The following is a 57,671-nucleotide window of genomic DNA, read 5'->3' as shown; positions in this document are numbered from 1 at the left end:
CAGCGCCCACTTTGAACGTGGAACTGCCATCCACGGTCCACTTGAGGCCTGCCTTGGCGTTGTAGAACTCGCTTTCGATATGGTCGCGGCGCCACTGAATCGACTGGAGATCCCAGGCCGAGGCGTCGGCGGGGTCAAAGTCGTAGCCGTTAGTCGGGTTTTCGGTTTCCAGCCCGCCGAACGAGACGGTGTGGCCCACCGATTCCAGATAGACGCGGCTCCACTTTGAATTAAACGTGGAGGAGGACCAGCCGCCCAGCCCGGTCAGTTCAAGATTGTCTGTCAGCATGGTGCGGCCGTTGAGCGCCACCTGCCAGAACTCGGTGCGATCACGCGTGGGTTTCGATTCCGAGCGTACGTCCACCCCGCTGACGGTGGCGCCGGTGATGCTGTTGTGCTCGTCGATTGTGACGTTCTGGATTACCTGGGTACCCGTGACATCGTTCGCCGAAAGCCCGTTGGTCCCGGCGTTGCCGATCACATATTCGTCGCGATTGTTGGTCAATTGGCCATAGAGCACGTCCAGCGTCACGTCGGTGGCGCTGCCGGGCTGATACTGCAGCGTGCCGGTAAGACCGAGACGATCGCGCTTGTTGTACCAGGTGCCGTACGTCTGGGCGCGCGAATTCCAGACGCGGTCGTCGCCTGTAGCGTTGACTAGCAGGTCGCGGTCCTCGGTGGAGATGTCGGGGCCGACATTGGCCGCGCCGAAGATCATCCGCGACCAGTTCCAGTTGCGATATCCCCATTCGATCGTTTCGGCAGAGCTGTAGGCCACCGACACCAGCGCGCCGAAATCGCCCCACCGGTCGGATGCCAGCGCGACCACCCGAGGGGTCAGCGTCTCGGTGTACTGGTTGGTCTGCATCTTGGCGCTGGCAACAAGCGTGCGCCCGTCGTAGTCGAACGGCTTGGCCGTGCGCAGCGACACGGTACCGCCGATGCCGCCTTCGTCCTGTTCGGCGGCATAGGACTTCTCCACCACCACCTTGTTGAACAGTTCCGAGGCGAAGACGCTGTAGTCGAATGAGCGGCCGCGGCTAGCACCGCCGCGGCTGTCCATGCCCGAGGCGGTGTTGCTGAGCACTTCCATGCCGTTCATCTGCGTGCGCGTGAAGTCGGGGCCGAGCCCTCGCAGCGATATGCTGCGCCCTTCGCCGCTGTCCCGCGTGATCGCGATGCCCGGCACGCGCTGAAGCGATTCCGCCAGGTTCTGGTCCGGGAAGGCCCCGATGTCCTCGGCCAGGATCACATCCTGCGAACCGGTCGCCGCCTTCTTCTGCGCCTGCGCCACGCTCAGGCTCTGGCGGTAACCGGTGACGACGATGTCTTCTCCCGGGAGCGTTGAGGCAGGAATCAAGCCGTCGGCCGCCTCGCCATTGCGCTCCGCCAATATCGAACCGGCGGCGGAGCCGGCCTGCGCCGTCATCGTGCGGCGGGACACGGTAACGGTGCGGCCCGAGATGCGCGCCTCCACCGGCAATGCGCGGGTTATCTGCGCCAGGGCTGCGCGCGCGGTCATCGTGCCGTTGACGGGCGCGCTGCGCAGACCCCGCAGGTCTCCCGCCGATGCGGCGATCTGCAACTGGGTGATGCGCGAAAAGCCGACTAGAGCCTCGGTCAGGTCCTGCGCCGGCTGGTCAAAGCGAAAAGTGCGGGTGCTTTCGTCCGCGGTCTGTGCGGATACGGGCTGTGCCGCAGCAGGAATGGTCGCAGCGGAAGCGAGAAGAAGAAAGAAATGACGTTTCATGATGCAGTCCCCCGACTAGTGGTTCGGGGATTAAAACGACGCGCGAAGATCAATCCGGACAAATTTTGTTATGAAAGTTCAGCGTCTTTTTTACTTCATTTTCATGACGTTATAAAAATGCCGCCAGATTTTTCGATAACCTTCAGACCATAAGAGACCCTGACCGCTTCCAGCGCAGCTTCCGGTTCCGAGACCTTGAAACGGCCGACGATGAGACGTTTGGATATTCCCGGATCCGGAATATGAATCGCGCGATGACTATAACGTCGCAGCTTTTCGACCAAATCGGAGAGCGGCACATCATGTGCGACGAACCAGCCTGCTTCCCAGTTACGATCCTCTTCCTGCAATGCTACGCGATGAATGACCTTGCCCGATATTCGCGCGGCCTGTCCGGCGGCCAGTCCCTCAGTCCGATCCCCGGCGCACACCTGCACTGCCCCGCGCGAAACCTGCACGGCCATCGCATCTTTGCCAAGCCGGTCGACATGGAACGCGGTGCCCAGCACAACGACCTGAGCGCCTCCCGTATCCACCGCAAAGGGGCGCGAGGTATCGCGCACCACGTCGAACGCAGCCTCTCCGCGCGTCAATTCAATGCTGCGGTGCCAGGGCAGGTACTGCACGGTAATCGCGCTGTTTCCGCCTAGGCGCACCTGTGAACCGTCGGCAAGGGCGATGGTCGCGCCCGCCCCGGGTGTACTGGAATAAGTATGCGGCATCAGGCGCGTGACAGCGCCGATGCCCACCGCCAGCACGGCGACGGCAGCCGCAGCAAAGATCATGGTTTTCCGGAGCCTGCCCTCGCCCGTGCAGATCTCGGCCACCGCTGCGGGACTCACGGCGGAGACGTCCAGCCGAGCCAGTCCCGGCACGTCGTCTTCCCAGATTGCGGACATGGCGGCGTAGGCTTCCCGGTGCGCGGGATCGCTACCCATCCAGCGGTCGAATGCCACCCCCTCCTCCGGATCGAACACCGGTCGGTTCATGCGATCGACCCAGAAGGCGGCCTGGCTATCGATGTCCTCGCGCGTCACGACTTTCCCTTACCGCGAGCGACGCGATCCGCCATGGCCTTGCGCAAATCGCCAAGTCCCCGCACGATATGCTTCTCGACGGCGGCAATGGAAAGGCCCAACTCCGCCGCGATGCGCGCATGTGACTGGTTTTCCACCCTTCTGCGCATCAGGACCGCACGTCGCAGCGATGGGATACCCTCAAGCGCCGCATTGAGCCTCTCCAGTTGCTGGCGATCTTCGGCCACCTTGTCGGGAAGAGGCGCCTCGCAGGCGTAAGTCTCGTCCACTGGCGCGCCGAAACGGGTTTCCCCACGAACCCGGTCGATCAGGCTGTTGCCCGCGATCTTGAGCGCCAGCCCGTAAAGGCTCGCCGGGCGGCCTTGCCGGGTATAGGCGACTAATTTGTATAGGCTCTCTTGCGCCACATCTTCAGCGACATCGCGCGGCTGCCCTTTACGCAGGACATAAGCGACGATTGCATGCCTTACCGCATGCCAGTCGGCATTAGCGAGCAGCGATGACCCATCATCCAACTGATTGGCTGAATCCTCCTCGTGCAGGCGGTGACGTATGAAGGATTTTTCGGACACGTCGCGCACATAAGGGGAGATTATGACAAAAATCGGTCGTCTCGTCCGAGCTGACTGATGACTAACCGATTCTTCGTCCCCACAGTAAACAACGAAAATTCGGCACCGGCCCTGCGGCGGTGCTGCACCTCCACGAACCAGTCACGTGCGAGAACGACTGCAGGCGGCAGAGCGACCGGGATGGAGTCTAGGTTCCCGGCCAACCCACTCCGTGAATGGCGGGTTTCAGAACGCTTGGCCGTTCATGCGTTAGTCTCCAAACGTCTTAGTTTGGTCGCGACCTGCCGCCAAAGCAGAACGTCCGCAGCTGGGAACGGAAAATATGGCATTGAACGGCCGCAAAGGGTCGGAGTTGCCCCAGCGTCGAACGCCTTGGGCTGGGACAAAACGGTCGTTCGCGAGCCGGGCGGGGAATGGCAGGTCCCCATCTAACACCTGCCATTCCTGAAGCCCTGATGATCGTTCCCTGAATGGGCTGGACTGGCCGAATCCGGAATGTCGCGTTCGGAGAAGCGAAGGCAGGAAAACTGCCCTTCGCCTATGCGGATGCCGCAGGCGGCTCGCGACCCAAATCAGCTGCCAGAGGCAACTGGGATGCCTGAGTCCGGACGGTCGGTTATTCGAACCTTTACGTCCACGCGTGGCCGATTCCTCAGTGGCAAGGTGGCAAACGATGGATGCGCGCCGATTCACGTTAGGTTTGACGCGTTTGCACTAGCGATCGCTAAAGGTACTGTGAAATGATGACGGCCCGAACCGAGCCGCATCGATCGCGAAGACGCCAAATGTGTAGAGGGCGAAGTCGGCAAAATGAGGTCGGCCTGAGCGCCGGTCGGGACCGATGCCTCAATCGAAATTTCTCCGTCCGCTTGACGCCAGGCACATCGTACATCGCCAAGGACCGACGTCAGGCTGACATCGGTCCATTCGACACCTACCACCGGCTGCGGCGCTATCAGGATCGGGGCGTCTTTTCGAGTAAAGTCCATTCTAATTCCGCCCAGGCCGCCAAACAGCCAGGCTTCGGCATGGCCGAGCATAAAATGATTCTGCGATGCGTGGCGAGCAGCGTCCCACGCTTCGGTCAGCGCCGTCGCTCCCTGCGCAATCTGGGCACCATAGCTGGGAGCATCCGTTTTTTTGAGCATTGCGTATAAAATGTCGGCCCCGCCTGTCTGGGTCAACGCTTCAACGAGATAGTAGAAGCCCACATCCCCCGCGCTGACATGATAGTTGCGTTGCTTTATGTCCTCGATCAGGCGCGCCAGCACCTTATGCTGCTGCCGGGGTTCCGCGATGCCAAGTGCGAGCGCCATCGCCTGGGCCGTCTGGCTGCCGCGATCATAGATGCCACGCGCCGGATCAAGGAATTGCGCGTTGATCCTGTCTTTGACCGCGGCCGCCTTGCGACGATAGAGCGCGGCGTCGGCAGGACGATCGAGCAAGGCGCCGATACGGGCCATGGTCGCCAACACTGCGAACAGGGTCGCTGTCCCGGTAAAGGCCCTTGTAGTCAATTGCGCTTTGCCCGGCTTTGAGGGACCGATGTCAAACCAGTCGCCCAAGCCAAAATCGACCAGACCGTCGACCGCGCGTCCTTCAAGATAAGCGGCGTAGCGCTGCATCGCATCGAAATTTTCGGCAAGGACCATGGTGTCACCGTAGAAGCGATATGCGGCCCAGGGTGCGAGTACGATCGCACAACCCCATTCCGGAGAATCACGAAAATCGGTGTCACTGCCGTCGCGCCGGACAAATTCGACGAACTCCGGGGCGACCGAGGGCACCATGCCATTGTCGCGTTGCGCGTCGCGCATGTCGCGACCGATCTTCTCGTACAAGGCTGCACAGTCGCGGTTGAAGAAGGCGGTCGGCGCATTGAGATAGACCTGTTCAAGCCACCCCAGCTTTTCCCGATGCGGGCAGTCAGTTAGAACACTAGCGAAGTTGCTTAGAAAGGCTTGCTCGATAAGCTGGTGAATATGCACCAGTCCTTCATCCGAACAGGCGAACCGTCCGCTTCGCTCTGCAGCCAGATGTAGGACGTCGCCGCGAAGTGCGCGGATATTCTTCCGCTCGACCCCTTCCATCTCCAAGTAGCGAAAGCCGGTGTAGGTAAAACGGGGTGTCCACTCTAGCGCGCCTGCCGTACCTGAACCGGTATAGGCAAAGGCGATCCCTTTATAGCCCGGCTCGCTGGCGCCCGTCGCGCTGGCCTGATCGATATGCCCGTCCACGCCCAGCAGTTCGGCAGGCTTCATGACCAGCTTCTCGCCAGCGCCGAGCCGATCGAGCATGACGTGGGGTCGTCCAGCGAAGTTCAAGCCGAAGTCCGCGAGAAGAGCGCCGCCGGGCAGAGCCGTGATCTTAGGATTTTCGAGTCTGCCCATTACCGCCATAGGCGGCAGCGGCGAGGCAAACAGGCGGCCACCCGGCGGGGGCAGGAGCGAAACCGGATGGAAAGCAGCGGGCGGGATCGCCGTTTCGCGCCAGCCTAGAGGTTCCAACCGCGCGTCGTGATCCTCGCCGCCATAGATGGAGGAGAAAATCACCGGACCGGCCGCGCAGGACCATGAATCATCCGTGCAGAAAAGCCGCTCCCGCCCATCGGCGAAGATCATCCGCAACTGGAGGAGAAGCCTGGGTCGGCCATAGGATCCCATAAATTTGGTGTAGCGGTCCTTCACACCCTCCACATTGAAGAACCCGTCGCCCAGCATCGCGGAAATCACTGTCAGTCCGGGTCGCAGAAAATTGCTGACATCGAACGTGTCGTAATAGAGGCTGTCGGCATAATGCGACCAGGCTGGCCGCAATTGATCATCATTAAGGCCCTGGCCATTGATTGCGAGCGTGTACTGCCCCAGGCCGATGACCGACAGGAAAGCGGCCTGAACAGGGGCCGCTTCCTCAAATTGCCCGCGCAACAGCGGCATCCGGTCGGAGTCCTGTATCGGGCGGCGCCATTCGACGGCCTTGCCCAGGATATTCCCTTCCGGTTCCGCCCCGATCCACCGTGCATTCCAGTGCATTGGCTGCATGAGGCCGGTCACGAAATGGCCGGCCTGCACGGATGGTGTTTCAGCGCCATGCTCTACGCGAATGGCCAGTTCCCAGCCATAGCGGCTGTGCGAACGCAACGGCAAAGCAGAAGCCGGCCGCCATCGGCATTCGGATGAGCGAACCCAGCCACTGTCGCTGACTATCTGATCCGCCTGTCCGCTTCCCACATCGCCGATCATGCGGATGCGAAAGGCCTTCTGCCGGACCGGCCCTGCGTCCTGGCCGGTATCGAGACACCAGCGAAAACGCGGACGATCGCTGTCGATCCCGACCGGATTGACGCGCCATTCGACCTTGCAATCCCTGGCCATCACACTTGGTCGACCGTTGGCAGCGGGCAGCAGGAGAGCCGCAGAACCGCCAACAAGGATTTTGCCGGCCTGACGCCGCGTTATTCGAGAGGGCATTGCATGGCTCACGGCCGGATCGCTCCCAGTTCAAGTTGATATTCGGGTTCAAGCGTAAGAGAACGAAGTTCAGCGGCCACTCCTTCACCGGACTTGGGGCGGACGGCCTGATCAAGATAGATCGGCGCGTCAGCCGGTAAGGGAACAATGCTCAGTTGCCAGGGCTTTCCGAGCCGCGCGCGAAATCGCTTGAGGCCGACATGCCAAACGCGCCCGTCCCAGAAACTGTCATCTAGCATCGTGTTTCCGTCGAACAGCCTGCCAACATCACCCCGATAGTCGATGCTGAGCCATGCATCTTCAACCCCCTTCAGACTCTGCTCCGGAACCGAAATATCCCATGCAGCGGCCCCATCGAAAGCCTCGGCGACCGGTTGGACCGCAGAGTTTCTGGGACCGCTCATCTTGAGCGGGCCCGCCGCCGATGCCTGGCGGATTTGCTTCACCTCGACCTTCAGCGGCGCTACCGCGTTCACGCTCCCCCGGTAGATGGGAAGGTCATGGACGCTGGCGCGGCGCACTCCGGGAAGCGAGGGTAACGCCGGCCAGGCCGCAAAGGTGAAGTTCGCGTCGCCGCGCTGCCGAAGCAGCAGCTTGCCCTTTTCACTAAATACCGCCGCGTCGCTCAAAAGCACCCGTCGCACGCCCAACATGTCGCCCACCCAAAGCTTTCGCGTGTCGGTAGCAGGAAGGACCAGCAGCCGGATCGTCTTGTTTGCTTTAGTCCTGACGGTGACGAACCGAGTGCGCGACGGATGGATATCCGCGATCAGCCGGTCCCCGTCGCGCCGCGTTCGTGCCGATATGCTGACGATGTCCGCGGCTGTGAAAACGAATTCGACGGGCACGTCATTCGCGGCGCTGAAGACATGCAGCAGCCCACCGTCGGCGCCGTCGATCCGGGTGATCGGCTGCGCCGTCGCCCAACGCAACTTTGTGCCTTCTAGGTCCATATTGAAGGGCCAAAAGAAATACGCTTTGTTTTTGACCGTTATGGGACGCGAGGGAAGACGCAGGTCGCCATCGGCCAGATGGATGTCGAATTGCACATCGCGATGCTCGGCCATCGCATATTGGCGTACATAGTTGTTCACAAACAGGAACCCGCGGTCCCCTTCGCTGCGGACCGCCGCGCGCAGCGTGTTGAGATCGCCGGGCGTCGCAGGGACGGCGTCAGGTCGACGCGCCGTCATGCGCGCCAGATCTTCACCGAATGTGGCCAGGAAATAATGCAGTGGCCGCAGATACCCGTTAACCGGATTTACCTCGCCATATTGGCCGATCGGCGCCTGAAAATCATAGGCAATGCGGGGCACATCATTGGCGCTGCCGCTCGCGGTCGTCTCTTCAAGACCGCGCTCGAAGGCCGTCGGATTGGCTCCGCCATGATACATATAATAGCCAAGCAGGTTGAGGCCCGACCCGATCTGGGTAACGATCATTGCAGCGATGTCGTCGGGTGCGACCAAAGGGCGACGACGATACATGACTGGCAGGCCCGGCCCATATTCCGCGCCCAGAAACGGAGTCAAGTCACGGTCCTTGTCAGCATCGGGGACGCGCGTCTTGTCGCCTTCGGTCTGGGCGCCTAAACCGGCGGCGATCCGGCTCTTGAAGCGGAAGGCATAAGCTTCACGCGGGGGTAGTTCGCGGGTCGAAGCGCTCCATGGCTCATCGACATAGGCGCCGGTGACAGGTGCGACATCGCCACGCGGGTAGGCTGCATTGTCCCATCCGGTCACAGTATAAAGCGGCAGGTCTAGGTTTAGCTTGTGCGCCAGTCGCTTGAGGGCGGCGATATGGTCGGGACCTTTTCCGGGGCCTGTGAGGTTATATTCATTCTCGACCTGCATCCCGATGACCGGCCCGCCATCCTTCCACAACAGTCCGCGCAGCGACTCTGCTACTCCACTCCAGAACCGCTCCACCTGCGCCAGATAGGCAGGATCGTTCGTGCGGCGTCGCGTGCTTTCAACCACCCAGTCGGGCAACCCTCCCATGCGCGTTTCGGCATGAACCCAAGGGCCTGGCCGAATGTACAGGAACAGCCCGTGTTTCGCACAGAGTTGAGCGAAGCGGCGCAAGTCACGGTCGCCCGACCAATCGAGCTTGTCGGGTTCCAACTCATGCTGGTTCCATATGATGTACGTCGCGACAGTATTAATGCCAGACGCCTTCATCTTCAGCAACTCCTCCTCCCAAAAAGCAGAGGGAAAGCGCGAGAAGTGAAATTCCCCCATTATCGGTATCCAAGGTCGGCCGTCGCGGGTGATGAAGCTGTTGTTGATGGCAATAACGCCACCTGGACCTGCGCCCGTTCCCATCTTGAGATAATTCTCGACGGGGGCTGGCGTGTTCGCACGCGCATTGATGGGTACTATTTCCGCGTTGACCGGCTGCATTGCGGTCGCGAATAACAATGCTGTTGCACCCGCCGCGATGAGCTTCTGGATCTGATTGAAAACGGATAAAGACTTCACCCGACCGTGCGCCATACAGCACGAGAGCCGGTGCAGCTGGGTTAGTCCAGTCCCCTCCTTCTTGACGGATTGCGAGATAGCTGGATCGCCATCTGGGTTCACGACAGATATTTCAACTTCGAAATGCCGCATGTCCAGCCCCCCTATCAATAAGTTCCATTATATGGAATTAAGTATCGCATTGTAGCAATTTCGTCTGCGGATAGATAGCCGCTTCTTGCCACCGCCCGTCCCAAGGTCGGTCAGCGGGGCCAGATTAAGGTTGCGTGGGAATGTCCGCTTCCAAGCGCATCAAAAATACAATCGAGCTGCGGCGCGTACCTGCTCGACCGCAGTTTAGAGCTACGATGACCCGTTCCGGCGTGAGCCGACATTCCTGGGGCTTCGCCGAAACGGCTTGAGCTGGTCGCAAACTGCCGGAACCGGAACGTCCGCACCCGGGGGCGTCGAAATGAAGACTGAACGGCAAGGATGGGTCTGGTGCGGGTAACCTCGGATGATCGGGATCAGTTTCAGAAATCTTGATGAAGGTTAGTCACAGGGGCTTGTCAATCCGGCGCGTTGCAGCGAGAATCCCGTTGATGCGTAAGGATATCGATCACCTACCAGCCCTTCAGCAAGCCGAACTTGAGCGCGCGAAGAACATTTTGATGGCCGAGTTTGAGGTCGCGATTTCCCGCGCCACGCAGCCTTGGAAGAAGAACGGCAGAATCCAAAAGATCGTCCTTTTCGGAAGCTATGCTCGAACCGACTGGGTTGATCGTCCGCTTAATGGCTACCAGTCCGACTTCGATCTGCTGATCATCGTCAGCCATCCGAAACTTACGGATACGGCCGAATATTGGCATGTCGCGGACGACAAGATCGAGCGGGATCCGGAGATCAGGCGGCAAGTGAATTTCATCGTGCACACAATGGATGAGGTCAATCGGGGCCTCAACCGCGGCGAGTACTTTTGGGCAGACATCGCTCGAGACGGAATTGCCTTGTACGAGGGGCCGGGGAGCAGGTTCGTCGCAGCGACACCGCTGACGCCGGCCGATGCACGCGAAAGGGCTACTGAGCATTTTGAAAAGAAGTTTCCAGCGATCAATCGATGGCTGAAACTCGCCCAAGTATCTTTAGAGCAATCAATTGACGATGAGGAATGGCTTCGGAATGCGACGTTTAATCTTCATCAAGCTGTAGAAACGGCTTACTCCTGTTATCTGTTGGTGCGGACGCTTTATTTTCCCCGCTCGCATAATATCAAGTTTCTCAGATCCCTAGCGGAAGGAAGCGCCCCGCAACTTATCGATGCATGGCCGCGGGAGGCGAAAATCGACCGTCGTCGTTTCGAATTGCTCAAGCGCGCGTATGTCGAAGCTCGATATTCGACGAGCTACAAAGTCCAAGTGGAAGACCTCGACGCCATCATCGAACGTGTTCGCGCGCTTCGCGACTTAGTTGAATTTGTGTGCCAAGAACGACTCGCCCAGCTGCGGGAGAAGGCCTGCCACTAAATCGCTTGGCTCTATTGAAGGCGTGACCAGCAATATCCGGCAATATCCAATTAACACCAATTAGCGCCGTTTATTTTTCTCAGCCGATCACGGATTATTTTTCCACCCGGACAACCGGGGTGGAGAACTACCGTGACGCCCACCAAACTTCTCGTCGGTCAGATCCTTGTCGTCTTCGCGATCATGTTTGCTGGGCTCTGGGTCTCGACGCAGTGGGCAGCTGCCATGCTGGCCTACCAACCCGAACTTGGTGAGGCTTCATTCCGCCTTTTCGGTGTTCCGTTCTACGAACCCTGGGCGCTCTTTGGCTGGTGGTATCATTTTGATGCGTATGCCCCGGAGGTCTTCGACAAGGCCGGTCTGCTCGCCGGCGCCAGTGGCTTTCTGGGCTGCGGATCGGCTGTAGCGGGTTCACTCTGGCGCGCCCGTCAGAAGGGCCGGGTCACGACCTATGGATCGGCGCGGTGGGCGGGTCACCGCGAGATTGTCCGCGCCGGCCTGCTCGGCAATGCGGGGCTCATGCTGGGAAAGCTCGGCCGCCAATATGTGCGGCATGATGGCCCCGAGCATGTCCTGGCGTTCGCGCCCACCCGCTCCGGCAAGGGCGTGGGCCTGGTAGTGCCGACCTTGCTCACCTGGACCGGTTCCGCCGTTATTCACGACATCAAGGGTGAAAACTGGACGCTGACCGCCGGATGGCGCGCGCGGTTCTCGCATAGCCTGCTGTTCAATCCCACCGATGCGGCGTCGGCCCACTACAATCCGCTGCTCGAGGTGCGCCGCGGCGCCAACGAAGTCCGCGACGTCCAGAACATCGCCGACATCCTGGTCGATCCCGAAGGCGCGCTCGAACGCCGCAATCACTGGGAAAAGACCAGCCATTCGCTGCTGGTCGGCGCAATCCTTCACATCCTCTACGCCGAGGAAGAGAAGACGCTGGCCCGCGTCGCCACGTTTCTTTCGGATCCCCAGCGCTCATTCGCCGCCACGTTGCGGGCGATGCTGACGACCAACCACCTTGGAGACGATAAGGCGCCGCGCGTCCATCCGGTCGTCGCCTCCGCAGCGCGCGAATTGCTCAACAAGAGCGAGAACGAACGGTCCGGTGTGCTTTCGACGGCCATGTCGTTCCTTGGGCTCTACCGCGATCCGACGATAGCGGAGGTCACCTCGCGCTGCGACTGGCGAATCGCCGATCTCGTCGACGCCGAACAGCCGTGCTCGCTCTATCTCGTAATTCCCCCATCGGACATCAGCCGTACCAAGCCGCTCGTCCGCCTTGTGCTGAACCAGATTGGACGGAGACTGACTGAACAGCTCGACGGGTTTGGCGGCGCCGGCCGTAAGCATCAGCTCCTGATGATGCTCGACGAGTTTCCGGCGCTCGGCCGCCTGGACTTCTTTGAAACCAGCCTCGCGTTCATGGCGGGGTACAGCATCCGGGCATTCCTTATTGCCCAGAGCCTCAACCAGATCGAGAAAGCTTACGGCGAGCACAACTCGATCCTCGACAACTGCCATGTCCGCGTCGCCTTTGCGGCGAACGACGAGCGTACCGCCAAGCGTATTTCCGATGCTCTCGGTACGGCAACCGAACAGCGTGCCATGCGCAACTACGCCGGACACCGCCTCGCTCCCTGGCTCGCGCACGTCATGGTCAGCCGCCAAGAGACCGCCCGCCAGCTTCTGACGCCAGGCGAAGTTATGCAGCTCTCGCCGGATGAGGAACTGATTCTCGTGTCGGGCATGGCGCCCATCAGGGCTGGAAAGCTGCGCTACTACCGCGACCGGAACTTCGCGGAACGCCGGCTTCCCGCTCCCACGATCGCCGCCGGCCAGTATCCGGACCGCCCCGCGCCGCGCCCGGACGACTGGAAAGGCACGTCGAGCCGACGCCATGCGCAGCTCGCTGAGCAGATGGCCGTCTCCGACCCAGAGGACGAGAGCGGCCCGCAGCAGCAGCAACATCCAGGGCAGGGCGGTGGGCAGCCGATCGCGCGTGCAGAGCCCGAAGTCACCGAGCCCCAGCTTGCCAATGACGATGACGGCAACCTCGTCACAGATAAGCGCGCCATGGATCAGGCGCAGGCACTGACCCCCGTCGCCCGCGGCTTCGCCTTCGACGAGAGCCAGCACACCCGCACCCTTGGAATGTGAGGCAGCTCATGAAAATCCGCCAGAACCTCTACCTCGACATGGACGTAACCGTGGCGCTCGACCGCCTGGCGGCCGGCACGCGCGGCAACAAGAGCCGGCTCGTCAACGATGCGCTGAAGGCCTGGATCGCGCGGCAGGGTTCGAACGAGATCGACGACCTCCTGCGCCTCCGCTTCGACCGCCTCTCTCGCGAGATCGCTGCAAGCCGGCGTGATATCGATGTCGTGCTGGAAAGCCTCGCGCTGTTCATTCGCTACCAGCTTTCGGTGACGGCACCGCTGCCCGAAGCCGACGCCGCTGCCCGTGCAGTGGGCCGCGAGCGCTTCGAGGCGTTCGTGGCCCAGGTCGGGCGCCAGATCGGCACTGGTCAGCGGACGCTGGCCGAGCGCAGGTCGGGAGAACTGGCATGACCGACGCACCCGACGCTGTCTCGGCCGAGCGCCGCCGCGCGATGCTGCGCACGGCCATGGGCCCGGCCATTCGCGCCGCGCTTGAAGACCCGCGCATCATCGAGATCATGGTGAACCCCGACGGCGCGCTGCGGGTCGATGTGCTCGGGGAAGGGCGGGTCGACACCGATATCCGCTTCGAGCCCGCGCAGGTCGAACGCATCGTCCGCCTCGTGGCCTCGCATATCCGGGCCGAAGTCCACGCAGATGCGCCGATCGTCTCGGCCGAACTTCCAGCCCATGGGATCGGGTCAGGTGAGCGCTTCGAAGGCTTGCTGCCGCCCGTCGCCACCGCGCCATGCTTCTCGATCCGCAAGCCGGCGGCGCGGATCCACACGCTGGCCGATTATGTGCGCGACGGGATCATGACACCCGGGCAGGCTGGGTTCCTATCTCGCGCGGTCGTGGAGCGCGCGAATATTCTGGTCGCGGGCGGTACCAGCTCTGGCAAGACCACGCTCGCCAATGCGCTGCTTGCGGAAATGGCCATTCTCGACGAGCGCGTCATCCTTATCGAGGACACCAGAGAACTGCAATCGCCCGCGGCCGACACCGTCGCGCTCCGCACGCGGGCGGGCAAAGTGTCTATGAGCGATCTCGTCCGCTCGACACTGCGCCTTCGTCCCGATCGGATCATCGTCGGCGAAGTGCGGGGGCCGGAAGCGCTCGACATGCTGAAGGCGTGGAATACCGGGCATCCCGGCGGGATCGCGACGGTCCATGCCAACAATGCGCGCGCCGCGCTCTACCGCATCGACGGGCTGGTGCAGGAGGCGGTGACCACTGTTCCGCGCCGGCTGATCGCCGAGGCTATCGATCTCGTCGTCTTCATTGCCGGGCGCGGCGCCGCGCGCCGTATCGAGACGATCGCGCGTGTCGCCGGGCTCGACGAACGCGGCGAATACCGCGTCACCGACGCTTTCCGAAATCCCAACACCCTCAACGCCCCTCAACCTGAAGGAGAAGACCCATGCGTTCCATGAAGCTTATCGGCCGCGATCTGAACGGCCTCCTCGTCCTTGCTGTGGCTGTGGCTGTGTCCTCGCCCGTGCTTGCCAGTGGTTCGGGCATGCCTTGGGAGGATCCGCTGCAGAAAGTGCTGGAGTCGGTCCAAGGCCCCGTCGCCAAAATCGTCGCGGTGCTGATCATCATCACCACCGGTCTCGCGCTGGCATTCGGCGAGACCGCCGGCGGCTTTCGCAAGCTGATCCAGATCGTCTTCGGGCTCTCGATCGCGTTCGCCGCCTCGTCGTTCTTCCTCTCGTTCTTCAGCTTCGGCGGGGGAGCCGTGGTCTCGTGAGCCATATCGAGGGCTTCGAAACACCGATCCACGCGAGCCTCGTCCAGCCCATCCTGATGGGCGGGGCTCCGCGCGGGATCGCGATCGTGAACGGGACCCTGGCGGCCGCGCTGGGCCTCGGCCTCCAGCAATGGCCGGTCGGCATTGCGCTCTGGGCGATCGGCCACAGCCTGGCTGTCTTCGTCGCCCGGCGAGACCCCGAATTCGCAAACGTCCTGATCCGCCATCTCCGGCAAAAAGGATACCTGGCATGCTGAACCTTGCCGAATATCGCTCCCGCTTCGACCGCCTTGCCGATCACTTGCCGTGGGCTGCGCTGGTCGCCCCGGGGGTAGTGCTCAACAAGGACGGCAGTTTTCAGCGCAGTTTCGCTTTTCGCGGACCCGATCTTGAGAGTTCGACCGAGGCTGAACTGGTCGGCACCTGCGCCCGGGCCAACAACGTCCTGCGCCGTCTCGGCTCTGGCTGGGCGATATTCTTCGAGGCCAATCGGCGGGAAATCTCGCGCTATCCGCGTAGCGATTTTCCCGACGCTGCGTCCTGGCTGATTGACGAGGAACGACGCGCCGCGTTCGAAGCCGAAGGCGGCCATTTCGAGAGTGTGTTCACCGGAACCCTGCTCTGGCTGCCTCCGGCTGATGCGAGCGATACAGCCGGCCGGTCGCTGGTCGAGCGCCCGGAGGCTGACAGCGAGACCGGGAGAGGACGCGACTGGCGTGCGGCCCTGGCAGGATTTATCGCCGAAACCGACCGCATTCTGGATCTCTTCGCGGGTTTCATGCCTGAGGTTCGTGCGCTTTCCAGCACCGAGACGCTTTCCTACTTGCACGGCACGGTGTCGGACCGCGCGGTCGATGTCGCCATGCCCGAAACGCCGGTTTACCTCGATGCCCTCTTGGCCGACAGGGCGTTCATCGGTGGCCTCGAGCCGAAGCTTGGGCGGCTCCATCTTCGCACGCTGACTTTGCCGGGCTTCCCCAATGTCAGCCGGCCTGGGCTGCTCGATGCCCTCAACCATCAGGGATTCGGTTATCGCTGGATGACCCGTTTCATCGCGATGGACCGTGCGGACGCTACCAAGGTCCTCACCAAGCTGCGGCGCCAGTGGTTCAACAAGCGCAAGTCGATCACCGCGCTGCTGCGCGAAGTCATGTATAACCAGCCAACCCAGTTGGTCGACAGCGACGCCGACAACAAGGTGGTCGATGCCGATATCGCATTGCAGGCGCTGGGCGGCGATCACGTCTCGTTCGGCTATCTGACGGCTACCATCACTGTCGCCGACGAGGACCGCGCCCGGGTCGCGGAAAAGCTTCGTGCGGTCGAGCGGGTCGTGAACGGCCTCGGATTCACATGCATCCGGGAAGGCGTGAATGCGGTCGAAGCCTGGTTTTCGTCGTTGCCGGGGCAAGTCTACGCCAATGTCCGGCAACCGCTGGTCCACTCGCTCAACCTCGCCCATCTCATTCCGCTTCCAGCGGTCTGGGCGGGGGATGTTGGCAACACACATCTTGGCGGCCCGCCGCTGTTCCACGCACGGACGCAGGGATCGACGCCGTTTCGCTTCTCCACCCACGTCGGCGATGTCGGGCACCTGCTCGTCGTCGGCCCGACCGGAGCCGGCAAATCGGTGTTGCTCTCGCTGATCGCCTGTCAGTTCCGCCGCTATCCCGGCTCGCGGGTGATCATGTTCGACATGGGGCTTTCCGCGCGCGCCGCTGTGCTGGCGATGGGCGGAACGCATAATGCACTGGGCCACGGCACCGACGCCCTGAACGGCCTCAGCTTCCAGCCGCTCAAGGGCATCGATGATCCGACTGAGCGCAGTTGGGCCGCCGACTGGATACTCGATCTTCTCTCGCACCTGCTGATCCTGCCAACGCCAGAGATGCGCGATCAGGTCTGGTCGGCGCTCACCAGCCTCGCCGGCGCTCCCGAAAGCGAGCGGACGCTGACGGGCCTGTCACTGCTGCTCCAGTCGAACAACCTCCGCACCGCGCTGGCGCCCTATACGCTCGAGGGCACGTTTGGCGGCATGCTCGATGCTGCCGAGGAGCGCCTGGCAGACGCAGACGTCCAGTGCTTCGAGACGGAGGCATTGATGGGGCGGTCGGGACTGGTCGCGCCGGTGCTGACCTACCTATTCCACCGCATTGAACAGCGCTTCGACGGCCGTCCGACCCTAATGGTGCTCGACGAGGCCTGGAGCCTCCTCGACGATCCGATCTTCTCCGCGCGCATCCGCGAGTGGCTGAAAACGCTCCGCAAGAAGAACGTCTCGGTCCTGTTCGCCACGCAAAGCCTCGCCGATGTGGCGCAGAGCTCGATTGCGCCGGCGATCATCGAAAGCTGCCCGCAGCGGATATTCCTCCCCAACGACCGCGCGATCGAGCCGCAATCCCGCGAAGCCTACGAGGCCTTCGGGCTTAATGACCGGCAAATCGAGATCATCGCGCGGGCAACCCCTAAGCATCACTACTACCTCCAGTCGGCCCGCGGGAATCGTCTGTTCGAACTGGGTCTCGGCCCGATTGCCCTGGCGCTCTGCGGCTCGTCCGGACCCGCTGCCCAGCAGCGAATCGACCGCCTCATCGCCGAGCATGGCGGAGACGAGTTCCTGTCCCGCTTTCTCGCCGGCTCCGACGCCCCCTGGGCCTCCGACCTCACTGCCACGTTCCCAGCGGCAATCCGCTTCTGAAAGCCTGTTTGCAAAGGAGAAGACCGATGATTGTGAAACCGCGTTCCCGTCCCTCGCTTGCCGCCGGATGCATGGCCCTCGTCGCACTTGGCGGCGCATTTGCGGCGATGTCGTTCCCGTCGACACCGGCGCAGGCACTAATCGTCTATGACCCGACCAACTACAGCCAGAACCTGCTGACGGCGGCACGGACGCTCCAGCAGGTCAACAACCAGATCAAGTCGTTGCAGAACGAGGCCCAGAGCCTGCTCAACGAGGAAAAGAACCTCACGACGATCGGTTTTCCCGAACTTCAGGCGCTCACCCAGACTCTCAGCCAGATCGATGTACTGATGGGGCAGGCGCAGGGGATCCAGTTTCAGGTCTCGACCTTGAACCAGCAGTTCCGCCAGCTCTATCCTACCAGCAACGGTTCGCTGTCGCTCAGCAGCCAGGTATCGGCCGCGAGGGCGCGGCTCGACACCGAGATGACCGCCTACCAGCATACGATGACGGTACAGGCGCAGGTCGTCGAGAACATCCAGAGCGATGCCTCGGCGCTCTCGGCGATGGTCGAGAGGAGCCAGAACGCCGAAGGTGCCCTGCAGGCCAGCCAGGCGACCAATCAGCTGCTCGCACTGACCGCCAAGCAGCAGTTCCAGATCCAGCAGCTCCTCGCCGCCCATTACCGAGCCGATGCGCTCGAGCGGGCCAACCGCGCGCAGGCGACGAGCGATGCGCAGGCGGCCACGGCCAAGTTCCTCGGCGACGGGACGGCCTATACGCCTAACTAGCCGCGCACAGCCGGTCCCCTTCGGCTCCAGGTTCAGCATCGTTTGCGGCGACGGTCATGCCTCTCCCGTCGCCGCGCCGGGACGCGGTTTTCCGCGCCCCTGGCCGCGTCCCGCGACACCCTCGTCACCCGTGTTTCGCCCCGATTGGAAAGTGCAGCGCCATGAATGATCTAAATGTCATCGACCGCTTCATGACCAGCTTCATCGCCTACATCGACAGCGGCTTCGGACTGCTGGGCGGCGACGTCCACTTTCTGACGGCCACGCTGATCGGCATCGACATGACGCTCGCGGGCCTGTTCTGGACCATGGGCGGCGAGGACAACATTCTGGGGCGTTTCATTCGCAAGGTCCTCTATGTCGGCGCCTTCGCCTTCATCATCGGCAATTTTTCGGCGCTCGGCGACATCGTGTTCCGCTCCTTGGCGCAGGCCGGGCTTACGGCCGGCGGAGGCGTGCTCACAGCGGCCGATCTGCTCAAGCCAGGGCGGCTCGCGGGCACAGGCTTCGCGGCGGCCTGGCCGCTGCTCGAACAGGTGAAGGACCTTATGGGCTTCACGACCTTCTTCGACAATTTCCTTACCATCGTGATCCTGCTGCTCGCTTGGCTGCTGGTGATCCTCGCCTTCTTCATCCTTGCGGTGCAGATCTTCGTCACCATCCTCGAGTTCAAGCTTACGAGCCTCGCAGGTTTTATCCTGGTGCCGTTCGCGCTGTGGAACCGGACAGCCTTCCTGGCCGAGCGCGTGCTCGGCAACGTGGTCAGCTCCGGCATCAAGGTCATGGTCCTGGCGGTGATCGTCGGGATTGGCTCGAATTTCTTCGACGAGTTCACCTCGGCGCTCCAGGGCCAGGAGCCCGACATCGGGCAGACCCTCAGCCTGGTCCTTGCCAGCCTTGCGCTGTTCGGCCTTGGCATCTTCGGGCCGTCGATCGCATCAGGTCTTGTGGCCGGCGCACCGCAGCTCGGCGCGGGCGCCGCCCTCGGCACCGGAGTTGGCGCAGCTGGCATCATTGCCATGGGGGCGGGCGGCGCTGCCGGTGCCGCCAAACTGGTCGGCGGCGCTGCGCTTGGCGCGGTTCGCGCCGGCACCAGCATGGGCGCTGCCGCGTCGACATCGTGGAGCATGGGTCAGTCAGCTGCCGGCTCGCAGAGCGTCGGCGCTGGCCTCAGCGGCATGGCGAAGGCCGCCGGCGGCGCGGCGCGTCAAAAGGCGAGCCAGACTTTCGGTGTTCGCGAGGCGGCCGAACGCGGTCGCTCAGCGGCGCGGGCCGGATTTGAAGGCCCGCAAGGCGCCGATAGCGCCTCGGAAGCCGCCAGGGGACCTGCCGCCGATTCCGCTCCGGGCTGGGCGCGCGATCTTCGCCGCCAGCAGAACGCCCGTCATCACCGTCAGATCGCGCTGCACACCCTCAAGGATGGTGAACGCGGCGGTGCTGCCGCCAACCCCGACATCAAGGAAAAGGAGGACTGATCGATGATCTTCAAGCGCGCCGTCCAGCGTTACGGACGAACTCTCGAGCCCGAAACGCCTTTCCAGCGGGCGGGGCAGGTCTGGGACGAGCGGATAGGCTCCGCCCGCGTCCAGGCTCGCAACTGGCGGCTCATGGCCTTCGGCACTCTCGGCATGGCCGGAGCGATGGGGTCGGCTCTGGTCTGGCAGTCCTTGCAAAGCCGGGTCGTCCCCTATGTGGTCGAAGTCGACAGGCTGGGCGAGGCGAGGGCGGTGAACGAGGCGGATGTCTCTGCCACGCCCACCGATCCGCAGATCGCTTGGCATCTGGCCCGATTTATCGAATGCGTGCGCGGAGTGTCGCTTGATCCGGTGCTGATGCGCCGCGACTGGCTTTCCGCCTACGACTTCGCCAGTCAACGCGGCGCCCGGTTTCTCGACGGCTATGCCCGTGAAGCTGATCCATTCGCAAACCTCGGGCAGCGCAGCACCTCTGTGCAGATCACGAGCGTCGTGCGCGCCTCCGATCGGTCTTTCCAGGTCAAGTGGATCGAGACGGCCTATGAGCGCGGCAACAAGGCCGGCAGCAGCCATTGGACTGCCATCCTGACGATTCTCACTCGGCCGCCGCATAGCGCTGACATCCTGCGGCGCAATCCTCTGGGGATCTACGTCGATGCCATCGACTGGAGCCGCGAGCTCGAGCCGGCAGCTTCAGCCCAAGCTGAGGCTGAAGCGCCGCAGCCTGCGCCCCCATCCCCTGAAATCGCCTCACCGTCTGGATCGGAGATCATGCCATGAATGTGCATTTGCCCCGGCTCGCCCTCGCGGCGGGCGGTCTCTCGCTGCCTATCTGTAGCCACCCCGTGATCGCCGCCGCTCCGCCGCTCTCGCGTGCCGCCGTCGTCGAGCGCGCCAATCGCGCTGCGACCATAGAGCCGCAGGTGAGCCGCTTCGTCCAGGCAGTCCAGCTTCAGGCCTTTTCCGAAGGTGCGATTTATCATGTGATGACGGCGCCTGACCGGGTGACGGACATCGCCCTTCAGCCCGGCGAGAATCTTGTGGCCGTGGCAAGCGGCGATACCGCGCGCTGGGTGATCGGCGACACCACGAGCGGGCAGGGCGATACCAAGCGCACCCACGTCCTCGTCAAACCCTATTCACCCGGGCTTGCGACCAACCTCGTCATCACGACCGATCGGCGCAGCTATCATCTGGCACTATCCAGCAGCGACGGAGTCGCGATGTCGGCGCTTTCGTGGACCTACCCAGCCGACGAACTGGTCGCGATCAAGCGGGCGGTGGTTGCAGCCGAAGCCGCGAAGCCGATCGCTGCCGGGCTGTCTGCCGAAAGCCTCAATTTCAATTACGAGATATCCGGCGACAAGCCCACTTGGCGGCCGCTGCGGGCATTCGACGACGGACGCCAGACCTTCATCCAGCTGCCTGCCAGCATCGTGCTTGACGAGGCACCGCCGCTTTTCCTTATCGATGAAAAGGGCGCAGCACAGCTGGTGAACTACCGGCTGTCGGGTCGCTACTATGTCGTCGACCGGATCTTCACCGCCGCCGAGTTGCGGCTCGGGACAAAGAACCAGCAGATCGTCCGCATTCAGCGCGTGGCAGAAGGCACCGTGCAGGGGAGGGGCCGATGAGCGGCGATCCAGAAAACGACGCGGGCCACCCTCAGCCCGCTGCATCGTCAGAAGCGGCGGAAACCGGCGGCGCTCGGCAGCAGACACTGGTTGCGGACGTACCGCTACCGGCAAAGGTCGACCCGGAGACACTGGCGCTGAGGTCACGGCCGCCCCGCGCGATCCGTTTCAAGCGGGAAGTGATCGTTGGTATGGCAGGTACGCTCGCGCTCATCATCGCTGGAACCGCCTGGTACGCGCTTGGTCCGATCGATCTCCACCTCGCCGGCGGCAGCGACAACGGCGCCAACCTGGCGAAGGCTCCGACCGAAGCGATCAGCGCCCTTCCCGACAGCTATGACAAGGTTCCGAAACTCGGGCCGCCGCTGCCCGGCGACCTGGGACGAGCCATCGTTGAAAAACAGAGGGCGGGTATTACTCCGGCCTCCAACCTCCTGCCGGGTTCGGAAGCGGCAAAACCGCAAGCTAGGCCTGACCGGGCCGACGAGGAAAGGAAATCGGAGCGGCAGTCCGGACTATTCTTCGCGAGCGCGAAGGTTGCCGCCGTATCGGACGCGCCGGAAGCCGCCTCGGTCCAGGGTACCCAGCCTGCGAGCCAATCCGATGGCAAGCTGGCTATCGATTTCACGGCGGATCCCAATGCCCAGCAGCGCAAGGCTGACTTTGTTGCCGCCGAGGATAGCACCGGAGAGGTCGAACCGCATGCGCTTACGCCTGCCGCATCGGCCAATATGCTCTCGGCGGGAAGCGTGATCGCCGGAAGTCTGATCACCGGCCTGCGCTCGGATCTGCCCGGCCTTGTCATCGCTCAAGTAACACAGCAGGTCTTTGACAGCGCGACGGGGAGAACCTTGCTCATCCCGCAAGGCGCGCGTCTCATTGGCAGCTACGATAGCCTCGTGGCTTTTGGTCAGAAGCGGGCGCTGGTCGTGTGGCAGCGGATCGTCATGCCGGACGGCAGCTCGATCCGTCTCGACAATGTGCCTGCAACCGACATGTCTGGATATGCCGGCCTGGCGGATCAGGTCGATGCACATGCATGGCAGGTAATCAAAGGCGCGGCGATCTCGACACTGCTAGGCGTGGGAACCGAGCTGACCTTCACGGATGAAAGCGATCTTGCTCAGGCGATCCGGCAATCGACCCAGCAGAGCTTGTCGCGGGCAGGGGACCAGCTGGTTTCGCGAAGCCTGCAAGTCCAGCCAACAATCACGATAAGGCCGGGCGCATCGATCCGCCTTGTCGTGCATCGTGACCTCGTTCTCGCGCCATGGCGCCAGCAGGAGTAAAGCCGATGGCGGAAATCAAGCTCGCGCCGCTACCTGATCGCAAACCGATAAAGCACGCAATACACGTCATGCCAGAATTGGATGCGGCCCTACGTGACTATGCTCGAATTTATGCATCGACCTATGGGCGAGAAGAGTCGGTTGCGACGCTGATCCCAGCGATCCTCGCCGCTTTCCTCACGAGCGATCGCGCGTTTGCAAAGGCTCGGAGCTCGCTTGATGCAGGAGGTCGATCATGACGAACGCCACTGGCGATCGCTTTCTCAAAATTCAGGAAGTCGAGGCACGGATCGGTTTGGGCCGAACCAGCATCTACAAGTTGATCCAAGAGGGCACGTTTCCGCGACCTTACAAGCCGACGAACTACGCCTCCCGGTGGAGTGATTTCGAGATTTCAATGTGGATGGAAAGGCAGCGACGATCTTGAGGTGAAGAGGAATTGTGTACGATTGGCCGGACTGGCCCAATTTGGGCTAGGCTGCCATTGACATACCACGCTCCGAAAAATGCGTCAGGTTCTGGCCGCTTGCGACCAGGCCCGGTCGTTAATCGTTTGCCGCAGGAACGGCGGGATTCACCGCTAGCGGTCATTCGACTGCCGAGGATGGAGGGGGTCAGTCGACCTCCGGTTTCAGGCGAGTGATCTTCGCGCTGGAAGGCCGACATGGGTGGATTGCGGTCATTGCCGTAATCGAGAACGAAGGTCTGCAATCCGAGATTTCGGTTCAAAAGCCGCCTGTCCGGACCTGCCCCAAAGCGGACGAAGCGGCCGTCAACAGCTACCCGACCGCGCTTTTCAGTTCTTCCGGCCACCTTCCTCTAGCGCCTGCAATGCCTTTTCCACGCTGAGGGAGCCGGAAATCTGGCTCGGCGGATAGTCTTTGAAGGTGGCGAGGAACTTGCCCATGATCATCGTCGCGGGCATCATGACCCACAGCTTCTTCCCCCACCATTCGCCATATGACGTCGACTCTGTTTGATATCTCTCCCACGGATCGACGCGCAGGTTGGTGACGATCGGGACGTTTGTCGTGTCCTCCTTGCCGCTGAAGAGGTTGCCCACGATTGTCTTGAAGGTAATCTTCCACTCATCGAAGCGGAGTGCCATGAGGTCAGCGTTGTCGCTGAAGTAGAAAAACTCGCGGCGCGGACTTTCGGAAACCTCACCTTCGAAAAACGGCATGAAGTTGTACCCGTCGAGATGGGTCCTGAACGTCTTCCCGCCCGCCTCGTAGCCGTCCATCAGCTTCTCTTTCAGACCGGAATCGCCGCCGGCGGCCGCAACGAGTGTCGGCAGCCAGTCTTCGGCCGACATGACCTCGTTGATGATCGCGCCTGGCTCGATGACGCCTGGCCACTTCGCAAGCATCGGCACCCGGAACCCGCCTTCGTATACCGTTCCTTTTTCGCCTCGGAAGGGATGGTTGCCGCCGTCAGGCCAGCTGAACACCTCCGCACCATTGTCGCTCGTGAACAGCACAATGGTGTCGTCTGCGATCCCAAGCTCATCAAGCTTAGCGAGCAGTTCGCCCACGATCCAGTCGAGCTCGGCCATGGCGTCAGCAAATAGGCCGTACCCCGTCTTTCCGTCCCATTCCTGGGAGAGGTGCGTCCACGAGTGACAACGGGTGGAGTTGTGCCAGAGGAAGAACGGCTGGCCTGCTTTAAACGAGCGGTCGATGAAATCGCACGATCGCTTCACCAGGTCCGCGTCGATGTCCTCCATATTGACCTTCGCGGCCGGGTCCATACCGGGACGGGGCGGCAGCGGGCCAGCGTCGGTGATCTTCTGCTTGCCCACCCGGCCCCAGCGCGGATCTTCGGTCGGGTCATCCACGTCAGTCGCGACGCTGCTGATGATGTTGCGCGGGCCGAACCTGGCGAGGAACTCATCGGACTTGGGATAATCCGGGTAGTAAGGCTCCTCCATCGCGTTCAGGTGGTAGAGTATCCCGTGGAACTCGTCGAAGCCGTGCACCGTGGGCAGGTACTCGTTCCGGTCACCCAGATGGTTCTTGCCAATCTGCGCGGTCGCATAGCCGAGCGGTTTGAGAAATTCGGCGATGGTGGGGTCGGAATCCTGTAGGCCCTGTCTTGCCGCCGGAAGGCCGACTTTAAGCAGGCCCGTGCGGAAGGGCGTCTGTCCGGTGATGAATGCGGCCCGTCCCGCCGTACATGACTGTTGGCCGTAGTAGTCGGTGAACAGCGCACCCTCGCTCGCGAGACGGTCGATGTTGGGGGTGCTGCCGCCCATCATTCCGCGATGGTAGGCGCTGACGTTCCAGATTCCTACGTCATCGGCCATTATCATGACGATGTTTGGCTTGGTGGCAGCGGTCATAGCACCCTCCAGAGGATCGCGGCCCAATGCCCGCAAGGCCATTAGGTATACCGGCGCACGGACCGGTGCCGCCATCAGGGTTTCTATGCACGGAGCACTCGGCTTCTACGGAGCAGGTCGTTTCACGAACGCTCGGGCACCCTCGGCTGGTATGCAAGCGTCCGATATCCACCCATTCTAGCCATTGCCCGACGCCGAATTGCCGACCGACAGCGGAACGGCGGCTCACGCCCCATTGCGGACGTTCGACAACTTGTTTCCCGATAGCGCGCGTCGGCCGTGAAGAGATCGGCGGCTTTTGGCAGCGGTACCAAAATGGCCGCCGTTTAAGAGTGGTCGCGGTCCAACAGTGAACGACTACCTGAATCTTCGTTGCGACAGAAACCAGTCCGATAGGCCAGCCATGAGTTTCAGGGATAACCCCGATGGCGGCGATCACCAGAATTCTCCAGCTTTCACCCAAGGCGGGCTCTGCATGGCCTCTCGGCTGCGCTCCGCCCTTTGTCGTTTAGCTTTAGGAGCACCATCGTGACGCAATCCGAAAAGCCGGCGTTTCCGCTTCATCTCGATCGGACACATCTGCCCGAGCCGGTATGGAGTTTCCCGAATGCTAAGATCGGGATGTACGCGACTGAGTCCGAACCGGACTTTCCGCCGAACAAGGAAGCACCGAAGGGCGCACCGAATATCTTGCTGGTCCTGCTCGACGACGTCGGCTTTGGCTGGTCGAGCGCTTCGGGTGGCCTCGTTCGCATGCCCACGGCGGAAAAGCTGGCTAAACGCGGGCTGTTCTACAACCAGTTCCACACCACCGCGCTCTGCTCGCCCACGCGGGCCGCGCTCCTGACTGGGCGCAACCATCACACAGTGGCCACGGGGGTGATCGCGGAAATGGCGACTGGCTATCCCGGCTACTGCGGGATCATTCCCAAGAGCTGCGCCACTTTCGCAGAACTGCTCAAGCAGAGTGGCTACACCAGTGCCTGGTTCGGCAAAAACCATAATGTACCCGACAACCAGACCAGCGCCGCCGGGCCCTTCGAGAACTGGCCGACTTACCAAGGTTTCGATTATTTCTACGGCTTCATTTCCGGTGAGACCGATCAATTCTTCCCCTCGCTGCTTCGCGACACCACCCCCGTCGAGCCGCCGAAGCGCCCGGAGGAAGGCTACCAGCTCCAGCGCGACCTCGCGGAGGAATGCGTTGCCTGGATCCGCAAGCAGAAGTCGATCGCACCGGACCGGCCATTCATGGCTTATCTCTCGACTGGCGCCGCTCATGCACCGCACCAGCCCCCGCTCGACTGGCGGGGCCGCAATGCCGGGCGCTTCGACATGGGCTGGGACGAGTACCGCAAGATCGTCCACGAGAACCAGCTCAAGCTCGGCGTGATCCCTCCGGGCAGCAAGCTGACAGAGCGCCCAGAGCAGATTCCTTCATGGGACAGCCAGCCCGAGGAACACCGCAAGCTGTTCGCGCGGCAAGCGGAGAACTATGCAGACTTCCTCGAACATGCCGACTACGAGGTCGGCAACGTCGTGGATGCGATCGAGAAGCTGGGTGAGCTCGACAATACGCTGATCCTCTACATCATCGGCGATAACGGTTCGAGCGGCGAAGGATCGCTGGTCGGCACGCCCAACGAGCTGATGAGCCTCAACGGCCGCCAGCCAACCATGGAAGAATCGATCGGCTTCATGGACAAGTGGGGCATGCCCGGCACTTCGCCGCACTATGCCGTGGGCTGGGCCTGGGCCGGAGACACGCCGTTCCAGTGGACCAAGCAGGTCGCATCACACTTCGGCGGCACCCGCAACGCGATGATTGTGTCCTGGCCCGAAAAGATCAAGGAAAGCGGCGCCATCCGCAGCCAGTTCCACCACTGCATCGACGTGATGCCAACGCTCATGGAAGTGGTCGGCATCGCGGAGCCGACAGAGGTGAACGGCTACATCCAGCGCCCGATTGAAGGCACGAGCTTCGCCTATACCTTCGACCCCGTTCATGCCGATGCGCCAAGCACGCGTGACAAGCAGTACTTCGAGATGTTGGGCAACCGCGCAATGTATGCCGATGGCTGGATCGCCTCGTGCCGGCACGGCCGCCTCCCTTGGGAAACCTCGGGATCCTCAGGCTTTGATGAAGACACCTGGGAGCTCTACAATATCGAGGAGGATTTCAGCCAGGCTGTCGACCTCGCCGACAAGCACCCGGACAAGCTGCGCTATCTCCAGGACCTATTCATGGGCGAAGCCGCGAAATATCAGGTCTTGCCACTGGACGATCGCTTCGCCGAACGGCTCGATGTCACGCTGCGGCCCAGCTACTTCTTCGGCCGCGACAAGGTGACCTTCTATCCGGGCATGACGCGCCTGCCGGAAGGCAGCGGACCCAAGCTCGTCGGCGTGCCTTTCCGCTTGACGGTGCCGGTCGAAATCCCGGAGGGCGGGGCGGAAGGCGTAGTCTTTGCGCTAGGCGGTGACGCCGCTGGCTTCTCGCTGTTCCTGTGGGAAGGCAAGGCGCGGTTCCACTACAACTTCTTCGCGATCCGTCGCTACGATATCATCTCGACGGAAGCGCTAGGGACCGGCAAGCACGTCATCCAGATCGACTTCACGCCGGAATCGAAGACGCCGGGCTGTGCGGCCGATGTGGTGCTTTCGATCGATGGGGAAGCCGTCGCCAAAGGGCGCATCGACGAGCAGATCCCCATGCGCTGCGGCACCGAGACGATGGACGTGGGCATGGACTGCGTCTCGCCGGTCTGTTCCGACTACGAGAAGAAGGGACTGTTCCCCTTCACAGGCCAGATTGAATCGGTGACCTTCGAATTTGGCGAACATGATGCACCGTCAGGCATGGACCGCCTGAAGCTGGCGACCGCGATGGACTGACGAGTGCAAGGCTCACCGCTGGTTGCTAGTTGTGCTCGGCTCTCGTTTTGAGGGCCGAGTACAACGCTTGTATGAAAGCCGCTTCAGCAGCACACGTCGGCCAGGGATAAGATTCTGGTATACTCCGAAACAGGGAGGATATGGGCGGACTTGAACGGCTGCTTTCGGAGGCGACCTTCGTCATCCCGTACGACGACAATGGGCGCGTTACAGCCGCTTCCGCCGTCGACCCTTGTCGGTTATTCAGCCGCCGATTTTGTGCTCCCAGGTGCGGATCGTCAGCTTTTCCCATTCAGGAGCCTTGGACTCGCCGATAGGTGAATGTTTGGCTCGGAGCCGGGTTGCGGGATAAGCTGACGCTCGCTCGAAGTCGGCTGCCGACCGCGTCTGGTCATTCTCTCGTCTTCGTATAAACTGCCGCTCACGCCGCAATCGGTCGCTCGTCTATGCCGAATCGACCGTGCAACGTTGCGTTTCAGCCGGATCGATCGGCTCACAGTGGCGTATCGGAAAATACCTCCTGCGACTCTACTCTTCCTCCGGCCTTGAAGATGCGGCTGGTATAAGCGCTCGCACGTTCACGGGACCGCATGACGACTGATCCATCCAGGTGGCGTTGGCAGCTAACTCCGGGGTTTTCATGGATAGGAAGAGCAACTCAATTCCAACAGCTTCGACGCGGGATCGTCCCCGCGTCATGGCCTCTCATAGCCCGTGGATTCATCCTGAGCCGATGGAACGTCCACGCCCGCTGAGAGGTAGCGATGTCATTGAAGGAATACCGGCCTGGAACACGCTTTCCAGGCGTCATCGGCAGGACTGCCGACCAGTCCTCGCCAGCCTGGCCCGAGCCGGTCCGACCCCGTGAAGGCTCTCCGAACGTACTGTTCATCGTACTCGACGACACCGGTTATGGGCATCTCGGCTGCTATGGCAGTCCCATCGCCACACCGAACATCGATGCGCTGGCGGCCGATGGGCTGCTCTATCGCAATATGCACACGACGGCGCTCTGTTCGCCGTCCCGAGCCTGCATCCTGACCGGACGCAACCACCACAGCAACCACATGGGCTGCCTTTCGAACGGATCAACCGGCTATCCGGGCACCGACGGGTACATGCCGTTCGAGAACGGGATGCTGTCCGAGATTCTGAAGGACCGAGGCTACAGCACCTACTGCGTGGGCAAGTGGCATCTCTCGCCGGAAGAGACCAACACCGCCGCCGGCCCCTATGACCGCTGGCCGCTCGGGCGCGGTTTCGACCGCTATTACGGTTTCCTCGGCGGCGACACACATCAGTACTATCCGGAACTCATGTACGACAACCACCAGGTCGAGCCGGAAACGACGCCGGAGGAAGGCTATCACTTGACGCCGGATCTGGTGGAAAAGGCGACGAGCTTCATCGCCGATGCCAAGCAGGTCGCACCAAATAAGCCGTTCTTCTGCTATTTTGCACTGGGCGCGATGCATTCACCGCATCACGTGCCCAAGGAATGGGCGGACAGGTACAAGGGCAAGTTCGACACCGGCTGGGAAGCCTATCGCCAGACCGTCTTCGCTCGGCAGAAGAAATTGGGCATCATCCCGGCCGATGCCGAGCTTCCCCCGGCCGATCCCGACGTTCAGGACTGGGACCAGCTCTCCGCCGACGAACGGCGGCTCTATGCGCGAATGATGGAGGTGTTCGCGGGCTTCCTCGAACACACCGATTACTACATCGGCGAACTCGTCGAGTTCCTCAAGGACATCGGCGAATACGACAACACGCTGATCATGCTGATATCCGACAACGGGTCGAGCGCGGAAGGCGGCCCGACCGGCTCGGTCAACGAGTGCCGCTTCTTCAACAACGTGGCAGACACGGTCGAGGACGGGCTCAAGCATATCGACGAGATCGGCGGCCCCACCACGTTCAACCATTTTCCCTGGGGCTGGACCCATGCCGGCAACACCCCATTCCGCCGCTGGAAGCGCGAGACCTATCGCGGCGGCAGCACCGATCCCTTCATCGTCACCTGGCCAGGCGGCATTGCGGCCAAGGGCGAGATCCGCGAGCATTACGGCCATATCGTCGATATGGTGCCGACGGTACTCGACGCCATCGGCATCGAAGCGCCGGCCAGCCTGCGCGGCGTTACCCAGTCGCCGATGGAAGGCGTCAGCCTGCTTTCGACGTTCGGCGATGCGAAGGCGACCGAGGTGCACCTGACCCAGTACTTCGAGATGCTCGGGCACCGCTCGCTCTATCATGACGGCTGGCGGGCAGTGTGCCCCTGGCCGGGCTCGTCCTTCGCCGGATCGGGCCGCAAGTTCGGCGACGAGATCTCGGCGCAGATGCTCGACACGCTCGATGCCAGTGGTTGGGAACTTTACCACGTTGCCGAGGACTTTGCCGAGGCGCGTGACCTTGCCGCCGACGAGCATGACCGGCTGATCGCCATGATCGGCATGTGGTATGTTGAGGCGGGCAAATACAACGTCCTGCCCATCGACAGCCGCGGCACCCAGCGCATCGCGCTGGAGCGGCCCAAGGTGGCAGCCGATCTGGAACGCTATAGGCTTTATCCGGGGACTCAGTCGATTGTCGCGGCTGCCGCGCCCAGGACGCTCAACCGCCCGCACAGCTTCACTGCCGAGGTCGTGATCCCCGATGGCGGCGCGGACGGCGTGCTGCTGAGCTTCGGCGGCAACGACGGGGGTTTCACGTTCTATGTCCAGGATGGGAAGCTCTGCTATCTGCACAACTATCTGGCGCTAGACTATTTCTATGTGAAGGCGCCCGATCTCCTGCCTTCCGGCTCGCACTTCCTGTCGATGCAGTTCGAGCCGACCGGCAAGCCCGACTTCCGCAACGGCAAGGGAGTTCCAGGCAAGGTCACGCTGCTGGTCGACGGCGCTGCGGTTGCGAGCAGCGACTTGCCCTACACTGTGCCGATCAGGCTGGGGCAAGGCGGCGCTATGCTCGTCGGGCAGGATTCCGGGGCGCCGGTCAATCCCGAATACAAGCCCCCGTTCCGCTACGAGGGTAAGCTGAAACGCGTGATCGTCGACGTCAGCGGCGAGGCCGTGGTCGATCACGAGGCCGAAATGAAGGTCTACCTCCGCAAGCAATAGTGACGGATCGACAAATGCCAAATTGGTTGCGGACTGATATGAGACGTCTTCGGTGGCTCACTCCTGCACTGTTGATGGCGACTCCGGGTGGTACGGCATGGGCCACGGAAGGTGGCAGCGGGGCCTATCTGCTGGGAAGCCGAGACAGTGTCCCGGGAATCGTGCCGCCGCCCGGCACATACACCTCGGTCGACACCTTTCATCTCGACGGCAATGTCGATTTTCTCGCGATCGGCGGCGCGGTGCTCACCGATGTCCATGCCGACCTGTGGATCTCGAAAATCAACATGACTCACAGTTTCGAGGGCAATGTCCTTGGGGGGAGACCGGCGGTCACCGTGACGTTGCCGGTGGTTACCGGAAATATCGCTTTTCGTGGAGATTTGGTTCAGCAAGATCTGAACCTGCGCTTCAAAGACAGTGACACCGGGCTGAGCGACGTGATCGTCAATCCGATGCTCGGGTGGGACGAAGGCATAAACCACTACTCGATCGCGGTCAGCATTTTTCTACCGACCGGCTTTTACGATCCGACCTCGGTAGACTTCCAGAACCGGCAAATCCAGGCATTGAGCTTCGGAAAAAACCGTGTCGCGGTCGATCCCACCTTCAGTTTCACTCACCTGAACCCTAAGACCGGACTCGAATTCTCGGCCGCGCTTGGCGTCACCATTTCGGCAGAGAATAAAGAAACCGACTACCAGACTGCGCCCGAAATGCACCTCGAGGCCGCAGCGATGCAGCATCTGCCGGGCGGATTGGCGCTTGGCGCCGCAGGTTACTGGTATCAGCAGTTTGGAGACGACAGCGGTCCGGGTGCCGAAAGCTTCAGGCAAGCCGTAGGCGCCAAGAGCCTGGAGGCGCGCGTCTTCGGGGTCGGCCCGATCGTCACCTACCAGACCAGGGTCGGCAAGCATTCGCTTTCGGGAAAGCTCAAATACTACCACGAATTTGAAGCAAGGCGCAGGCTTGAAAGCGAAGTAATCTCATTCACGCTGGCGTTCGGTTTCTGAAAACAGCTATCAGAAGGACAATCGAAGATGAATAAGAGCGCTTCCCGGTCTGGCTCTTCAGATAGCTCCGTCCTTCCATTCCCTTCAGCCCCCTCGGCGAGTACCGCTGGTTACACGTTAGCGGAGTCAGCCCACAAACGGCGTGTGGAACCGGCGCGTCTCTCCGGCGACGCACCGAATATCCTCATCGTGCTGCTGGACGACGTGGGCTTTGGGCTTTCGGATACGGTTGGAGGGGAAGTTCATACCCCGGCCTTCAGCCGCGTCGCCAAGGCGGGTATCCGCTACAATTGCTTTCACACCACCTCGATTTGCTCACCGACCCGCGCTGCCCTCCTGACTGGGCGCAACCATCATCGGGTTCACTCCGGCACGATTGCCGAGCGAGCAGTGGACTGGGACGGTTATACAGGCGTCATCGGAAAGGACACGGCCACCATCGCGGAGGTCCTGCGGCATTACGGTTACACGACCTCGGCCTTCGGCAAGTGGCACAATACTCCCGCCAACCAGACGACTGCCATGGGGCCTTTCGATCGCTGGCCGACCGGGCACGGCTTCGATTATTTCTACGGCTTTGTTGCCGGCGAAACTTCGCAGTGGGAACCAAGGCTTTACGAGAACACCACGCCCGTTGAGCCGCCTCACGACGAGAGCTACCACTTGTCCGAGGATCTGGCCGACAAGGCGATCGGGTGGCTGCGCCAGCACGAGGCCTTCTCGCCGAATGCGCCTTTCCTGATGTACTGGGCCTCTGGCGCGGCGCATGGGCCGCACCACATCTTCAAGGATTGGGCGGACAAGTATAAGGGCAAGTTCGACGACGGCTGGGATGCCTACCGCGAGCGGGTGTTCGCCCGCCAGAAGGAGCACGGCTGGATTCCGGCCGATGCCGAACTGACGCCGCGCGCCGACACCATGCAAGGCTGGGAGGATATACCGGAAGAACAGCGTCCTTTCCAGCGCAGGCTGATGGAGATCTTCGCCGGCTTCCTCGAACATGTCGATGCGCAGGTCGACCGGCTGCTCGACGAGGTGGACCGGCTCGGCAAGGCCGACAATACCATCGTCCTCTACATCTTCGGCGACAACGGGTCGAGCGCGGAAGGACAGCGGGGCAGCATCAGCGAATTGCTGGCGCAGAACGGCATCCCCAATACCATCGAACAGCAGATGGACGCGCTGGAGAGGCTCGGCGGACTGGACGTGCTGGGCTCGCCGAAAACCGACAACATGTACCACGCGGGCTGGGCCTGGGCTGGCAATACGCCTTTCCACCATACAAAGCTGGTAGCGAGCCACTTCGGCGGCACGCGCAATCCCATGGCGATCTCCTGGCCCAAACGGATCAAGCCGGACGAGGCGATGCGCGGCCAGTTTCATCATGTGAACGACATCGTGCCGACGCTTTACGAGGTGATCGGCATCACTGCGCCCGAGGTCGTGGACGGCCACGATCAGAAGCCGCTCGACGGGGTGAGCCTGGCCTACACCTTCGGTGCCGCCGACGCCCCGACGCGCAAGAACGTCCAGTATTTCGAGAACAATGCCAGCCGCGGCATCTACTCGGATGGCTGGTATGCCTGCGCTTTCGGGCCTTTTGTGCCGTGGGATACGCCGAGCACGGCGGAGCGGCTCAGGAACTGGGATGCCGCGACCGAGCCATGGGAGCTCTACAATATCGACGAGGACTTCAGCCAGGCGCGCGACTTGTCATCGCGCCATCCGGAAAAGCTGGAAGAGATGAAAGCGCTCTTCAAGGACGTCTCGCGAGATAACCTCGTCTGGCCGATCGGCGCGGGGTTGTGGCTTCGCATACATCCGGAGGACCGCATCGCCTCGCCCTACAGGCGCTGGCGGTTCGATCAATCGACGGTGCGGATGCCGGAATTCAACGCCCCGGGTCTTGGCCGGCAAAGCAGCCGCGTGGAAATCGAGGCGGAGTTTCCGGACAAAGCCTCGGGCGTGCTTTATGCGCTCGGCGGCTTTTCCGGCGGGCTCACGCTGTTCATGGACCGGGGAGAGCTGGTCTACGAATACAACATGCTGATCCTCGACCGTTTCCAAGCGCGCAGTTCCGCCCCGATTGCGGGAGGGAAGCACCGTATCATCGTCGAGACCCGCTTCGAATCTGCCCAGCCCATGGCCCCGGCGCATGTGACACTCACGGTCGACGGCGCGGCGGTCGCCGAGGTCGCCGTTGCACAAACGGTTCCGGCTGCCTTCACGGCCAGTGAGACGTTCGGTGTGGGCGTCGATCTCGGCTCGCCGGTTTCGCCGGACTATTTTGACCGCCGTCCTTTCCATTTCGAAGGCCGGATCGAGCGGATGGACGTGGAAATTCTGGAGAACTGACTGCCATGGCTCCTGGGGAAATCGTGAAGTTCCTGCTGCTGGGCAGCATCTTCCTGACGGTGTTCGCTCTGGCTTTGCGCGCACGGCCGGCGGACGTTTTCTACCTCTTTCAGGAATGGCGACTTGGTCTTCGGGCCCTCACGGCCATGTACATCGTAGTGCCTGTCGCCGCGATATTGATCGCCACCGCATTCGACGTGAAGCCAGTGGTGAAGCTGGTCATCGTCGCGCTGGCGTTCTCGCCGGTGCCGCCTTTGCTGCCCAAGAAGCAGATCAAGGCGGGCATCTCGGCATCTTACGTCACCGGGCTGTTCTTCGCTGCTTCCCTGGCATCGCTGGCCATCACCCCGCTCGGCCTCCATCTGGCTGGCGTCTATTTCGGCGTGGATACTGAGATAGCGCCCGCGAAGATCGCCAGCATCCTGGCCGTCGGCGTCGGCGGGCCGCTATTTCTGGGGTTTGTCGTCGGCAAGATGCTGGACGAGCGCGTCGCGAAAGTGGCCGACGTCATCGCTAAGGTCTCGGCCATCCTGTTCATCCTGTGCGTGCTGGTGCTGCTAGTCGTCCTGGCACCCGCCATCCTCAAGGTCATCGGGGACGGGACGATTGTGGTGCTGGTCGCGATGAATCTCGTTGGGCTGGCTGCGGGTCATTGGCTGGCAGGTGGCAATCAAGACGAGAGACTGGCCCTGTCGCTGGCGAGCGCCGCACGTCATCCTGGCGTGGCAATTGCGATTGCCGCAACCAATTTTCCCGATGCGAAAATGGCGCCGGCCGCAATCGTGCTCTCAGCGATATTAAATGGGATCATAACAATCCCTTATATTCGTCTGCTGGCGAACAGCGATGCCGCTCCCCGCAGTACGTGATCACAGAGCATCGCACATTCCGGGAAGTATCGCTTCATGAAGCACGAGTGACGTTTTCTTATTCTAAGTTCTCAAATCAACCCAACGCAGCACCGCCTCACCTCCTCGCTCCGCAGCCGAGCTTCGTCGCCACGCGAAAGTCCTGTTCATCCGAAAGCCAATTGTCGCCATCATGCTCGCAAACGGCGGCTATGTCCCAGCCACGGTCTTGAACAGATTATCCGCTCATAGGCTCGCTAATTTCCTACTTGAACGGCTTAGATGGGCGCGTTGCAGCCATTTCCACCGTCGACCCTTTGCGGCCGTTCAATGCCATATTTTCCGTTCCCAGCTGCGGACGTTCTGCTTTGGCGGCAGGTCGCGACCAACTTACGCCGATCCGATGCTACTGCGGGAATGTCAGGTTGTGCCGGAATCTGTCATTGCGGATTTCCGAGCCGCTGGGAAATTGGGCATTTTGATGAACGCGTTTCAATTCGATACGGGCCTGTACAGTTGCTACTGCAAGCCCTCCCAATGAATTTGCTTTCCAACTTCTTAGCTAGGCGAAACAGTCCGTTTCATGCAGCAGCATTCCACGCTAAGGAATGAACTCCGCCATCACCGCACCGTACGGATCTCGCTGGCTACCACTTCGCTTAGGCCGCGGCCGATAGTCCAGAGGCGGCGCTTCTCCTTCGGGTCCCAGTCGATCGCCTGGCCCGGCGTGGCTAGGCCGATGGTATCCACCAGTTCGAGCCGCGAGTTCGCTTCCGGCAACCTTAACGCGTAGACCTCCGATCGGTCGTGCCCGGTGGCGTAGATCAGCCCGTCGTCGCCCCAGCTGAGGCCCGAGCAGCTCTTGGGCGCCATGCGCGCCAGTACAGCCTCGGGGAAGGCCCAGCTGGCCTCGGCTCGGAACTGGTCGTCCATGCGCACCAGCGCGGTATAGCGGTAGTCGCGCCCCGGCTCGCCGCCCTTGCCTTCGTAGTTGGCAAAGACCGCCCACCACTTGCCGTCATGGCGGTCCATCACCGTCAGCGAGCCCGGCCCGAAACCGAGGCTGACGCTGCGGACGTGCTTCAGCGTGCGGGTGTCGAACACCTCGACCGCGCTGGTCTGCGGCACTGCCGGATAATTCGACGCGGCGCAGACAAGTTCGGCGCCGACCACCGTGCAACTGTTCATGTGCGGGTAAGGCCGAACCACAACTGGCCGGGCGCGAGGCGGTCCGACAGGCCTGCGAGCGTTGCGGGGTCTGCGCTGCTGCCGTCTGCGGTCTGGCCGTACCACATCGCGTTGATGGTTCGCGCTTCGCCCGCCGTGATGCAATCGGCATCGGTAGCACTGCCGCCATCCGCCCGGCACAGCAGTGACTTTTCCTTGCTTGGATCATAGGCGCAGGTCGTCGGATCGGAAATATAGCGGGCTCTCGTATTCACCTAGCGGCAAATTCCCAGCAGCGCCTGTAGCGCTGCTTCGGCAACCTGAGTTCGCTGAATGGTGCTTAAAATCCTCGACTTTTCCCATCACCCATTTCGCCTATGACGGCGCGGGCGCGGGCGCGGCGAAGAGCGTGCCTGTCTGGCCATGGCAAGCCGAGCGGAACTCCGTGCTCTGGAATCCGTTGCCATAAAGCTGATACATGAGAGGTGCGTAGTGGCAGATGATAAATCCGAGCGCGGTAGCGCCGATCGCCGCACGGTCGCGGGCGATGAGGACTATGAGGTCGATTATTTTGCTGCGGAGCATGGCTTGACCCGCGAGCAGGCGAAAGATCTCATCAAACGGGTTGGCAATGATCGCGAGAAGCTGGACGCCGAGGCGGAGAAGCTCACAAAAGGATGAGCAGAAAGGGGCTGGCGGCTGCCGGCCCCATCTAAACGGTGGAGTTCTATGGCTTCAAAAGACAAGCAGCCATCCGAAACCTCATTGGAGTCCGGCGATCGAGCAGCTTTGTTGATCCTGGATATGGTCAACTGTTTCGATTTTGAGGGGGCAGAGGCGTTGAAGCCGCGTGCTCTCGAGGCCGCCGGCCGCATAAATCAGCTACACCAGGAATTTCGTACGCATGGTTGGCCGGTAATTTATGTGAACGACAATTTTGGCGAATGGCATTCAGAGGCGTCCAGGCTCGTAGAGCGCGCCTTGGAGCAGGATAACCTCGTCACAGATTTGGTGAAGCCGGAGCAAGGCGACTTCTTCATCATCAAGCCGCAATTCTCCGGGTTTTACGCGACCAATCTGCCGGTGCTGCTGCCGAAGCTAGGCGTGAGCAAACTGGTGCTCTGCGGGATTGCCACTGACATCTGCGTCCTGTTTACCGCGGCAGACGCCCATATGCGCGATTATGCTCTATGGGTGCCCAAAGATGCCGTCGCTGCGGAAAGTGATGAGCGGGGGATATGGGCCTTGGAAATCATGGCCTCAAGCATGGGGGCAGACACGGCCGCCACGTCGCAGAAATCCATCAGCGAATGGCTCGCTGGTTTGACCAAGTAGGCAAGGTTCTTCGAACCCAATTGTTTCTCATGCGTTTCCAAAGCAAAAGGTAGCGAGAGACTTTGGGATGCGACTTCTGAGAGACAATGGGCTTACGATCGCCCTCCTGGCGCTTTTCGCCTTTTGCATTGTCGGGCAATATATCTCGGGATGGTATGTCGATCTGGAAGATGCCCGGCGCCATGCCCAGCCCGGCCTGACGCTCTTTGCCTATGCGGCCAGCCCGCAATTCCTCTCGTCGGTGTTCGAGAATTGGGAGAGCGAGTTCCTGCAAATGGCGGCCTACGTCGTGCTTACCGCCTTCCTGATCCAGCGTGGATCGGCGGAATCGAAAGATCCCGATGCTCCGCCCCGTGACGATGATCTAGACCAGAATGCCCAGGAACACAGTGTACCGTCGATCTTGCGCAAAGGTCCGCTCTGGCGGGCGATTTATGCGCGCTCCCTTGGCCTTGCATTGATCCTGTTGTTTGTCGCGTCATTCACGATGCACTGGATCAACAGCGCGCATGCCTCGGCGCAAGAGGCCCTGGAACATGGCGAAACACCTAAGGCCGTCTTTGCCTACCTTGGTGATGCGCAGCTGTGGTTTGAATCGTTCCAGAACTGGCAGAGCGAATTTCTTTCGACGGCCGTGCTGGTGGTCCTTTCCATATTCCTGCGGCAGCGAGAATCCCCTGAATCAAAACCGGTAGCAGCGCCGAACTCGCAGACAGGAGTGTGAACAACCCGAAAGACGCAAGGGGATGATGTGACAACACATACGAACAGTACGGAGCCTCATGATGGATAAGATTTTCACCGGCATCGCCACAAAGTGCGCCCAGCTGATGGGGCAGCCCTTGGCCTTCATCATCTCCACGCTGTTCATTGTCGTGTGGGCTGTGAGCGGCCCGTTCATGCGTTATTCCGATACCTGGCAGCTGATCGTCAACACCGCGACCACGGTCCTGACATTTCTTGCGGTCTTCCTTATCCAGAACAGCCAGAATCGGGACGGCGCGGCCATGCAGGCAAAGCTCGACGAGATTATCAGGGCGCTGGACAAGGCGCGGGTGGAATTCGTTGGCATCGAGCATCTGACGGATGCGCAGATCGGCCGCATCCGCGAAGCGCTCGAAGCCGACATCAAGGATGGAGATAACAAGCAGAAGACCGCAGCGCCGAGCGTGGAACGGCTGCTAGCGCGATACTGATGTGGGTTTCCCGGACGACTTCGCTCCCACACACGTGTGCAAAGGGAACGCGGCGCCCTTCTCGGGATTTGAGATGGTTCTCGATCGGAGCGGATATGGCACGGGCGACCAAGGCGAAAGCAACCTCGGCGGAAGAGCGGCTTGCGAAATATCGCGAAAAGCGGGATTTCGCGCGTACCGCGGAACCTTCTGGCGCCTCAGGGCCAACGTCAGGTAATGGCTTCGTTGTCCAGAAGCATGCCGCGACGCGCCTGCATTATGACTTCCGCCTCGAGCTGGATGGCACGCTGGTCAGCTGGGCTGTGACCCGAGGGCCAAGCGCCAACCCTGATGACAAACGCTTGGCAGTTCGCACCGAAGACCATCCGCTCGATTATGCCCGTTTCGAGGGGACGATCCCCAAAGGTGAGTATGGCGGCGGCACCGTGATGCTTTGGGACAACGGCACCTGGGAGCCAGTCCCTGGCAAAGATCCAACCAAAACGCTCGCCGAAGGGCATCTGCATTTCACCCTCCATGGCCGCCGCATGAAGGGTGAGTGGATCATGTTCCGCCTTAAGCCACGGGGGAAGGAGAAGGGCGAAAACTGGATTCTGCGCAAGGTCGAGGACGAGTTTGCCGGTGGCTCGGACGACCTCATCGGTATCCATCTTACGAGTATCGACAGCGGACGGACGATGGAAGAAATCGCTGCAGGCAAGCGGATCCGGAATCGGGGCGGCAAGGCTAAAGGTCCGTCCACGAAGTCGAAATCATCGACCGCCACGGCCCGACGGGGCAAGAACAAAGCCAAACTCCCTCCATCCCAACCTGTCCAGCTTGCTGCTCTCGTAGACCATGTGCCGCCTGGCGATCGCTGGCTCCATGAGTTGAAGTATGACGGCTATCGAACGCTCATTGCCATCGGCGGCGGCGAGGGGCGGGCTTATACCCGATCAGGTTTGGACTGGTCGGATCGGTTCGCGGGTCTTATCACAGAGGCCGCGCAGCTTGACGTTGAAAGCGCGCTGATCGACGGCGAGGCGGTGGTGACGCTGCCCGATGGCCGGACCAGCTTTCAGGCGCTGCAAGCCGCGCTGAAGGACAACCCTGGGATAATCAACTATTTCGCGTTCGATCTGCTGGAATTGAACGGCGAGGGTCTCACCAACTTGCCGCTGATCGAGCGCAAGGAGAAGTTGGCGGGCATTCTTGACGGCCACAAAGGTCGGCTGCGCTATTCAGACCATATTGTCGGCAACGGCGAAAAGCTGCTGGCCACTTTTTGCGAGGCGGGGCTGGAAGGGGTCATATCGAAGCGCATCGACGCTCGATATAGCGGCTCGCGCAGCGGCAGCTGGGTCAAGACCAAGTGCATCCGCCGGCAAGAGTTCGTGATTGTGGGCTGGACGCCTTCAGACAAGCAGCGCGGGTTCCGATCCCTTCTCCTGGGCGTCAACGACGATGGAAAGCTCCGCTACGCCGGTAAGGTCGGAACCGGATTTACCAGGGCCGAGACAGAGCGCCTGATGGAAATCATGGCCCCCCTCGCGCGAAAGGAGGCGACGGTTCAGGCACCGCGCGCCGCTGTGCGCGGTGCCCACTGGATCGAACCGAAGCTGGTCGCCGAGATCGCTTATCTCGAGTACACCGATGAAGGGGTGCTGCGCCATCCCAGCTATCTGGGGCTTCGTGAGGACAAAAAGCCTGAAGCTGTGGTGATCGAGAAGGAGGCACCGGTGGCCGTTGCAACGGCAGAGCCGGCAAACACCGTAAAAGTCACCAACCGCGAACGCGTAATTTTCCCAGAGGGTAAGCTTACCAAGGGGCAGCTAGCGGACTATTATGAGACCGTTGCGCCTATCATGCTGCCGTGGGCAGGAAGCCGGCCCATCAGCCTCGTGCGCTGTCCGCAGGGGCGCGAGAAGAAGTGCTTCTTTCAGAAGCACGACGCCGGCAGCTTCGGCGATGACGTAAAACATATCAGTATTCGCGAGAAGGACGGGCACGAAGAAGCTTATCTTTTCATAGACACGCCGACTGGCCTCCTGATGTGCGTGCAAATGGGTACGATCGAGTTTCATGGCTGGGGCGCGCGGATCGAGGATGTGGAGAAAGCCGACAGGTTGGTTTTTGATCTTGATCCTGATGAAGGGCTTGAGTTCAAGGATGTGGTCTCGGCCGCATTCCATATCCGCGATCTGCTGGCCCAGATGGGGCTTATCACCTTTCCGATGGTGACAGGCGGGAAGGGCGTCCACGTCATTGCTCCGCTTACCCCGTCCGCCGAATGGCCGGTGGTGAAGGACTTTGCCCATCGGTTCGCCTTGGCGCTGGAGCAAGCAGACCCTGGACATTTCACCGCCGCTTTGTCAAAATCCCGACGAACTGGCCGAATATTCATCGACTATCTGCGCAACCAGCGCGGCGCGACGGCTGTCATGCCGTATAGTGCTCGCAATCGCGAGTTCGCGCCGATCGCCGTCCCTCTGACATGGGACGAACTGCATGATCTCGATAAACCTGCGCATTGGCATATCGGTGACAGCGCAGAGATGCTGAAGCGTGCGTCATCCAAGAACCTTGCGCACTGGGGTCGCGCCGATCAGGTGTTACCAGACTTATAAAAGCGGACGGGAGCTTAGTTCTTGGCGTTCGCCGCCCAGGCCTTCGCTGGCGACTATGTGAAATCTCATTTCAGAAACCTGCAAGGGGTGAGCGCGTTATGACGCCGAGGGCCGCAACCGGCGGGAGGCAAGGATGACAATCGAAACGAGCAATCTGCATATCCGCCATTTCAGCAAGCATGAGCACCTTGCCCGCGTCGGCGATCCCCAGCGCGTAGTTTACAAAATCCAGGAAGGTTGGGCATGTCGATATTCGATCGTCCCCGACGGCCGCAGGCAGATCACCGCGGTATACTTGCCAGGCGATTTTTGCGAGCCGCAGTGGTTGCTCGCGGGCAAGGCCCAGCTTCCGATCATTGCCATCACCCCCATGACCGTCACTGAAATCCCCCTGGAAAATATCTACGCGCAGCCTGGAAAAGCAGTACAAGATCTTCTGGGCGCGATGCTAAAGGCGTTCAACCGCCAAACTGACTGGATCGTCAGCTTGGGCCGCAAATCTGCGAAGGCGCGCGTGCAGGAGTTTCTACTCGAATTGCATCGCCGACTCCATGCGTCGGATGCTGTATCTGTGCATCGCTGCACCATACCGTTGACTCAGCAGGACATGGCCGACGTGCTGGGTCTTACCGCGGTTCACGTCAACCGCGTTTTGAAGGATCTGCGCAAAAGCGGCGCCATCAGCCTTCGGGGAAAAACGCTTTCTTTAGGTCACAATGAGCGTGTTCAAACGGAGCCTGCGACGTCTGGTGCGCCGCATATGTTGATACGACCTGCACGGGAGCCAATGCTCGCCTGACTTATCGAGCGCTTCCCGCTCGGCACCGGCAACAATGTGCACATGTGCGCATTTTCCTTGCATCCCCAGCTCACGTGGTGTCCGATTAACGAATGTTCCCGAGGATATCCTCTCCCATCGCCACGCAGGCAGAGCAACGCACCTGTTAGACGTAACCGAGGCTATCCGGCGCTTCAATGTCCGTTCGAGCGGAGATGGCAAGACCGCGATGTCTTCGCGCATGGTTTTGGTTGCGACCAGAATATGTGGCTCTACTTCGCGCCCGCGTTCGAGCATGACTATCGGGTGGTCCTGTTCGATCACATCGGGGCTGGTGAGTCAGACCTTACGGCTTATGATGAGGAGCAGTATACCTCGCTCGACGGGTATGCCGACGACCTCGTCGATTTGGCCCGCGCGTTGAAATCGGCGCCTTGCTGGAGTTTCTCGACTGCAATCACATGGGTTGGGCCCAAGCAATGGCATCGCTAATAATGGGCAATGCGGACCGCTCGGAGCTCGGCGACGAATTGACCGCCAGCGTTTGCCGCACCGATCCGCAGATCGCCAAGCATTTTGCCCGGGTTACCTTTCTCTCTGATCATCGCGCAGACCTTGCGACCGCAGCAGCGCGCGTACTCATCCTTCAATGCCGAGACGACGTTATCGCACCATTGAGCGTGGGCGCGTACGTCCACGATGCTATTCAAGGCAGCGAACTGGTGGTATTAGACGCCACCGGTCACTGCCCGAACCTGAGCGCTCCGGAGCCTACCATTGCTGCGATCAAAGCCTTCCTCTGATGCCCCCGAACCAGCCGCGTCCATGAACTGGGATGCTGGGCACATCGATTTTGAAGCGCTATTCGAAATCGCACCCTGCGGCTACCTTCTTACCGATAAAAATGGACGCATTTCGCGTGCCAACAAAACCTTTGCGAACTGGATTGGGCGGCCTGGCCACGAATTGCTGGGCCTTCGCTTTTCAGACCTTCTGCCAATCGCAGGGAAGATGTTTTATGAGACCCATTTAGCGCCGTACCTGCACATGCAGGGTAGCTTCATTGAAGTCGCCTTGGACCTCAAGGGAGGGGGTGGGGCAAAGATCCCTATGCTGGTGAACGCGATCGAACAGAGGAGTGAAGGCGGGATACCGTTCATCTGCTTCACGCTGTTTATGGCCGCTCAGCGCCGCGCTTACGAACTCGGTCTTCTTGAGGAACGAGACGAAGCGAACGCGATAATCGCTGCCGAGCGCGAGGAAGCCGAACTGCGGGAACAGTTTATCGCGGTGTTGGGTCACGATCTGCGCAATCCGCTGGCATCGCTCGCCAGCGGCCTGCATTTGCTATCTGAAGAAAATCTGAGCGAGCGCGGGCGAAAAGTGCTCGGCCTCATGGATGGCAGTATCGTCCGGGCAACTGGCCTCATCGACAACGTCCTGGATTTTGCCCGTGGACGACTCGGGGGTGGCATTACGCTCGAACGAGACGCCTCCGAGCCCCTGGAGCCAGTGCTTCAGCAGGTCGTCTCTGAATTACAAACTATCGCACCGGCACGTAGCGTCGACGTCAGCTATGATCTGGACGTACCTATAAGTTGCGATCGGGTTCGGATCGGGCAGCTGCTATCCAACCTGCTAGGTAATGCCCTGACCCATGGCGCTCGCGACAAGCCGGTCCGCGTCCGGGCAGCCACCAACGACGGGCAATTGAAGATTGTCGTCGCCAATGGAGGCGTGCCCATCCCGCCTGAAGCTATGGAGCATTTGTTCGAACCATTCTTCCGGGCTAATGGCCACCCGTCTGGGAAGGGGCTAGGCCTTGGCCTGCATATCGCATGTGAAATCGCCCAGGCCCATGGCGGGACCTTGGAAGTTCATTCCGACGAGGTAGAAACTGTTTTCACCTTCACCATGCCATTGGACGGAACCCAAGAGCTAACCGCCTGATTTTCAGAAATGGGTGAACCAGTTCGCGCTTCCGGCATTTCCTTAAGTCAGGCATCGCCTGACAGGAGAGCCGGGAAATGCCGCTGGACGAAGTGAAGACCCGTATTTTGGTCGTCGAAGACAAGACGCTGATACGCATGGTAGGCGCGGAGATCCTGGAGGATGCCGGGTTTGATGTGCTGGAAGCGGCGGACGCCGACGAGGCCCAGTCGCCGCCTTTGGCGTTCTCCGGCTTGCTGCCCGTGAGATTGAAGTAGTCGTTCAGCGACGTCAGGTGCTGGAGATAGAGAAACTTGCCGAAGCCGGGCGCTCCCGCGTGAAGCAGGGCAGGCCGGTGTTCATCTTGCGCTGGCGCGCTTCCACCGTGCCGCGGGCTTCGAGGATGTCTCCGTCGATGCCGAAGGGAACGAGATCGCGCGGCACCCACTTGATCGCCATGTCGCGCGTGGGATTGAACCAGAGCTGCGCATTCAGCTGCTCCAGGCCGAAGGGCTCGCCGGTAAGGACGAGCCGCGCGGTGCCCATGCTGCCCTTGCGCTCCACGGCCGCGAGCGCCCCGGCGTCTTCAGCACGCGGCATTTCGCATCGGCGCTGAAATCGGGCATTCTGAGGGCCAGGCCAGCTTTGCTGCTGCGCTCCATGGTAATCCAGATATGCTGCTGTGCCAGCCGCACTTCCAGATGAAGGCCGCCTTGTCGTGCCTGCGCGATGGGCTCGGCTTCCCTCTCCCGCAGGACCGAACTGGCGACTGCGCCCTCGGGGGCGAGCACGCTTGCTTCGTCTTGGGCGGACATCGTGGTAGGACTCCTGCTCTGGTGATCGTGACCCACGAAATAATGACCCACAAGATAAAGCGCGCCACGTCTCCGCGGTTTCACGCTATCGATCCAGATCAAGTGCCTGAACTGGAAACTGCTCCCGCGCTTCGATGACGATCCGCAGGCTAAATGTTCCGTTTGTTTTCGGCTCCATCCTCGCGACCGGCATTGCGGCGGCCAGAGACGAGGTCCTCCTCTCGCGTGGCCGACCGATGGGCTTCCTCGCCGGCTTCAGTCGAGGCGGCGTTTCCCTCCGCCCCCTCTGAAAAAGGCTTCGCTTCCGCCCCAGCCAGCCCTCTATCCATGTCGAATTGTGTAGCATCCTGAGCGTCCACGCCTTCGGTCGTCGCGCGAACAATGAGTTGATCCGCTGCTTGTGGATGTTCGTGGATTTCTTCGCTGTCGCGGCTCATTTCCGTTCTCCTTCTCCAGAACACAACGGCGAAGCTGGTCTTCTCGTTCCAGATACATAACGCCGAGATCTACCGAACGGACCAGCGTGCCACCGGGTCTGCCCGACGCAAGTCCTGGCCGGATGGCCTGGTAACGGGAACTCGGATCCCATCCTTCCGCGTTAGCACTGCATGAGAGAGCCTGTTCCGGAAAAGCCTTGCGCAATCGTCGTCGCGGATTCGCCACGCCATATGTGGACCGAGATCGAAAGCTTGCAGCGGCAAGGTTTCAGCGTGCGCTGTTACGGCAACGTACTCGATGCGCTGGCATCCTTCGGCCAAGCGATGCCGTCCACTGCCGTCATCGGCCCGCTTGCTCCCCATCCGGCGAACGCCCTGCTGATGGAGGATCTCAATCTATATGGCGTGCCTATCGTTCGGGGCCTTGCCGGCATCTCGGCAAGCGGGCCGGCGGAGATTCGTCTCTCTCCGCGAAAATCTGCTTCATCGAAACCTGCCGCAAGCACGTAGTGACGCCCCGGCTCGTTGGTAGAATCCGCTTAACATATATTTGGAGCGGGAACTCGCCGGGGATCGGCACGTCCTTTCCAGGAAACAGATCACGGGATTAACACATGTCTCAGCTGCTGGCTTTTCGTATTCCCCCTGCCGACCACGATGAAGATAAAGACGAATTATTCGGAGACAGATTTCAGCGTGAACTCGCGCACTGGAATCATGAGCGGCTTGCTCCACAATTTCCATCCCAGGACTGGCGCGATCGTTTAGAAAGCGATGCCGTCATGCTGCTGCGTGAGGGCGAATTCATCGAGCGGTTGCGCTCGCAGGTTCGTGAAGCCGCCAAAGCGGCTCCAACGCAAGCGGAAAAGTTCATCGACTGGTTCGAGGGGCTTGCGGAAACCGGCCCCGGACAAAACGACCCCCTCTTTCCCTGGCTGGCGGACAATGCGACGCGAGACGAACTGCGCTGGTTCTTCGAGCAGGAGGCCGCCGGCGAGGCGGGGTTCGACGATCTCGTCGCGATGACCCAGATCAAGCTACCTGATCGGGCGAAGCTGGAACTGGCCGGTAACTACTGGGACGAGATGGGGCGCGGCAATGCCAAAGGCATGCACGGCCCCATGCTGCACTTCGTCGCGAACGCGCTCGAGGTCCATCCCTCCATCGACACCACAGTGTGGGAAAGTCTCGCACTCGCCAATGCCATGACGGCCATGGCGAGTTCGCGGCGCTATGCATGGCATTCGGTCGGCGCGCTCGGAGTGATCGAACTGACCGCCCCCTGGCGCTCGGCTGCGGTGGCCAGGGGCTTGCGCCGGATCGGCCTGTCGGGCGCTCAGCGCCGGTATTTCGATCTTCATGCCGTGCTTGACGTCAAGCACAGCCAGACCTGGAACCAGGAAGCCCTGCTTCCTCTCGTCAGCGAGGATCCGCGGCGAGCCACAGCCATTGCCGAAGGTGCGTTGATGCGCCTCACCTGTGGCAAGCTCTGCTTCGAACGCTATCGTGCGAAGCTCTGGCAGAACGACGGCGCGCCGCGCGCCGACGAAACGGCGGCCTGAGAGCAGGCCGGTAGTACCCACGCACTGGGGGAAGGAGACTACGCGATGAGCCGGAACCTGTCAGGCAAGCGGATCGTCATCACCGGCGCGTCAAGCGGGATCGGAGCGGCGACGGCGATCGCCTTCGCGCGGCTCGGTGCCCGGGTGGTCGTCGCCGCCAGAGGTGCGCCGGGACTGGACGACATCGCGCGGCGCTGCCGCGAGGTGGACGGTTCGGTCGAGGCCCGCGTCGTCGACGTTACCGATGGCGCCGCCGTGATCGCCCTGGCCCGGGAAGCACAGGAGCTCCTGGGCGGCATCGATCTCTGGTTCAGCTGCGTGGGCGTGGGAGTGCTGGGCAAATATCAGGATACGCCCTTTGCCGATCACCAGCGCGTGATCGAGGCGAACCTGATCAGCCACATGCAGGAGGCCCACGCTGTCCTGCCGATCTTCCTGGCGCAGGACGAAGGCACATGGGTGAACATGATCTCGATAGGCGGCTTCGTCGCAACACCCTATGCGGCGGCCTATTCCGCGAGCAAGTTCGCCCTTCGCGGCTTTAGCGAGGCTTTGCGGGCCGAGCTTTCGAAGCGGCCGCATATCCATGTCTGCGATGTCTATCCGACCTTTGTAGATACGCCTGCGGTGGGACATGCGGGCAACTATACGGGCGCAAAGTTGTCGCTTCCTCCGGGATCGCTGCCGCCGGAGAAAGTTGCCAGAGCAGTCGTAAGGCTGGCCACACATCCGCGCAACTCCACGTTCGTCGGCGCCCCCGGCCTTGTCATGAAGCTGGCGCAGTTCACGACGCCGAACGTGGGTCCGGCGATCATGAACGGCTTCCTCGATAGCTGGTCGCAAAAGGCGGAGCCGGGCGCAAATACCGAGGGAAGCCTGTTCACGCCTCCAACCGCGCCAAGCGGCCCTGATGGGCACACGCGCAACCCGGCGCTTCGTCGCAAACTCGCGTCCGGAGCGATCGGTATCCTTGCAGCCTCAGCCGCTCTTGCCGGGTCTCTGGTGGTGGGACGCAAGCGGAGATAAATGAGAGCGTGTGCGGTTTCAAAGAGGGCGTAATAGCACGTATCGCCCCCTTTTTCCGTTCTACGCGCGAATCCGGCGCTGACCTGGCCGGCGAGACCCATGCGCGTCGGCAGCGGCGTCGATCAGGCGAACGAAAACCTAGTCACAAATGTCCTGATAGCACAGGCCGGCCTCCGGCGCCTGTCACGAAGATTTCGGCTGGAACCGTCAGTCCTTTCATTGGCTTGCTTAGTTCGGTGCCAATGGAATAGGATAGTTTCGCATGATCCGCAAACTCGCATTGCTGGGTCTCGCGGCTTTCGCAGGCCGTAAGCTGCTCGCCCGGAACGCCGCCAAGGGCGACAAGGTCGGCTACACGCCGCGCGATCTCGACCGCGACCCTGCACGCGATCGCAACCGACGCGCCGACCCCCATTTCCGACCCGATCCGCATGGGCAAGTTCCTGAAGAGGATCTGGAAGGCCTGCGTCCCGTTACCTTCAAGCTCACGGCGGTTCCGGCAGGCTACACGTCGCGAGCGGGAGGAGCCTGATATGAGCAGCAGCCTGGAAAAGACCTTCGCGACACGCGAGCAGGCCGAACGAGCAAGCACCTCGTTCAGGAGTTGGGCGTGGAACGGACTGACATCTTCGTCACCCCGCAAGGTTCGCAGAACAGTTCGGGGGAGATGATCAGCGGTGGCGACGCGCCCGCCGTACTGGAGCCCGCCGGGAGGATGCCGTGCTCGGCGGCAGCATCACCGTCTCGGTCGACGTCAACGACAACAAGCGGGAGCAGGTGATCCGGCGTGCACTCGATGCGGTGAGCGAGACCTGAGCGAAGCCAGTCCGAATGGAGGAACGGGTGATCGCAACTCGGCCACTCACGGCCTCGCGCCGATGGCACCGGCGCTGGATGCCGGAGCAATGGCTTCGATCAAGGGTTGCAGACCGCATCGGCGACGGATTTGGACCGGCTCTACCTCGGCTAGCAGTTGCCCGCCCATCAAGCGGCGCTCGATCTGCGAGTGCCAGGTCGGCAGTGCCGATCATGAAGCAGCACCTTTCCACGCTGCAGAAGATGCAGTCCGGTAAACCCGCAGGTCACGCGATGTAAGCCGATGGGCTGGGTGTCGATCGATGGCCGGCCCTTGCCTCCGCTGCGTCACATTAAGGCAAGACCGCGGAGCTACCGGCGCAGTTCCCTCCTCGATTTCAGTCCCCTGGTAAGCCGTTCATTGGCCCTAGTGGTTCGGTGAACGAAGGGCAGGTATCAGGGAGTCGCGATGGGCTGCTCTAGGTCGGCTTATTCCGCGAAACCCCTGGCGGGGCAGGGGAGTACTGGCTAATCGCGACCAACTCGAGTCGTCCCATGTCCCGCACCGGATGCCCTTGACACAACTTGCCGTTCGCCCAGCGCGAAGCCGCCTGGCAGCAACGCGCTCCAAAGTCGGACATTCCAGCCGTACGGGCGCTGGCCCGAAAAGCTGCCTCTTCAGTCAAGTCTTAGAGCCCCACCGACTGGCTTGCTACCCTGATCATTTGAGCGAGAGAGTCGCCGACTTCTGTCATTCAATCCGCCGTCATCCGGTCGGCCTCCCAGGTTTCTCCGGGTTTGCCCCGATAGAGGCGCATTGAGATCCCGCCCACACCCTGATTCGCAATGTGGGAGCGAGCAGATGGCGACGCCACCGGTGACGAGCAATGTAACAGATCCAGAAGGCCCGTCGCGCGAGCAGCTCGATAAGCGTGCCGCTTATCGCCGCGCGGTCGAGGCCGTGATCTGGGGCATACCGGCAGTCAATTACGACCGCATGCTGCAATCGTTTGTTGCGGCGGGTGGCGGGGCCAATCAAATCGCCTATTGGTCGCGCCTACTCGACAGCGAGAACCAGACACTCACCCCCAATCCCGACACGGTCTACATCAATCCGTTCTTCGACACGCGCGATGGCCCAATGGTGCTGGAGATCCCGCCCGCCGGCGACGGATCGATCACCGGCAGCATCGACGATTGCTGGCAGAACGCGCTCGAGGACGCCGGCCCGGTCGGTGCCGACAAGGGCGCGGGCGGCAAGTATCTGATCCTGCCACCCGATCACCAGGGCGATCTGCCGGATGGCTATATCCCCGTCCAATCCGATACCCTCCAGGGCTATGCGATCCTTCGCTCCAATGTGAAGAGCGGCAGTGACGCCGATGTCGCCGCGGCCGTCGCCTATGGCAGGCAGATCCGCCTCTACCCGCTCTCCGCCGCCGGAGATCCGCCGGAGACCCGCTATGTCGATCTCTCCGGCACGCTTTACGACGCGACCATCCAGTACGACCGGCGCTTCTTCCAGTCGCTCGCCCGCATGGTCCAGGCCGAGCCGTGGCTGGTGCGCGACAAGGTAATGATCGATCCGCTGCGCTCGATCGGCATAGGCAAGGGACAGGCCTTCGCGCCGGATGAAGCGACGCAGATCCTATTCGACGCCGCAGCCGCGGAGGCCGCCGCCTATCTGGATGCCCATTACGAGGACGTCTTCGATCCGCCCTTCTATCCGGGCTGTCATTGGGCGCTGCCAGCCGTCCCAGAGGTAGTCGAGGGCATGCCCAATTTCTTCGCAGATCCAAACTCCTATCCGATCGATGGCCGCGGCGTGACCTATTCGATGGCCTATTTCAGCGCCAAGAATCTGGGTGCCGGGCAATTCTACCTGATGACCACGCGCGATAGCGAAGGCAGCCGCCTCGATGGCGCAGCGACGCACCGGCTGCGCGTTCCCGCCGATGCCCCGGTCCGGCTTTATTGGTCGGCGACCGCATACGACCGTGAGACCCACGCGCTGATCCGTGACGTCTACCGCGCCAGCCGCGCGTCTAATAGCCCGGGGATCGAGGTCAATCCGGACGGATCGGTCGAGCTCTGGTTCGCTCCCGAGCCGCCCGGCGGCAAGGAAGCGAATTGGATTCCGACCCGCGCCGATCGCGGCTTCGAAGTGCTGTTCCGCGTCTATGGACCCGAAAAGCCGTTCTTCGAGAAGCAATGGGTGCTGCCCGACATCGAAAAGGTGGCTTGAGCCTCTAGTAATCTAGGAGTGAACATGGCAACGATTTCCCCACCGGGGACGGGCAGCGCGCCGACCCAGGTCGATACGCGCATCGGCAAGCTCGAGTTCACCCACGATCTCGCCAATGGCTATCCCACGCCCGAGACGCTGGAGAAGCTGTTCGACGAGCGCGATTTCCAGCGCGCCTGCCAGGCCTATATCTGGGCGCTGCCGATCGTCTCGTTCGCGGCGTGGCAGCGCGGGCAGAGCGAGCAGCTCGGCGCGGCAAACGGCCAAGTGGTCGCCTATCTGAGCTATGCCGACAAGCTCGGTATCCTCACGCCCAACGCCACCACTCCGTATTATCTTGCCTTTGTCGACCTGACCGAGTCCGGGCCATTCGTCATCGAAATGCCCGATGAAGGGATCCGCGGTGGCTTCACAGATTTCTGGCAGCGCGCGCTACCCGGCAGCACGGCGGGCGGGCGCTATTTGCTGCTCGGGCCGGATATGGAGGCGCCGGCGGATGTGAAGGGATGCACGGTCATCCGCACCCCCACGACCAATAACCTGTTCGGAATGCGGATCACCGCCACCGATCCCGCCAAGGCGGCGGAGGCGCTGACGAAGCTCAAACTCTATCCCTGGTCGCAGCGTGCGAACCCGCCTGCGACTGAGATCGACCATGCCGCCGACCGGCATTGGGACGGTATGCCACCGCGCGGGCTCGATTATTGGAAGCTGCTGAGCAGGGTAATCAACCGCGAGCCAACGGCAGAACGCGATCGCTTCTTCTTGGAGATGCTGAAGCCGCTGGGAATCGAAAAGGGCAAGCCCTTCGTCCCCGATGCTCGGCAGACGAAGCTGCTCGAGCAGGGCGCATTGGTCGGCGAGGCGATTGCCAAGGCCAATACCTATGACCGTCGCTTCGGCAGTCTCTATCGGCTCGACACACGCTGGGATCATGCGCTCAATCTGAATGCCGACGATCCCGACGAATATTGGGGCCGGCTGGATGAGCGGGCATCGTGGTTCTACGAGGCGGTGTCGGCTGCCGCCGACATGTCGCCCAAACGGCCGGGGACGGCGTCATCGGCCTACCTCGGCGCGTATCGCGACAAGGACGGCGACTGGCTGGACGGCGGCAACACCTATGTTCTGCGCGTGCCGGCCAATGCGCCGGCGAAACTGTTCTGGTCGCTGACGCTCTACGATCTCGATACGCGCTCACTGCTGCTGAACGAGCAGAAGATCGCTGACCGCTCCTCGCGGATGGACCTGCGACATAATGGCGACGGCTCCATCGACCTCTTTTGCGGTCCCGACGCACCCGAAGGCTTCGAGCAGAACTGGATCCCAACCGTTCCCGGCAAGGGCTGGTTCGCCTATTTCCGCTTGTACGAGCCGACCGAGGCATATTTCGACGCGAGCTGGCCGTTACCGGATTTCGAGCGCATCCGCTGTTAAGCAGTTCTGCTCGGCTGCTGGGAATTCTCCAGAGTGCTTAAGGCAACGAACACCGCGGCGTCCTCGGCGTTCGTCGTGGCCGTGACCTGGGGAAGTGGCCGCAGGAGTTCCTCGAGGTTTTCGATCCCGCACAGGCCGCAGGAGGAATCGGTCGCACGGTGCCGCACGCGTCCGCGCAGCCGTGCCTCACGCGGTTCGCCGAGCGTCATCCGGACAATCGCGTCCTGTTCGCGCACGAATATGTCGAGATCGATCAGGTCAGCCGCTTCGTCCATCAGCCGCTCGCTGAGCGCGAAGCCCAGAGCGAGATCCTCAAGATTCTGAGGCGTTGCCGAGAGGACCGCGTAGCCCAGGCCGTTGATCTCAAATGCGATCGGAGTCTGACGCGATCTAGCGCATTTCGGGCAACCGCTGACCATCGGCACCGACCCGTATGACCATAACCTTCTCTGCGGCCGCCGAGTTGGAAAGAACCGGGGGCTCGCATTGGCAGCCAGGAGCGCCTTCGGCGGCTTGTTGTTTTGACGGACGCTGCATTCCGATTGGAACCCTGTCCCGGCCAAATCGTTTCGCCAATTCGCAAGGAGCTTCCATAATGAGCCTAGCGCCGCCAATCGCTATTCGCCCAGCGGGGACGAGACTACCGTTCAAGCGGCAGACGAGGAAACGCGCTTTTCCGTCTGGGTCGGCCTCCACGCGCTCCTTCTGCTCGGCAACATCAAGCGGGCGGTCAAGAGCCTTATGATCCTTCTGCGCCTTTCGGGCATGATTCAACGCTCGATCCATGAGTCTGCGGCCACGAAAATAGACTAACCCGCGAGCACGAGCACGAGCACGAGATACTGCGGGGCTGGGAGGAGGGTACCGAAATGGCTGAAGAAGAAGAAACGGTCCACTACGATGGGGCCGAAGGCGGCTGGGGATCGGTGCGAGGAATGGCTTCTATCGCGTGGAGCGAAAAGCCGACACCCGCCGTCCTCAACACGCTGCGCCGCCAGAACAAGGTCAAGGGATTCATGTGCGTTTCCTGCGCCTGGACCAAGCCCGCGCAGCCGCACCCGCTTGAGTTCTGTGAGAATGGTGCGAAGGCGACTTTGTGGGAACTGACCTCGCGGCGTTGCACGCCCGAGGTCCTCGCCAAGCACACCATCAGCGAGCTCAAGACCTGGAAGGATCATGATCTCGAGCGACTCGGTCGGATCACGCATCCCATGCGTTACGACACCGCATCGGACACCTATGTGCCATGCGACTGGGACGAGGCTTTCGCTGCGATAGGTCGTGAGCTCAAGGCTATCGATCCGGGCGCTGCGGTGTTCTATTCCTCGGGTCGCGCAAGTCTGGAGACAAGCTACCTCTATGCGCTGTTCGCCAGGCTTTACGGGCACAACAATCTGCCCGACAGCTCGAACATGTGCCACGAGACGACCTCTGTCGCCCTGAAGAAGCTAATTGGTTCGCCGGTCGGCACCTGCGTCCTTTCAGACTTCGACTTGTGCGACGCGATCTTTTTCTTTGGACAGAACACCGGGTCAAACAGTCCGCGCCTCCTCCATCCACTCCAAGAGGCGGTGAAGCGCGGCGCCAAAATCGTCACCTTCAATCCTATCCGCGAAAAAGGGCTCGAGGTCTTTAAGAACCCGCAGAATCCCGTCGAGATGCTGACGCCGAAGAAGACCCAGATTTCGACGCTCTACCTGCAGGTGAAAGCAGGCGGCGACATTGCGGCAATCACGGGAATGATCAAACACGTTCTCGCGGCCGAGCAGAAAAAGTGGGCAGAGGAGAAGCGTCACGTCCTCGACGTCGACTTCATCAAGCAGCATACGAATGGCTTCGAGGCTATGAAAGCGCATGTCGAAGCGACCAGCTGGGACGAGATCGTGCGCGAAAGCGGCCTCGCCCGCGCCGATCTCGAGGAAGCGGCGCAAATTTATGTCGAGGCCAAGCGCTCGATCTCCATGTATGGCATGGGCCTCACCCAGCACGTCCATGGCTTCGAGAACCTCGCAGCTCTGACCAACCTGTGGCTCCTCAAAGGCAATATCGGCCGCGACGGGACAGGGATCTCGCCGGTGCGCGGCCACTCCAATGTCCAGGGCCAGCGCACGGTTGGAATATCGGAGAAACCAGAGCTCGTTCCGCTCGACAAGATCGCCGAGCAATATGGCTTCGAGCCGCCGCGCGAGGAGGGCATGAATACGGTCACGGCCTGCGAGAAGATCGTCTCAGGGGAGGTAAAGGCTTTCATCGGTCTGGGCGGAAACTTCGTGCGCGCCATACCCGAGCGCGAGAAGATGGAGGGGGCCTGGCAAAAGATGCGGCTCACGGTGCAGATCGCGACCAAGCTCAACCGTAGTCATTTGATCAATGGCGAGAGCGCCTATCTGCTACCCTGCCTTGGACGGTCGGAGGAGGATTTACAGGAAAGCGGTGCGCAGGCGGTGACGATGGAGGACTCGTTGTCCTGCATCCACGGCTCCCTTGGTAAGAATACCCCTGCGTCGGAGCATCTGAAAAGCGAAGTCGCAATCGTCGCCGGCTTGGCGAAAGCGACGTTGCCGCCCAATGCCAATGTTCCATGGGACGCATGGACTGCGAATTATGCCCTTATCCGGGATGCCATCGAGGAAACCTATCCGGAGCAGTTCCACGACTTCAATGGGCGGGTCTTTACGCCGGGCGGCTTCTATCGTGGCAACTCGGCACGCGAGCGCGTCTGGAAAACAGAAAGCGGCAAGGCCGAATTTACGGTTCCCAAGACCATGACTTCGGTCGGCTTCGCGCCCGCAGACGGCCGCTACCGCCTCGTAACACTGCGCTCGAACGATCAGTTCAACACCACCATCTACGGCTACTCGGACCGCCTGCGGGGGATCGAAGGCACGCGAGACGTGGTGCTTATGAACCCCGAAGACATTGCCGCCGCGGGACTAGAAAACGGGCAGATCGTGGCGCTGGCCAGCGATGCCGGCGACGGCGTCCATCGTCAAGTCGATGGACTGAGCGTCACGCCGTTCCTGCTGCCACGTGGCTGCATCGGTGCCTACTATCCCGAAATGAACCCCCTCATTCCCCTCTGGTATCACGACGAACAATCCAAGACCCCGGCGTCTAAGGGTGTGCCGGTCCGCATCGTGGCATAGCCGTGCGCATCATAGGGGTAGCATCACTACTGACCTTGGCGGCGCTCGCGGGGTGCAACAACGAGGCGCGCGAACTTGGGCCCAGCCTGCCGCAGACCGCTCCGGCGGAAAACACAGATCCGCGCATATCGGCTTATCAGTCGAACCTCTACCAGGTCTCGCAAGGCGGCCGCTATTTCTCCTGGTACGGCTGTTCGGCATGCCATAGCGACAGCGCGCCGGGCGCTGCGAACCTCGCCGATGGTCGGTGGCAGCGAGGCCATGGCTTTGCCGATGTCTATCGCGCGATTGCTGCACACCAGCCCGAACCGGCTTACGGCGATGTCATCCCGGTCGAGCAGCTATGGCAGGTCACCGCCTATGTCCGCGATTTGCCAAAACACTATCCGGAAAAGCGCCGCCGCGTCTCGCTCGATCAGAAGGGAGAGCCGCAAGGTTCTCACTGGTCGGGCCCGCAATGAGCAGGTTTGCCCCCATTGTTCTAACGCTGCTGCTTGGCGCATGTGCCGGCGTTCAGACACCGCTGTCGCCGGTTGGCGATCAAGCCTCGGCGCTGCACTCCCTATTCATGCTGATGATGTTCGTCTGCGGCGGGGTCTATCTCGTCGTGCTCACGGGAATCATTTGGAGCGTGCTCGCGGCGCGGGCGCGTCGGCGGCAAGATGCGAAAAACGGCAGCGATAAAGTGCTCTCTCGAGGTCTGTACACAGCCGCGGCCGTGATCGTCGCCGGGCTCACGGTATTAATAGTCGGCAGTTTCATCGCGGACCGTGCGCTCATCGCCGCCCGCGACGACGACGCCATGCTTGTAAGGGTGACAGGCCATCAATGGTGGTGGCGGATTGAGTATCGCGATCCCGCAAGCAGGCGCTGGATCGAAACCGCGAACGAGCTACACCTGCCGCTCGGCAGGACCGCACGCATCGAACTGGACTCGGGAGACGTGATCCACAGCTTCTGGGTGCCCAATGTCGCGGGCAAGATCGATATGATCCCGGGACGCCGCAACATCGTGGACCTGACACCGCGTCGTGTCGGCTGGTTCCGCGGTCAGTGCGCGGAATTCTGCGGGGCACAGCACGCACATATGGCGTTCGATGTGAAGGTCGAGGCTCCGGCGGAGTTCGACGCATGGCTCGCGCGGCAGGACAATCCGGTCGCAGCTGCGGCACCTGACATGCCGCGAGGCATGGCCGTATTCCAGGGCGTCTGCGGTTCCTGCCATAACGTTCGCGGCACATCGGCAATGGGCCGGGCTGGTCCGGACCTCACGCATTTCGCGAGCCGTCGCTCCATTGCGGCCGGCACCCTCCCAATGACCCGCGGCGGCATCCAGGGCTGGCTGGCGCAGCCGCAGGCGCTGAAACCCGGTACGTCGATGCCGACAGTGCCGCTCGCTCCGTCCGACGCCGATGCGGTCGCCACTTATCTGGAGACGCTGCGGTGACACCCGATCGATCGCTCATTGAGCAGCTCAACGGCACCTGGCGCGACCCGCCCGGCGTCTGGGGGTTCCTGACCACCGTCGACCACAAGCGCATTGCCGCTCGCTATATCGTAACGGCTATCCTCCTCATGTTCCTCGCCGGCATGCTCGCGCTCGACATGCGTTGGCAGCTTTCGGTACCTGAAAACACCCGGATGACGCCGCAGCTCTTCAACGAAAGCTTCTCGCTCCACGGTTCGACCATGCTCTTCCTCGTCTCCGTGCCCCTCATGGAGGCGATGGCTTTCTGGCTGGTCCCCCTTATGCTGGGCGCGCGCAACATGGCGTTTCCGCGCCTTGGCGCCTTCAGCTTCTGGCTCTACTTCGGCGGCGTCCTCACGCTCTGGATCGCCCACGCGATCGACGTCACGCCGGACCTCGGCTGGTTCGAATACCCACCGCTGTCCGGCCCCGCCTATTCGCCGGGGCATCGCGCTGACATCTGGGCGCAGATGATCACATTCACCGAGGTCGCGGCGCTGGCCGCTTCAGTCAATGTGGCAGCGACAATTCTCAAGATGCGTCCGCCGGGTATGACCTTGGCCCGAATGCCG

At 61.5% G+C, this 57,671-nt stretch carries 49 protein-coding genes and 1 pseudogene (2 of these 50 running past the window's edge); 39 read left to right on the top strand and 11 right to left on the bottom strand.

Annotation, left to right across the window (positions count from 1 at the left end):
* The 5 genes from EDF58_RS21105 to EDF58_RS21085 all read right to left on the bottom strand — a co-directional run.
* On the bottom strand, positions 1-1,750 hold the 5' portion of the coding sequence (locus EDF58_RS21105; RefSeq protein WP_132269163.1) for a TonB-dependent receptor. It extends 1,244 nt beyond the left edge of the window; only the first 1,750 of its 2,994 coding nucleotides appear in the window; it begins with the start codon at positions 1,748-1,750; its stop codon lies off the left edge, out of view.
* A 101-nt stretch (positions 1,751-1,851) separates the two neighbouring features.
* A complete protein-coding gene (locus EDF58_RS21100) occupies positions 1,852-2,787 on the bottom strand; it encodes a FecR domain-containing protein (protein ID WP_132269162.1) in 936 nt (311 codons plus the stop codon).
* Complete coding sequence (locus tag EDF58_RS21095; protein ID WP_165921512.1) at positions 2,784-3,359, bottom strand: RNA polymerase sigma factor; 576 nt, start codon at positions 3,357-3,359, stop codon at positions 2,784-2,786. Before EDF58_RS21095 ends, EDF58_RS21100 begins: the two co-directional genes overlap by 4 nt.
* Before the next feature lie 689 nt (positions 3,360-4,048).
* A complete protein-coding gene (locus tag EDF58_RS21090) occupies positions 4,049-6,733 on the bottom strand; it encodes a family 78 glycoside hydrolase catalytic domain (RefSeq protein ID WP_165921511.1) in 2,685 nt (894 codons plus the stop codon).
* Positions 6,734-6,837: 104 nt separating this feature from the next.
* Entirely contained in the window at positions 6,838-9,441 is a 2,604-nt protein-coding gene (locus EDF58_RS21085; RefSeq protein ID WP_132269156.1) for a beta-galactosidase, read from the bottom strand.
* A 449-nt stretch (positions 9,442-9,890) separates the two neighbouring features.
* Between EDF58_RS21085 and EDF58_RS21080 the strand changes: the two genes are divergently transcribed.
* The 14 genes from EDF58_RS21080 to EDF58_RS21015 all read left to right on the top strand — a co-directional run bounded on the left by EDF58_RS21080 (position 9,891) and on the right by EDF58_RS21015 (position 23,013).
* Positions 9,891-10,811, top strand: a complete 921-nt coding sequence (locus EDF58_RS21080) for a HEPN domain-containing protein (protein WP_132269154.1) — start codon at positions 9,891-9,893, stop codon at positions 10,809-10,811.
* 132 nt (positions 10,812-10,943) lie between these two features.
* Positions 10,944-12,968 (top strand): conjugal transfer protein TraG, encoded by a 2,025-nt coding sequence (locus EDF58_RS21075; RefSeq protein WP_132269153.1) that lies wholly within the window; start codon positions 10,944-10,946, stop codon positions 12,966-12,968.
* Between the two features lie 8 nt (positions 12,969-12,976).
* On the top strand, positions 12,977-13,378 hold the full coding sequence (locus EDF58_RS21070) for a CopG family transcriptional regulator (RefSeq protein WP_132269151.1): 402 nt from the start codon (positions 12,977-12,979) through the stop codon (positions 13,376-13,378).
* Positions 13,375-14,400: a P-type conjugative transfer ATPase TrbB gene (gene trbB, locus EDF58_RS21065; RefSeq protein WP_132269149.1), complete on the top strand. Its 1,026-nt coding sequence runs from the start codon at positions 13,375-13,377 to the stop codon at positions 14,398-14,400. The genes EDF58_RS21070 and trbB overlap by 4 nt, the downstream gene beginning before the upstream one ends.
* Positions 14,388-14,717 (top strand): TrbC/VirB2 family protein, encoded by a 330-nt coding sequence (locus tag EDF58_RS21060; protein WP_132269148.1) that lies wholly within the window; start codon positions 14,388-14,390, stop codon positions 14,715-14,717. The genes trbB and EDF58_RS21060 overlap by 13 nt, the downstream gene beginning before the upstream one ends.
* Positions 14,714-14,974, top strand: a complete 261-nt coding sequence (locus tag EDF58_RS21055) for a VirB3 family type IV secretion system protein (RefSeq protein ID WP_132269146.1) — start codon at positions 14,714-14,716, stop codon at positions 14,972-14,974. The genes EDF58_RS21060 and EDF58_RS21055 overlap by 4 nt, the downstream gene beginning before the upstream one ends.
* A complete protein-coding gene (gene trbE, locus EDF58_RS21050) occupies positions 14,968-17,415 on the top strand; it encodes a conjugal transfer protein TrbE (RefSeq protein ID WP_132269144.1) in 2,448 nt (815 codons plus the stop codon). The genes EDF58_RS21055 and trbE overlap by 7 nt, the downstream gene beginning before the upstream one ends.
* A 26-nt stretch (positions 17,416-17,441) precedes the next feature.
* Positions 17,442-18,188, top strand: a complete 747-nt coding sequence (gene trbJ, locus EDF58_RS21045) for a P-type conjugative transfer protein TrbJ (protein WP_347812899.1) — start codon at positions 17,442-17,444, stop codon at positions 18,186-18,188.
* 161 nt (positions 18,189-18,349) lie between these two features.
* Positions 18,350-19,663 (top strand): P-type conjugative transfer protein TrbL, encoded by a 1,314-nt coding sequence (trbL, locus tag EDF58_RS21040; RefSeq protein ID WP_132269142.1) that lies wholly within the window; start codon positions 18,350-18,352, stop codon positions 19,661-19,663.
* Between the two features lie 3 nt (positions 19,664-19,666).
* The gene (trbF, locus tag EDF58_RS21035) at positions 19,667-20,443 is read left to right on the top strand and encodes a conjugal transfer protein TrbF (protein WP_132269140.1); all 777 of its coding nucleotides are present in this window, start codon (positions 19,667-19,669) and stop codon (positions 20,441-20,443) included.
* A 65-nt stretch (positions 20,444-20,508) separates the two neighbouring features.
* Positions 20,509-21,297, top strand: coding sequence for a P-type conjugative transfer protein TrbG (trbG, locus tag EDF58_RS21030; RefSeq protein ID WP_243654410.1), 789 nt, complete (start codon positions 20,509-20,511; stop codon positions 21,295-21,297).
* Positions 21,294-22,586, top strand: a complete 1,293-nt coding sequence (locus tag EDF58_RS21025) for a TrbI/VirB10 family protein (RefSeq protein WP_132269136.1) — start codon at positions 21,294-21,296, stop codon at positions 22,584-22,586. Before trbG ends, EDF58_RS21025 begins: the two co-directional genes overlap by 4 nt.
* A gap of 5 nt (positions 22,587-22,591) precedes the next feature.
* A complete protein-coding gene (locus tag EDF58_RS21020) occupies positions 22,592-22,825 on the top strand; it encodes a DUF2274 domain-containing protein (protein ID WP_132269134.1) in 234 nt (77 codons plus the stop codon).
* Positions 22,822-23,013, top strand: coding sequence for an AlpA family phage regulatory protein (locus tag EDF58_RS21015; protein WP_132269132.1), 192 nt, complete (start codon positions 22,822-22,824; stop codon positions 23,011-23,013). Before EDF58_RS21020 ends, EDF58_RS21015 begins: the two co-directional genes overlap by 4 nt.
* A gap of 369 nt (positions 23,014-23,382) precedes the next feature.
* Here EDF58_RS21015 and EDF58_RS21010 read toward each other — a convergent pair whose 3' ends face one another.
* The gene (locus EDF58_RS21010) at positions 23,383-24,927 is read right to left on the bottom strand and encodes an arylsulfatase (RefSeq protein WP_207913083.1); all 1,545 of its coding nucleotides are present in this window, start codon (positions 24,925-24,927) and stop codon (positions 23,383-23,385) included.
* 621 nt (positions 24,928-25,548) lie between these two features.
* Here EDF58_RS21010 and EDF58_RS21005 point away from each other — a divergent pair.
* The 5 genes from EDF58_RS21005 to EDF58_RS20985 all read left to right on the top strand — a co-directional run bounded on the left by EDF58_RS21005 (position 25,549) and on the right by EDF58_RS20985 (position 35,178).
* Positions 25,549-27,822, top strand: a complete 2,274-nt coding sequence (locus EDF58_RS21005) for an arylsulfatase (RefSeq protein WP_207913081.1) — start codon at positions 25,549-25,551, stop codon at positions 27,820-27,822.
* Positions 27,823-28,586: 764 nt separating this feature from the next.
* Positions 28,587-30,941, top strand: a complete 2,355-nt coding sequence (locus EDF58_RS21000) for an arylsulfatase (protein ID WP_132269128.1) — start codon at positions 28,587-28,589, stop codon at positions 30,939-30,941.
* A 74-nt stretch (positions 30,942-31,015) separates the two neighbouring features.
* Positions 31,016-31,954: a transporter gene (locus tag EDF58_RS20995; protein ID WP_165921509.1), complete on the top strand. Its 939-nt coding sequence runs from the start codon at positions 31,016-31,018 to the stop codon at positions 31,952-31,954.
* Positions 31,955-32,098: 144 nt separating this feature from the next.
* Entirely contained in the window at positions 32,099-34,309 is a 2,211-nt protein-coding gene (locus tag EDF58_RS20990) for an arylsulfatase (protein WP_207913080.1), read from the top strand.
* Positions 34,310-34,332: 23 nt separating this feature from the next.
* A complete protein-coding gene (locus EDF58_RS20985) occupies positions 34,333-35,178 on the top strand; it encodes a Na+-dependent transporter (RefSeq protein WP_132269123.1) in 846 nt (281 codons plus the stop codon).
* Between the two features lie 600 nt (positions 35,179-35,778).
* Here EDF58_RS20985 and EDF58_RS20980 read toward each other — a convergent pair.
* Together EDF58_RS20980 and EDF58_RS20975 are read right to left on the bottom strand one after the other, a co-directional pair.
* A pseudogene (locus EDF58_RS20980) lies at positions 35,779-36,354 on the bottom strand (hypothetical protein); the annotation flags it as partial.
* The gene (locus tag EDF58_RS20975) at positions 36,342-36,599 is read right to left on the bottom strand and encodes a hypothetical protein (RefSeq protein ID WP_132269121.1); all 258 of its coding nucleotides are present in this window, start codon (positions 36,597-36,599) and stop codon (positions 36,342-36,344) included. The pseudogene EDF58_RS20980 and the gene EDF58_RS20975, both read right to left, overlap by 13 nt.
* Positions 36,600-36,816: 217 nt before the next feature.
* Here EDF58_RS20975 and EDF58_RS20970 point away from each other — a divergent pair, with 217 nt between their 5' ends.
* The 10 genes from EDF58_RS20970 to EDF58_RS20930 all read left to right on the top strand — a co-directional run bounded on the left by EDF58_RS20970 (position 36,817) and on the right by EDF58_RS20930 (position 44,446).
* Complete coding sequence (locus EDF58_RS20970) at positions 36,817-37,005, top strand: DUF3606 domain-containing protein (RefSeq protein WP_132269120.1); 189 nt, start codon at positions 36,817-36,819, stop codon at positions 37,003-37,005.
* A gap of 48 nt (positions 37,006-37,053) precedes the next feature.
* Positions 37,054-37,659 carry an isochorismatase family cysteine hydrolase gene (locus tag EDF58_RS20965; protein ID WP_132269118.1) on the top strand — a complete coding sequence of 202 codons (606 nt, stop codon included), beginning with the start codon at positions 37,054-37,056 and terminating at the stop codon, positions 37,657-37,659.
* A 67-nt stretch (positions 37,660-37,726) separates the two neighbouring features.
* Positions 37,727-38,383, top strand: a complete 657-nt coding sequence (locus tag EDF58_RS20960; protein ID WP_132269116.1) for a DUF6766 family protein — start codon at positions 37,727-37,729, stop codon at positions 38,381-38,383.
* Positions 38,384-38,444: 61 nt separating this feature from the next.
* Positions 38,445-38,855 (top strand): low affinity iron permease family protein, encoded by a 411-nt coding sequence (locus EDF58_RS20955; RefSeq protein WP_132269114.1) that lies wholly within the window; start codon positions 38,445-38,447, stop codon positions 38,853-38,855.
* A 95-nt stretch (positions 38,856-38,950) separates the two neighbouring features.
* Positions 38,951-41,461 (top strand): DNA ligase D, encoded by a 2,511-nt coding sequence (ligD, locus tag EDF58_RS20950; RefSeq protein WP_132269113.1) that lies wholly within the window; start codon positions 38,951-38,953, stop codon positions 41,459-41,461.
* 133 nt (positions 41,462-41,594) lie between these two features.
* Positions 41,595-42,260: a Crp/Fnr family transcriptional regulator gene (locus EDF58_RS20945; protein WP_132269111.1), complete on the top strand. Its 666-nt coding sequence runs from the start codon at positions 41,595-41,597 to the stop codon at positions 42,258-42,260.
* Between the two features lie 243 nt (positions 42,261-42,503).
* Positions 42,504-42,731 (top strand): hypothetical protein, encoded by a 228-nt coding sequence (locus EDF58_RS26430; RefSeq protein ID WP_243654409.1) that lies wholly within the window; start codon positions 42,504-42,506, stop codon positions 42,729-42,731.
* Positions 42,732-42,733: 2 nt separating this feature from the next.
* The gene (locus EDF58_RS26425; protein ID WP_243654408.1) at positions 42,734-43,042 is read left to right on the top strand and encodes an alpha/beta hydrolase; all 309 of its coding nucleotides are present in this window, start codon (positions 42,734-42,736) and stop codon (positions 43,040-43,042) included.
* A 22-nt stretch (positions 43,043-43,064) separates the two neighbouring features.
* On the top strand, positions 43,065-44,189 hold the full coding sequence (locus EDF58_RS20935; protein ID WP_132269109.1) for a PAS domain-containing sensor histidine kinase: 1,125 nt from the start codon (positions 43,065-43,067) through the stop codon (positions 44,187-44,189).
* Positions 44,190-44,266: 77 nt separating this feature from the next.
* Positions 44,267-44,446 carry a hypothetical protein gene (locus tag EDF58_RS20930; RefSeq protein ID WP_207913079.1) on the top strand — a complete coding sequence of 60 codons (180 nt, stop codon included), beginning with the start codon at positions 44,267-44,269 and terminating at the stop codon, positions 44,444-44,446.
* 13 nt (positions 44,447-44,459) lie between these two features.
* On the opposite strand, the gene EDF58_RS20925 is transcribed toward EDF58_RS20930, so the two are convergent.
* Both EDF58_RS20925 and EDF58_RS20920 read right to left on the bottom strand, forming a co-directional pair.
* Positions 44,460-44,768: a hypothetical protein gene (locus EDF58_RS20925; protein WP_132269107.1), complete on the bottom strand. Its 309-nt coding sequence runs from the start codon at positions 44,766-44,768 to the stop codon at positions 44,460-44,462.
* A 364-nt stretch (positions 44,769-45,132) separates the two neighbouring features.
* Positions 45,133-45,420 (bottom strand): hypothetical protein, encoded by a 288-nt coding sequence (locus EDF58_RS20920; protein ID WP_132269106.1) that lies wholly within the window; start codon positions 45,418-45,420, stop codon positions 45,133-45,135.
* Between the two features lie 231 nt (positions 45,421-45,651).
* Here EDF58_RS20920 and EDF58_RS20915 point away from each other — a divergent pair, with 231 nt between their 5' ends.
* From EDF58_RS20915 to EDF58_RS20885, 6 genes are all read left to right on the top strand, one after another.
* Complete coding sequence (locus EDF58_RS20915; RefSeq protein ID WP_165921508.1) at positions 45,652-45,930, top strand: hypothetical protein; 279 nt, start codon at positions 45,652-45,654, stop codon at positions 45,928-45,930.
* 104 nt (positions 45,931-46,034) lie between these two features.
* Positions 46,035-46,982: an iron-containing redox enzyme family protein gene (locus EDF58_RS20910; protein ID WP_132269102.1), complete on the top strand. Its 948-nt coding sequence runs from the start codon at positions 46,035-46,037 to the stop codon at positions 46,980-46,982.
* 45 nt (positions 46,983-47,027) lie between these two features.
* Positions 47,028-48,008 carry an SDR family oxidoreductase gene (locus tag EDF58_RS20905; protein ID WP_132269100.1) on the top strand — a complete coding sequence of 327 codons (981 nt, stop codon included), beginning with the start codon at positions 47,028-47,030 and terminating at the stop codon, positions 48,006-48,008.
* Positions 48,009-48,270: 262 nt separating this feature from the next.
* Positions 48,271-48,540, top strand: coding sequence for a hypothetical protein (locus EDF58_RS20900; protein WP_132269098.1), 270 nt, complete (start codon positions 48,271-48,273; stop codon positions 48,538-48,540).
* Positions 48,541-49,665: 1,125 nt separating this feature from the next.
* The gene (locus EDF58_RS20890) at positions 49,666-51,048 is read left to right on the top strand and encodes a DUF1254 domain-containing protein (RefSeq protein ID WP_132269097.1); all 1,383 of its coding nucleotides are present in this window, start codon (positions 49,666-49,668) and stop codon (positions 51,046-51,048) included.
* A 24-nt stretch (positions 51,049-51,072) separates the two neighbouring features.
* Positions 51,073-52,485 (top strand): DUF1254 domain-containing protein, encoded by a 1,413-nt coding sequence (locus tag EDF58_RS20885; RefSeq protein WP_132269095.1) that lies wholly within the window; start codon positions 51,073-51,075, stop codon positions 52,483-52,485.
* On the opposite strand, the gene EDF58_RS20880 is transcribed toward EDF58_RS20885, so the two are convergent.
* On the bottom strand, positions 52,482-52,904 hold the full coding sequence (locus EDF58_RS20880; RefSeq protein WP_132269093.1) for a formate dehydrogenase accessory sulfurtransferase FdhD: 423 nt from the start codon (positions 52,902-52,904) through the stop codon (positions 52,482-52,484). The genes EDF58_RS20885 and EDF58_RS20880 overlap by 4 nt on opposite strands.
* 450 nt (positions 52,905-53,354) lie before the next feature.
* On the opposite strand from EDF58_RS20880, the gene EDF58_RS20875 reads away from it, so the two are divergent.
* The 4 genes in view from EDF58_RS20875 to EDF58_RS20865 are tightly spaced (at most 2 nt apart) and all read left to right on the top strand, a layout consistent with a single transcriptional unit that may run on beyond the window.
* Positions 53,355-55,631 carry an FdhF/YdeP family oxidoreductase gene (locus EDF58_RS20875; RefSeq protein WP_132269091.1) on the top strand — a complete coding sequence of 759 codons (2,277 nt, stop codon included), beginning with the start codon at positions 53,355-53,357 and terminating at the stop codon, positions 55,629-55,631.
* A gap of 2 nt (positions 55,632-55,633) precedes the next feature.
* Complete coding sequence (locus tag EDF58_RS25955) at positions 55,634-56,092, top strand: cytochrome c (RefSeq protein WP_165921507.1); 459 nt, start codon at positions 55,634-55,636, stop codon at positions 56,090-56,092.
* A complete protein-coding gene (gene coxB / locus EDF58_RS20870) occupies positions 56,089-57,078 on the top strand; it encodes a cytochrome c oxidase subunit II (RefSeq protein WP_165921506.1) in 990 nt (329 codons plus the stop codon). The genes EDF58_RS25955 and coxB overlap by 4 nt, the downstream gene beginning before the upstream one ends.
* On the top strand, positions 57,075-57,671 hold the beginning of the coding sequence (locus EDF58_RS20865) for a cbb3-type cytochrome c oxidase subunit I (RefSeq protein WP_132269087.1). Its footprint extends 1,296 nt past the window's final position; only the first 597 of its 1,893 coding nucleotides appear in the window; its start codon is at positions 57,075-57,077; its stop codon lies beyond the right edge, outside the window. The genes coxB and EDF58_RS20865 overlap by 4 nt, the downstream gene beginning before the upstream one ends.

This window comes from Novosphingobium sp. PhB57 (genome assembly GCF_004342985.1).
Classification (GTDB): Bacteria; Pseudomonadota; Alphaproteobacteria; order Sphingomonadales; family Sphingomonadaceae; genus Novosphingobium.
This window is presented reverse-complemented; position numbering and strand designations above follow the sequence as displayed.

Excerpts from the sequence above, each read along its gene's own strand:
- EDF58_RS21090 (WP_165921511.1), bottom strand. The coding sequence starts at position 6,733 with ATGGCCAGGGATTGCAAGGTCGAATGGCGCGTCAATCCGGTCGGGATC.
- EDF58_RS21085 (WP_132269156.1), bottom strand. The coding sequence starts at position 9,441 with ATGCGGCATTTCGAAGTTGAAATATCTGTCGTGAACCCAGATGGCGAT.
- EDF58_RS21080 (WP_132269154.1), top strand. The coding sequence starts at position 9,891 with ATGCGTAAGGATATCGATCACCTACCAGCCCTTCAGCAAGCCGAACTT.
- EDF58_RS21070 (WP_132269151.1), top strand. The coding sequence starts at position 12,977 with ATGAAAATCCGCCAGAACCTCTACCTCGACATGGACGTAACCGTGGCG.
- trbB (WP_132269149.1), top strand. The coding sequence starts at position 13,375 with ATGACCGACGCACCCGACGCTGTCTCGGCCGAGCGCCGCCGCGCGATG.
- EDF58_RS21060 (WP_132269148.1), top strand. The coding sequence starts at position 14,388 with ATGCGTTCCATGAAGCTTATCGGCCGCGATCTGAACGGCCTCCTCGTC.
- trbE (WP_132269144.1), top strand. The coding sequence starts at position 14,968 with ATGCTGAACCTTGCCGAATATCGCTCCCGCTTCGACCGCCTTGCCGAT.
- trbJ (WP_347812899.1), top strand. The coding sequence starts at position 17,442 with ATGATTGTGAAACCGCGTTCCCGTCCCTCGCTTGCCGCCGGATGCATG.
- trbL (WP_132269142.1), top strand. The coding sequence starts at position 18,350 with ATGAATGATCTAAATGTCATCGACCGCTTCATGACCAGCTTCATCGCC.
- trbF (WP_132269140.1), top strand. The coding sequence starts at position 19,667 with ATGATCTTCAAGCGCGCCGTCCAGCGTTACGGACGAACTCTCGAGCCC.
- EDF58_RS21025 (WP_132269136.1), top strand. The coding sequence starts at position 21,294 with ATGAGCGGCGATCCAGAAAACGACGCGGGCCACCCTCAGCCCGCTGCA.
- EDF58_RS21020 (WP_132269134.1), top strand. The coding sequence starts at position 22,592 with ATGGCGGAAATCAAGCTCGCGCCGCTACCTGATCGCAAACCGATAAAG.
- EDF58_RS21015 (WP_132269132.1), top strand. The coding sequence starts at position 22,822 with ATGACGAACGCCACTGGCGATCGCTTTCTCAAAATTCAGGAAGTCGAG.
- EDF58_RS21010 (WP_207913083.1), bottom strand. The coding sequence starts at position 24,927 with ATGACCGCTGCCACCAAGCCAAACATCGTCATGATAATGGCCGATGAC.
- EDF58_RS21005 (WP_207913081.1), top strand. The coding sequence starts at position 25,549 with ATGTACGCGACTGAGTCCGAACCGGACTTTCCGCCGAACAAGGAAGCA.
- EDF58_RS21000 (WP_132269128.1), top strand. The coding sequence starts at position 28,587 with ATGTCATTGAAGGAATACCGGCCTGGAACACGCTTTCCAGGCGTCATC.
- EDF58_RS20995 (WP_165921509.1), top strand. The coding sequence starts at position 31,016 with ATGGCGACTCCGGGTGGTACGGCATGGGCCACGGAAGGTGGCAGCGGG.
- EDF58_RS20965 (WP_132269118.1), top strand. The coding sequence starts at position 37,054 with ATGGCTTCAAAAGACAAGCAGCCATCCGAAACCTCATTGGAGTCCGGC.
- EDF58_RS20960 (WP_132269116.1), top strand. The coding sequence starts at position 37,727 with ATGCGACTTCTGAGAGACAATGGGCTTACGATCGCCCTCCTGGCGCTT.
- EDF58_RS20955 (WP_132269114.1), top strand. The coding sequence starts at position 38,445 with ATGGATAAGATTTTCACCGGCATCGCCACAAAGTGCGCCCAGCTGATG.
- ligD (WP_132269113.1), top strand. The coding sequence starts at position 38,951 with ATGGCACGGGCGACCAAGGCGAAAGCAACCTCGGCGGAAGAGCGGCTT.
- EDF58_RS20945 (WP_132269111.1), top strand. The coding sequence starts at position 41,595 with ATGACAATCGAAACGAGCAATCTGCATATCCGCCATTTCAGCAAGCAT.
- EDF58_RS26430 (WP_243654409.1), top strand. The coding sequence starts at position 42,504 with ATGTGGCTCTACTTCGCGCCCGCGTTCGAGCATGACTATCGGGTGGTC.
- EDF58_RS26425 (WP_243654408.1), top strand. The coding sequence starts at position 42,734 with ATGGGCAATGCGGACCGCTCGGAGCTCGGCGACGAATTGACCGCCAGC.
- EDF58_RS20935 (WP_132269109.1), top strand. The coding sequence starts at position 43,065 with ATGAACTGGGATGCTGGGCACATCGATTTTGAAGCGCTATTCGAAATC.
- EDF58_RS20930 (WP_207913079.1), top strand. The coding sequence starts at position 44,267 with ATGCCGCTGGACGAAGTGAAGACCCGTATTTTGGTCGTCGAAGACAAG.
- EDF58_RS20925 (WP_132269107.1), bottom strand. The coding sequence starts at position 44,768 with ATGCCGCGTGCTGAAGACGCCGGGGCGCTCGCGGCCGTGGAGCGCAAG.
- EDF58_RS20920 (WP_132269106.1), bottom strand. The coding sequence starts at position 45,420 with ATGAGCCGCGACAGCGAAGAAATCCACGAACATCCACAAGCAGCGGAT.
- EDF58_RS20915 (WP_165921508.1), top strand. The coding sequence starts at position 45,652 with ATGTGGACCGAGATCGAAAGCTTGCAGCGGCAAGGTTTCAGCGTGCGC.
- EDF58_RS20910 (WP_132269102.1), top strand. The coding sequence starts at position 46,035 with ATGTCTCAGCTGCTGGCTTTTCGTATTCCCCCTGCCGACCACGATGAA.
- EDF58_RS20905 (WP_132269100.1), top strand. The coding sequence starts at position 47,028 with ATGAGCCGGAACCTGTCAGGCAAGCGGATCGTCATCACCGGCGCGTCA.
- EDF58_RS20900 (WP_132269098.1), top strand. The coding sequence starts at position 48,271 with ATGATCCGCAAACTCGCATTGCTGGGTCTCGCGGCTTTCGCAGGCCGT.
- EDF58_RS20890 (WP_132269097.1), top strand. The coding sequence starts at position 49,666 with ATGGCGACGCCACCGGTGACGAGCAATGTAACAGATCCAGAAGGCCCG.
- EDF58_RS20885 (WP_132269095.1), top strand. The coding sequence starts at position 51,073 with ATGGCAACGATTTCCCCACCGGGGACGGGCAGCGCGCCGACCCAGGTC.
- EDF58_RS20880 (WP_132269093.1), bottom strand. The coding sequence starts at position 52,904 with ATGGTCAGCGGTTGCCCGAAATGCGCTAGATCGCGTCAGACTCCGATC.
- EDF58_RS20875 (WP_132269091.1), top strand. The coding sequence starts at position 53,355 with ATGGCTGAAGAAGAAGAAACGGTCCACTACGATGGGGCCGAAGGCGGC.
- coxB (WP_165921506.1), top strand. The coding sequence starts at position 56,089 with ATGAGCAGGTTTGCCCCCATTGTTCTAACGCTGCTGCTTGGCGCATGT.